The organism is Micromonospora sp. NPDC048842 (genome assembly GCF_040649935.1).
Classification (GTDB): Bacteria; Actinomycetota; Actinomycetes; order Mycobacteriales; family Micromonosporaceae; genus Micromonospora; species Micromonospora hortensis.
This window is the reverse complement of the sequence record NZ_JBEZGK010000034.1, coordinates 1-54340: the sequence shown is the minus strand read 5'-3', so window position 1 is coordinate 54340 and position 54340 is coordinate 1. Positions and strand designations below refer to the sequence as shown.

Annotated in this window: 59 protein-coding genes, 1 tRNA gene and 1 pseudogene (1 of these 61 cut by a window edge); 26 read left to right on the top strand and 35 right to left on the bottom strand. The window is 71.8% G+C overall.

The annotated features are described in order from the left end of the window. Positions 1–1121 carry the 3' portion of a hypothetical protein gene (locus tag AB0C19_RS30870; RefSeq protein WP_357190994.1) on the top strand. 127 nt of this gene lie to the left of the window's left edge, so only the last 1121 of its 1248 coding nucleotides appear in the window; its start codon lies beyond the left edge, outside the window; its stop codon occupies positions 1119–1121. Between the two features lie 40 nt (positions 1122–1161). Here the strand turns inward: AB0C19_RS30870 and metG are convergent, their stop codons facing one another. Beyond that, positions 1162–2964 carry a methionine--tRNA ligase gene (gene metG, locus AB0C19_RS30865; protein ID WP_357190992.1) on the bottom strand — a complete coding sequence of 601 codons (1803 nt, stop codon included), beginning with the start codon at positions 2962–2964 and terminating at the stop codon, positions 1162–1164. 149 nt (positions 2965–3113) lie between these two features. Here metG and AB0C19_RS30860 point away from each other — a divergent pair, with 149 nt between their 5' ends. Beyond that, the gene (locus tag AB0C19_RS30860; protein WP_357190989.1) at positions 3114–4172 is read left to right on the top strand and encodes a hypothetical protein; all 1059 of its coding nucleotides are present in this window, start codon (positions 3114–3116) and stop codon (positions 4170–4172) included. Between the two features lie 31 nt (positions 4173–4203). Here AB0C19_RS30860 and rsmI read toward each other — a convergent pair whose 3' ends face one another. Then, positions 4204–5052, bottom strand: coding sequence for a 16S rRNA (cytidine(1402)-2'-O)-methyltransferase (gene rsmI, locus AB0C19_RS30855; RefSeq protein WP_357190987.1), 849 nt, complete (start codon positions 5050–5052; stop codon positions 4204–4206). A 140-nt stretch (positions 5053–5192) separates the two neighbouring features. Between rsmI and AB0C19_RS30850 the strand changes: the two genes are divergently transcribed. From AB0C19_RS30850 to AB0C19_RS30840, 3 genes are all read left to right on the top strand, one after another. Next, positions 5193–6845 carry a phospholipid carrier-dependent glycosyltransferase gene (locus AB0C19_RS30850; protein WP_357191027.1) on the top strand — a complete coding sequence of 551 codons (1653 nt, stop codon included), beginning with the start codon at positions 5193–5195 and terminating at the stop codon, positions 6843–6845. A 365-nt stretch (positions 6846–7210) separates the two neighbouring features. After that, positions 7211–8488 (top strand): VWA domain-containing protein, encoded by a 1278-nt coding sequence (locus tag AB0C19_RS30845; protein WP_357190985.1) that lies wholly within the window; start codon positions 7211–7213, stop codon positions 8486–8488. After that, positions 8488–9270, top strand: coding sequence for a peptidase (locus AB0C19_RS30840; protein WP_357190982.1), 783 nt, complete (start codon positions 8488–8490; stop codon positions 9268–9270). The genes AB0C19_RS30845 and AB0C19_RS30840 overlap by 1 nt, the downstream gene beginning before the upstream one ends. 46 nt (positions 9271–9316) lie before the next feature. Here the strand turns inward: AB0C19_RS30840 and AB0C19_RS30835 are convergent, their stop codons facing one another. Further along, the gene (locus AB0C19_RS30835) at positions 9317–9586 is read right to left on the bottom strand and encodes a hypothetical protein (RefSeq protein ID WP_203122828.1); all 270 of its coding nucleotides are present in this window, start codon (positions 9584–9586) and stop codon (positions 9317–9319) included. Between the two features lie 198 nt (positions 9587–9784). Between AB0C19_RS30835 and AB0C19_RS30830 the strand changes: the two genes are divergently transcribed. Next, on the top strand, positions 9785–10441 hold the full coding sequence (locus AB0C19_RS30830; RefSeq protein WP_357190978.1) for a 4'-phosphopantetheinyl transferase superfamily protein: 657 nt from the start codon (positions 9785–9787) through the stop codon (positions 10439–10441). Positions 10442–10871: 430 nt separating this feature from the next. After that, positions 10872–11414, top strand: coding sequence for a DUF4352 domain-containing protein (locus AB0C19_RS30825; protein WP_357190976.1), 543 nt, complete (start codon positions 10872–10874; stop codon positions 11412–11414). Between the two features lie 64 nt (positions 11415–11478). On the opposite strand, the gene AB0C19_RS30820 is transcribed toward AB0C19_RS30825, so the two are convergent. Both AB0C19_RS30820 and AB0C19_RS30815 read right to left on the bottom strand, forming a co-directional pair. Then, entirely contained in the window at positions 11479–12498 is a 1020-nt protein-coding gene (locus AB0C19_RS30820) for a hypothetical protein (protein WP_357190974.1), read from the bottom strand. A gap of 120 nt (positions 12499–12618) precedes the next feature. Beyond that, positions 12619–13704, bottom strand: a complete 1086-nt coding sequence (locus tag AB0C19_RS30815) for a Gfo/Idh/MocA family oxidoreductase (protein ID WP_357190972.1) — start codon at positions 13702–13704, stop codon at positions 12619–12621. 59 nt (positions 13705–13763) lie between these two features. Between AB0C19_RS30815 and AB0C19_RS30810 the strand changes: the two genes are divergently transcribed. Together AB0C19_RS30810 and AB0C19_RS30805 are read left to right on the top strand one after the other, a co-directional pair. Continuing rightward, positions 13764–14486, top strand: coding sequence for a hypothetical protein (locus AB0C19_RS30810; protein ID WP_357190970.1), 723 nt, complete (start codon positions 13764–13766; stop codon positions 14484–14486). Between the two features lie 97 nt (positions 14487–14583). After that, positions 14584–15132, top strand: coding sequence for a hypothetical protein (locus AB0C19_RS30805; protein ID WP_357190968.1), 549 nt, complete (start codon positions 14584–14586; stop codon positions 15130–15132). Positions 15133–15203: 71 nt separating this feature from the next. On the opposite strand, the gene AB0C19_RS30800 is transcribed toward AB0C19_RS30805, so the two are convergent. The 6 genes from AB0C19_RS30800 to AB0C19_RS30775 form a co-directional block, all read right to left on the bottom strand. Continuing rightward, positions 15204–15277: transfer RNA gene (locus tag AB0C19_RS30800), tRNA-Ala, on the bottom strand. A gap of 426 nt (positions 15278–15703) precedes the next feature. Beyond that, positions 15704–16486, bottom strand: a complete 783-nt coding sequence (locus tag AB0C19_RS30795; protein ID WP_357190966.1) for a hypothetical protein — start codon at positions 16484–16486, stop codon at positions 15704–15706. Positions 16487–16686: 200 nt separating this feature from the next. Beyond that, complete coding sequence (locus tag AB0C19_RS30790; protein WP_357190964.1) at positions 16687–17337, bottom strand: GNAT family protein; 651 nt, start codon at positions 17335–17337, stop codon at positions 16687–16689. Positions 17338–17448: 111 nt separating this feature from the next. Next, positions 17449–18762 (bottom strand): gephyrin-like molybdotransferase Glp, encoded by a 1314-nt coding sequence (gene glp / locus AB0C19_RS30785; RefSeq protein WP_091394702.1) that lies wholly within the window; start codon positions 18760–18762, stop codon positions 17449–17451. Then, complete coding sequence (locus AB0C19_RS30780; protein WP_357190962.1) at positions 18759–19721, bottom strand: UTP--glucose-1-phosphate uridylyltransferase; 963 nt, start codon at positions 19719–19721, stop codon at positions 18759–18761. The genes glp and AB0C19_RS30780 overlap by 4 nt, the downstream gene beginning before the upstream one ends. 9 nt (positions 19722–19730) lie before the next feature. Next, on the bottom strand, positions 19731–22085 hold the full coding sequence (locus AB0C19_RS30775; RefSeq protein WP_357190960.1) for a diguanylate cyclase: 2355 nt from the start codon (positions 22083–22085) through the stop codon (positions 19731–19733). An 85-nt stretch (positions 22086–22170) separates the two neighbouring features. Here AB0C19_RS30775 and AB0C19_RS30770 point away from each other — a divergent pair, with 85 nt between their 5' ends. Further along, positions 22171–22848, top strand: coding sequence for a 5-formyltetrahydrofolate cyclo-ligase (locus AB0C19_RS30770; protein WP_357190958.1), 678 nt, complete (start codon positions 22171–22173; stop codon positions 22846–22848). Beyond that, positions 22845–23051, top strand: a pseudogene (locus AB0C19_RS30765) (FmdB family zinc ribbon protein); the annotation flags it as partial. The gene AB0C19_RS30770 and the pseudogene AB0C19_RS30765, both read left to right, overlap by 4 nt. 14 nt (positions 23052–23065) lie before the next feature. Here AB0C19_RS30765 and AB0C19_RS30760 read toward each other — a convergent pair. Further along, positions 23066–23266 carry a hypothetical protein gene (locus tag AB0C19_RS30760; protein ID WP_357191033.1) on the bottom strand — a complete coding sequence of 67 codons (201 nt, stop codon included), beginning with the start codon at positions 23264–23266 and terminating at the stop codon, positions 23066–23068. Positions 23267–23647: 381 nt separating this feature from the next. On the opposite strand from AB0C19_RS30760, the gene AB0C19_RS30755 reads away from it, so the two are divergent. Next, positions 23648–23902, top strand: coding sequence for a hypothetical protein (locus AB0C19_RS30755; RefSeq protein WP_357190956.1), 255 nt, complete (start codon positions 23648–23650; stop codon positions 23900–23902). A gap of 123 nt (positions 23903–24025) precedes the next feature. Here the strand turns inward: AB0C19_RS30755 and AB0C19_RS30750 are convergent, their stop codons facing one another. The 3 genes from AB0C19_RS30750 to AB0C19_RS30740 form a co-directional block, all read right to left on the bottom strand. Next, entirely contained in the window at positions 24026–24208 is a 183-nt protein-coding gene (locus tag AB0C19_RS30750; protein WP_210781845.1) for a hypothetical protein, read from the bottom strand. A gap of 361 nt (positions 24209–24569) precedes the next feature. After that, entirely contained in the window at positions 24570–24791 is a 222-nt protein-coding gene (locus tag AB0C19_RS30745; RefSeq protein ID WP_357190954.1) for a hypothetical protein, read from the bottom strand. Positions 24792–24978: 187 nt separating this feature from the next. Beyond that, entirely contained in the window at positions 24979–25461 is a 483-nt protein-coding gene (locus AB0C19_RS30740) for a DUF2231 domain-containing protein (protein WP_238683853.1), read from the bottom strand. A gap of 201 nt (positions 25462–25662) precedes the next feature. Between AB0C19_RS30740 and AB0C19_RS30735 the strand changes: the two genes are divergently transcribed. Then, complete coding sequence (locus tag AB0C19_RS30735; RefSeq protein WP_357190952.1) at positions 25663–26091, top strand: Fur family transcriptional regulator; 429 nt, start codon at positions 25663–25665, stop codon at positions 26089–26091. Positions 26092–26151: 60 nt separating this feature from the next. Continuing rightward, a complete protein-coding gene (locus AB0C19_RS30730) occupies positions 26152–27015 on the top strand; it encodes an oxygenase MpaB family protein (protein ID WP_357190950.1) in 864 nt (287 codons plus the stop codon). 20 nt (positions 27016–27035) lie between these two features. On the opposite strand, the gene AB0C19_RS30725 is transcribed toward AB0C19_RS30730, so the two are convergent. The 11 genes from AB0C19_RS30725 to AB0C19_RS30675 all read right to left on the bottom strand — a co-directional run bounded on the left by AB0C19_RS30725 (position 27036) and on the right by AB0C19_RS30675 (position 35462). After that, entirely contained in the window at positions 27036–27956 is a 921-nt protein-coding gene (locus AB0C19_RS30725) for a PD-(D/E)XK nuclease family protein (protein WP_357190948.1), read from the bottom strand. A 43-nt stretch (positions 27957–27999) separates the two neighbouring features. Beyond that, on the bottom strand, positions 28000–28614 hold the full coding sequence (locus tag AB0C19_RS30720; RefSeq protein WP_091394729.1) for a MarC family protein: 615 nt from the start codon (positions 28612–28614) through the stop codon (positions 28000–28002). Positions 28615–28655: 41 nt separating this feature from the next. Beyond that, the gene (locus AB0C19_RS30715; protein WP_357190946.1) at positions 28656–29528 is read right to left on the bottom strand and encodes a PHP domain-containing protein; all 873 of its coding nucleotides are present in this window, start codon (positions 29526–29528) and stop codon (positions 28656–28658) included. Between the two features lie 53 nt (positions 29529–29581). Beyond that, entirely contained in the window at positions 29582–30844 is a 1263-nt protein-coding gene (locus AB0C19_RS30710) for a hypothetical protein (protein ID WP_357190944.1), read from the bottom strand. Next, positions 30841–31623 carry a SigE family RNA polymerase sigma factor gene (locus AB0C19_RS30705; protein ID WP_357190942.1) on the bottom strand — a complete coding sequence of 261 codons (783 nt, stop codon included), beginning with the start codon at positions 31621–31623 and terminating at the stop codon, positions 30841–30843. Before AB0C19_RS30705 ends, AB0C19_RS30710 begins: the two co-directional genes overlap by 4 nt. Before the next feature lie 103 nt (positions 31624–31726). Then, positions 31727–32602 (bottom strand): PH domain-containing protein, encoded by an 876-nt coding sequence (locus tag AB0C19_RS30700; RefSeq protein ID WP_088951386.1) that lies wholly within the window; start codon positions 32600–32602, stop codon positions 31727–31729. Positions 32603–32608: 6 nt separating this feature from the next. After that, on the bottom strand, positions 32609–32767 hold the full coding sequence (locus AB0C19_RS30695; RefSeq protein WP_007455302.1) for a hypothetical protein: 159 nt from the start codon (positions 32765–32767) through the stop codon (positions 32609–32611). A gap of 116 nt (positions 32768–32883) precedes the next feature. Next, positions 32884–33561: a DUF6758 family protein gene (locus AB0C19_RS30690; protein WP_341866340.1), complete on the bottom strand. Its 678-nt coding sequence runs from the start codon at positions 33559–33561 to the stop codon at positions 32884–32886. Positions 33562–33640: 79 nt separating this feature from the next. After that, the gene (locus AB0C19_RS30685; RefSeq protein WP_357191024.1) at positions 33641–34264 is read right to left on the bottom strand and encodes an RNA methyltransferase; all 624 of its coding nucleotides are present in this window, start codon (positions 34262–34264) and stop codon (positions 33641–33643) included. A gap of 51 nt (positions 34265–34315) precedes the next feature. Continuing rightward, positions 34316–34852, bottom strand: coding sequence for a hypothetical protein (locus tag AB0C19_RS30680; RefSeq protein WP_357190938.1), 537 nt, complete (start codon positions 34850–34852; stop codon positions 34316–34318). 94 nt (positions 34853–34946) lie between these two features. Further along, positions 34947–35462 carry a MaoC family dehydratase gene (locus AB0C19_RS30675; protein ID WP_357190936.1) on the bottom strand — a complete coding sequence of 172 codons (516 nt, stop codon included), beginning with the start codon at positions 35460–35462 and terminating at the stop codon, positions 34947–34949. A 548-nt stretch (positions 35463–36010) separates the two neighbouring features. Between AB0C19_RS30675 and trxA the strand changes: the two genes are divergently transcribed. The 3 genes from trxA (at position 36011) to AB0C19_RS30660 (ending at position 37936) form a co-directional block, all read left to right on the top strand. Continuing rightward, a complete protein-coding gene (gene trxA / locus AB0C19_RS30670; protein WP_007455291.1) occupies positions 36011–36373 on the top strand; it encodes a thioredoxin in 363 nt (120 codons plus the stop codon). A 154-nt stretch (positions 36374–36527) separates the two neighbouring features. Further along, positions 36528–36968, top strand: coding sequence for a hypothetical protein (locus AB0C19_RS30665; protein WP_112673919.1), 441 nt, complete (start codon positions 36528–36530; stop codon positions 36966–36968). Then, positions 36965–37936 (top strand): HTTM domain-containing protein, encoded by a 972-nt coding sequence (locus tag AB0C19_RS30660; RefSeq protein ID WP_357190934.1) that lies wholly within the window; start codon positions 36965–36967, stop codon positions 37934–37936. Before AB0C19_RS30665 ends, AB0C19_RS30660 begins: the two co-directional genes overlap by 4 nt. Here the strand turns inward: AB0C19_RS30660 and AB0C19_RS30655 are convergent. Then, positions 37900–38319 carry a DUF393 domain-containing protein gene (locus AB0C19_RS30655; protein WP_109819716.1) on the bottom strand — a complete coding sequence of 140 codons (420 nt, stop codon included), beginning with the start codon at positions 38317–38319 and terminating at the stop codon, positions 37900–37902. The genes AB0C19_RS30660 and AB0C19_RS30655 overlap by 37 nt on opposite strands. A gap of 93 nt (positions 38320–38412) precedes the next feature. Here AB0C19_RS30655 and AB0C19_RS30650 point away from each other — a divergent pair, with 93 nt between their 5' ends. Both AB0C19_RS30650 and AB0C19_RS30645 read left to right on the top strand, forming a co-directional pair. Next, a complete protein-coding gene (locus AB0C19_RS30650; RefSeq protein WP_357190931.1) occupies positions 38413–39459 on the top strand; it encodes an Rv2578c family radical SAM protein in 1047 nt (348 codons plus the stop codon). Positions 39460–39478: 19 nt separating this feature from the next. Then, positions 39479–39886, top strand: coding sequence for a CoA-binding protein (locus AB0C19_RS30645; protein ID WP_357190929.1), 408 nt, complete (start codon positions 39479–39481; stop codon positions 39884–39886). Between the two features lie 353 nt (positions 39887–40239). Here the strand turns inward: AB0C19_RS30645 and AB0C19_RS30640 are convergent, their stop codons facing one another. Beyond that, positions 40240–41436 (bottom strand): acyl-CoA dehydrogenase family protein, encoded by a 1197-nt coding sequence (locus AB0C19_RS30640; RefSeq protein ID WP_357191022.1) that lies wholly within the window; start codon positions 41434–41436, stop codon positions 40240–40242. Positions 41437–41613: 177 nt separating this feature from the next. Between AB0C19_RS30640 and AB0C19_RS30635 the strand changes: the two genes are divergently transcribed. After that, positions 41614–42153, top strand: a complete 540-nt coding sequence (locus AB0C19_RS30635) for a DUF4190 domain-containing protein (protein ID WP_357190927.1) — start codon at positions 41614–41616, stop codon at positions 42151–42153. Positions 42154–42180: 27 nt separating this feature from the next. On the opposite strand, the gene AB0C19_RS30630 is transcribed toward AB0C19_RS30635, so the two are convergent. Beyond that, positions 42181–43086 (bottom strand): SDR family NAD(P)-dependent oxidoreductase, encoded by a 906-nt coding sequence (locus AB0C19_RS30630; protein WP_210781830.1) that lies wholly within the window; start codon positions 43084–43086, stop codon positions 42181–42183. 118 nt (positions 43087–43204) lie between these two features. Here AB0C19_RS30630 and AB0C19_RS30625 point away from each other — a divergent pair, with 118 nt between their 5' ends. Beyond that, on the top strand, positions 43205–43759 hold the full coding sequence (locus tag AB0C19_RS30625; RefSeq protein ID WP_357190925.1) for a DUF4190 domain-containing protein: 555 nt from the start codon (positions 43205–43207) through the stop codon (positions 43757–43759). 75 nt (positions 43760–43834) lie between these two features. Here the strand turns inward: AB0C19_RS30625 and AB0C19_RS30620 are convergent, their stop codons facing one another. Continuing rightward, positions 43835–44791 (bottom strand): CoA ester lyase, encoded by a 957-nt coding sequence (locus AB0C19_RS30620; RefSeq protein ID WP_357190923.1) that lies wholly within the window; start codon positions 44789–44791, stop codon positions 43835–43837. A 128-nt stretch (positions 44792–44919) separates the two neighbouring features. Here AB0C19_RS30620 and AB0C19_RS30615 point away from each other — a divergent pair, with 128 nt between their 5' ends. Continuing rightward, positions 44920–45744 carry an SDR family NAD(P)-dependent oxidoreductase gene (locus tag AB0C19_RS30615; protein WP_357191020.1) on the top strand — a complete coding sequence of 275 codons (825 nt, stop codon included), beginning with the start codon at positions 44920–44922 and terminating at the stop codon, positions 45742–45744. Positions 45745–45762: 18 nt separating this feature from the next. On the opposite strand, the gene AB0C19_RS30610 is transcribed toward AB0C19_RS30615, so the two are convergent. From AB0C19_RS30610 to AB0C19_RS30600, 3 genes are all read right to left on the bottom strand, one after another. Further along, positions 45763–47157, bottom strand: coding sequence for a hypothetical protein (locus AB0C19_RS30610; protein ID WP_357190921.1), 1395 nt, complete (start codon positions 47155–47157; stop codon positions 45763–45765). After that, positions 47154–47678, bottom strand: coding sequence for a SigE family RNA polymerase sigma factor (locus AB0C19_RS30605; RefSeq protein WP_357190919.1), 525 nt, complete (start codon positions 47676–47678; stop codon positions 47154–47156). The genes AB0C19_RS30610 and AB0C19_RS30605 overlap by 4 nt, the downstream gene beginning before the upstream one ends. 98 nt (positions 47679–47776) lie before the next feature. Then, the gene (locus AB0C19_RS30600; protein ID WP_357190917.1) at positions 47777–48721 is read right to left on the bottom strand and encodes a DMT family transporter; all 945 of its coding nucleotides are present in this window, start codon (positions 48719–48721) and stop codon (positions 47777–47779) included. Between the two features lie 106 nt (positions 48722–48827). On the opposite strand from AB0C19_RS30600, the gene AB0C19_RS30595 reads away from it, so the two are divergent. Further along, on the top strand, positions 48828–49547 hold the full coding sequence (locus AB0C19_RS30595; RefSeq protein WP_357190915.1) for an HAD family hydrolase: 720 nt from the start codon (positions 48828–48830) through the stop codon (positions 49545–49547). Positions 49548–49555: 8 nt separating this feature from the next. Here the strand turns inward: AB0C19_RS30595 and AB0C19_RS30590 are convergent, their stop codons facing one another. Next, complete coding sequence (locus AB0C19_RS30590; RefSeq protein WP_357190913.1) at positions 49556–50086, bottom strand: hypothetical protein; 531 nt, start codon at positions 50084–50086, stop codon at positions 49556–49558. Positions 50087–50098: 12 nt separating this feature from the next. After that, entirely contained in the window at positions 50099–50968 is an 870-nt protein-coding gene (locus tag AB0C19_RS30585) for a PhzF family phenazine biosynthesis protein (protein WP_357190911.1), read from the bottom strand. 33 nt (positions 50969–51001) lie between these two features. Here AB0C19_RS30585 and AB0C19_RS30580 point away from each other — a divergent pair, with 33 nt between their 5' ends. The 3 genes from AB0C19_RS30580 to AB0C19_RS30570 all read left to right on the top strand — a co-directional run bounded on the left by AB0C19_RS30580 (position 51002) and on the right by AB0C19_RS30570 (position 54159). Further along, positions 51002–52288, top strand: a complete 1287-nt coding sequence (locus AB0C19_RS30580; protein WP_238671210.1) for a CBS domain-containing protein — start codon at positions 51002–51004, stop codon at positions 52286–52288. After that, positions 52281–52931, top strand: a complete 651-nt coding sequence (locus tag AB0C19_RS30575) for a DUF1003 domain-containing protein (RefSeq protein ID WP_357190908.1) — start codon at positions 52281–52283, stop codon at positions 52929–52931. The genes AB0C19_RS30580 and AB0C19_RS30575 overlap by 8 nt, the downstream gene beginning before the upstream one ends. Before the next feature lie 76 nt (positions 52932–53007). Continuing rightward, on the top strand, positions 53008–54159 hold the full coding sequence (locus AB0C19_RS30570) for an Mrp/NBP35 family ATP-binding protein (RefSeq protein ID WP_357190906.1): 1152 nt from the start codon (positions 53008–53010) through the stop codon (positions 54157–54159). Positions 54160–54340 lie beyond the last annotated feature (181 nt).

Below are 54340 nucleotides of genomic sequence, written 5' to 3'. Positions count from 1 at the left end.
ACGAGGTGGCCGGCTTCGAGTGGGCGCCCCGCCCGGGCAGCGCCCTGCCGTGGCACCGGTTCGTGCACGTCACCGAGGTGACAGCTGTGCACGGGGCCACCGAGCCGGCCGACGAGCCGGAGACGCCGCTGCTGATGCCCGCTCACCGCGAGCGGGGTTGGGCGTACCTGCACCAGCTCAGCCAGCAGCCCGCGGCGGCGGGCGACCCGATGCTGGTTGAGGCGCGCGCGTCGGCGGTGGTCCGGCGGGGCACCCGGATGATGAAGGTGCTCTCGGCCCAGCAGCTCGCCGGCTACGTACGGGGTTGGCTGCCGCACGGCTTCTGCTACCGCGAGCACGACGTTGCGCACCTGCGTACGCCGGCGACGACGACGGTGCTGCGTACCGATGGTGACGCTGGCCGGGACGGCCCGGACGTGGCGTACGCGCTGCGCTGGCGCGCGTCCGACCCGGGTGACTACGACGTGCCGGTGGGCCCGGCACACCGCGGCCTGACCGCGCTGGCCTCCCGGGACCGGCTCGGCGCCCCGGTGCTCGGCACCGGCTTCGTACCCAGCAACGGTCAGCTCATCCCGGAGTTCATCACCCGGGACTTCGCCGACCTGCCGATGCCGGCGAACGCCGCCCTCATCGCGTACCCGGCGGAGGGGGTGGAGGTGGTGCTGTACACCTACCAGGCCGAGCAGCGCGGGTGGCTGCGGATGGTGGGCCCGCAGTGGCGGCACCTGCTGGCGGCGGTGCCGGGCCTTTCCCCGGACCAGGAGTACGTGCCGAACGCCGACGCTCCCCGCTCCACCCAGCTCGTCGGCATGTACGGCGACAGCGAGTACGAGGCGGTCGCCGACCTGCCCGGCGGGTTCCGGGTGCTGGCGATGACCCGGGCGGCCCGCTACCCGGTGGACACGGTGGCCCGCCGGGTCCGGTTCGCCCAGTGGCGAGGGGTGCCGTGCCTGGTGCTGCGGGAGGAGGCCGGCTGGCTGCGGGTGCGCCTGCGTTACCCGAACCCGGACACGGTGGTCACGACCGGCGCGCAGTGTCAGGAACGTGGCGTCTACGAGGCCTGGGCGCCGGGCGCCGAGGTGACCGACGACCAGGTGATGGACGCCCGGTACGCGATGTGACGGCGCGGCGGCGGGGCACCCGCCGCCGCGCGTCAGGCGTTCAGTCGGTCAGCCGGGCCAGTTCCTCGTCGACGATCGACGGGTCGAGCTTGCGGAACACCGGCTTCGGCGCGGCCAGCGGGCGACCCGCCTCGATCGACACCGACTCCCAGCGCGCGCCGACTGTGTAGTCCCCGGTGAGCACCGGGTACGCCGGGCCGCCGTCCAGGTCGTCGACCTGCTCGATCACCGGCATCGGCGCGTGCACGCCGGCGCCCCCGAGCAGCTCGTGCACCTGCTGCGCGGAGTGCGGCAGGAACGGGGTGAGCAGCGTGTTGGCGTCGCTGATCACCTGAAGGGCGACGTGCAGGATGGTGCCCATCCGGGGCTTGTCCGCCTCGTCCTTGAGCTTCCAGGGCGCCTGCTCGGAGAGGTACCTGTTGGCCTCGGCGACCACCTTCATGGCCTCACCGATCGCCTGCTTCTGCCGGTGCCTGCCGATCAGGTCGCCGACAGTGGTGAACCCGGTCCGGGCGACGGCGAGCAGCGCCTCGTCGGCCTCGGTGAGCCCGGCCGGGTCGACCGGCGGGATCGCCCCGAAGTTCTTCGCGGCCATCGAGACGCACCGGTTGACAAGGTTGCCCCAACCGGCGACCAACTCGTCGTTGTTGCGGCGCAGGAACTCGGCCCAGGTGAAGTCGGTGTCGTTGCTCTCCGGGCCGGCGGCGGCGATGAAGTAGCGAAGCGCGTCGGCGTCGTAGCGTTCCAGGAAGTCGCGAACGTAGATGACCACCTTGCGGGACGAGGAGAACTTGCGTCCCTCCATGGTCAGGTACTCGCTCGAGACCACCTCGGTGGGCAGGTTGAGCCGACCCAGCTCGCCCGGCTCACCGTCGCGGGAGCCCTCGCCGGAGTAGCCGGAGAGCAGCGCCGGCCAGATCACCGAGTGGAAGACGATGTTGTCCTTGCCCATGAAGTAGTACGACTGGGCGTCCTTCCCCGCGCCGTCGGCGGACCAGTACTTCCGCCACGCGTCCGGGTCGCCGGAGCGACGGGCCCATTCGATCGAGGCGGACAGGTAGCCGATCACGGCGTCGAACCACACGTAGATTCGCTTGTCCGACCGGTCGCGCCAGCCGTCGAGCGGGATCGGTACGCCCCACTCCAGGTCACGGGTGATCGCCCGGGGCTGGAGATCGTCGAGCAGGTTGCGGGAGAACCGCAGCACGTTGGGCCGCCACCCTTCGCGGGTGTCCAGCCACTGTCGCAGCACCTCGGCCAGGGCTGGCAGGTCCAGGAAGAAGTGCTCGGTCTCGACGAACTTCGGAGTCTCTCCGTTGATCCGCGACTTCGGGTTGATCAGGTCGATCGGGTCGAGCTGGTTGCCGCAGTTGTCGCACTGGTCACCGCGGGCGCTGTCGTACCCGCAGATCGGGCAGGTGCCCTCGATGTAGCGGTCGGGCAGGGTGCGCCCGGTGGACGGGGAGATCGCGCCCATGGTGGTCTTCGGCACGATGTAGCCGTTGCGGTACATCCCCTCGAACAACTCCTGCACCACCGCGTAGTGGTTGCGGGTGGTGGTGCGGGTGAACAGGTCGTACGAGAGACCGAGGCCGTGCAGGTCCTCGACGATCACCCTGTTGTACCGGTCGGCCAGCTCGCGCGGGGTCACCCCGTCGGCGTCGGCCTGCACCTGGATCGGGGTGCCGTGCTCGTCGGTGCCGGAGACCATGAGCACGTCGTGGCCGGCCATCCGCATGTACCGGGCGAAGACGTCGGAGGGAACGCCGAAACCGGAGACGTGGCCGATGTGGCGGGGGCCGTTGGCGTACGGCCAGGCCACTGCCGCGAGAACGTGACTCATGAGCAGTGAGCCTAGTGACCCGTCCGGGGCGTTCGCGAACCAATGGGGGGTGCCCGACCGGCGGACCGGGCCGACCACCTCGCCCGTTGGTCCGATTTGTCGTCGACACGCGGCTCACCTGCCCGTTTCACCTCCTGGTGCGGTGTGCAATGAACGTCGTGACGGGCAGAGGAGCGGCGCGGGACCACGAGGACCGTCCCACCGGGTCGGCGGTCGGCGACGACCCGGGGCCCGAGCCCGCCGTGTCCCGGGTCGCCGGGGTCGCGCCGCAGCCCCGGCTCGTGCCCAGCGCCGACCCGGGTACGCAGCGGCCCACCCCGGCGGGGAGGTCCGCCCCGGCCCGCCCCACGCCGGCGGCGCCGTCACCCACACCGACTCGTCCGACCCCCGGGGCACCAGTACCCAGCCCGGTCCGGCCGGGCTCGTCGGGCCCGCCGGCCGGATCGGAGCCCGCCGGCTCGGAGCTCGTCGAGGTGGAGCCGACCACCGGCGCTCCGGTGGACGCGGTGCCGCGTCGGGTGCCGGTCCGGCAGCAGGTCCGTCGGCAGCGCGACAACGGGCCCGACGGCGACCCGCCGGACGACGACGGCGGTGCTTTCTGGGCGCCGATCGAGCAGGTGCACTGGGACGGCACCCCGATCCGCAAGGACACGGCACCGGCGCGGCTCCGCGGCTTCCGGCTGGCGCGACGTCGGGCACCCAGCCGCACTCCCCCACCGCCGGATCCGCTGCCCGGGCTCGCCGCGCTGGTGGTGCTGAGCCTGGTCGCGGCCTTCTTCGCCTGGGTCAGCGCCGGCCCGTTCTGGCTCGCGGTCGGGCACGCCCGGACGGGCACCGTGGTGATCGACGACTGCTCCGGCGGCGGGCTCACCCTGCGCTGCCGGGGAATCTTCACAGCCGAGGACGGGCGGTTCATCGCCCATGGCGTCCGGGTCAGCGGCGTGCCCGTCGAGGAGAGCACGGCCGGCACCGCGCTGCCGGCGCGGATGACCGGCCCGGACAGCGGTGTCGCGTACGCGGACGTCGGCGTGGGCCGGCACCTGCGGTGGCTGCCCGGTCTGCTGGTGGTGCTGGCCTGCGCCGCCGGCATCGTCCGGTGGACCGGGTCGGCTCGGCTGCCCGGTCGCCGGCACCGCCGCTGGGCGGTGGCCGCCGCCATCGCCGGCCCCACGCTGATCACCGTCGGCTTCCTCGCCGCCGCGTGGTGAACAGGCCGTCCGGCCGATCGGACCACAGCGGTCAGCTGTGCACGATCGTGTAGACGTCCCGGCGGCGCAGCGCGTACTCGGTGGCCACGTCGGTGATGGCGTCCCGGCGGGACCGGCCGGCGGCCTCCCGCTCGGCGACGGCGGCGCGCAGTGTGTCGTCGTCGGGGCGTTCGGCAGCGGTCACCGGAGCTCCGGCCACCACCAGGGTGATCTCTCCGCGCGGGTCCCCCTCGGTGGCCCACCGGGCCAACTCGCCGAGGGGGCGGCGGAGCACCTCCTCGTAGGTCTTCGTGAGTTCGCGGCAGACTGCGGCCGGCCGGTCAGCCCCGAACGTGTCGGCCAGGTCGGTGAGCGTCGCTCCGATCCGGTGCGGGGCCTCGAAGAAGACCAGGGTGCGCTCCTCGGCGGCGAGGGCGCGCAGCCGGGATCGGCGGCCGCCGGGGGTGCGAGGCAGGAAGCCCTCGAAGCAGAACCTGTCGCAGGGCAGCCCGGAAACGGCCAGCGCGGTGGTGACCGCGCTGGGCCCGGGGGCGACGGTGACCGGCGCACCGACATCCAGGGTGGCACGGACCAGCCGGTAGCCGGGGTCGGAGACGCTGGGCATTCCGCCGTCGGTCACCAGCGCCACCACGTAGCCGCCGAGGATGGCCTCGACCAGCTCGGGGGTGCGCCGCTCCTCGTTGCCCTCGAAGTAGGAGACGATTCGACCACCGACGGTGAGGTCGAGATCGCGGGCCAGCCGGGTGAGCCGCCGGGTGTCCTCGGCGGCGACCACGTCGGCGCTGATCAGCACCTCCCGGAGTCGGGCCGAGGCGTCGGCGGGGTTGCCGAGCGGAGCACCGAGCAGAATCAGGCGCCCAACTTCGGACATTTCACCCACGGATTCGTCTCCTTCATTGCTGGGAATACCGGTATCAGGGACGACGGACGCCACCGGACACCCTGGCAGCCTACGATCGCCGGGTGACGAGTGCGTCGACAGCGCAGAGCCCGAGCGCCGATCCGGACAAGATGATCCAGATGACGGGCGAGCCCAGTGCCACCCAGGAGCCGACGGCACCGAGTGCCGAGGGCGGCGGGGTGGCCGCTGCGGTCCGGCGACGGTTCGCCACCGTCGACACCCAGGTGGACCGGTTCTCCTGGCTGGCCACGGCAGTGGTGGTGGCCATCGCGGCGATCGTGCGCTTCGTCGGGCTGTCCAGCCCGAAGGGCAAGATCTTCGACGAGACGTACTACGCCAAGGACGCCTACGGGCTGATCTCGCGTGGCGTGGAGTGGAACTACAAGGACAACGTCCCGTCGTACGTGGTGCACCCGCCGCTGGGCAAGTGGTTGATCGGCGTCGGCGAGTGGGCGTTCGGCTATCAGGACGCCGATTCGAAGGTCTCCGTCCCCGGGCACCTGATGACCACCGCGCCGGAGTTCGGCTGGCGATTCTCGGCAGCGGTGATCGGCACGCTGTCGGTGCTGCTACTGGTCCGCATCGGTCGGCGGATGTTCCGCTCGACGGTGCTCGGCTGCGCGGCCGGTCTGCTGCTCGCCCTGGACGGCTTCCACCTGGTGCTGTCCCGCGCGGCCCTGCTCGACATCTTCCTGCTCTTCTTCGTGCTGGCGGCGTTCGGCGCGCTGGTGCTCGATCGGGACGCCCGCCGTCGGCGCTGGGCTCGAGCCCTGGACCACGGGCTCGATCCGAGCCAGCCGGGCCGGGCCGGCCGCCCGCCGACCGGTTGGCGCACCTGGCCGTGGTGGCGGCTGGCCGCCGGGGTGCTGATCGGCTGCGCCTGTGCGGTGAAGTGGAGCGCCCTGTACTTCGTGCCGGCCTTCGCGCTGCTGGTGCTCTTCTGGGAGGTCGGCGTCCGCCGCTCGGCGGGTGTCCGCCGGCCCTGGCGGGACACGCTCGTCGACGAGCTGCCCTGGCTGGTACTCGCCGGCGTGCTCATGGTGGGCACCTACCTCGCCACCTGGTCGGGCTGGCTGCTCACCGACGACGGTTACTACCGGCTCGCGTCGTCCTACCCGGGCTCCCGGCTCAGCGACCGGCCGGTGATCGGTCCGCTGATCAATCTCTTCGAGTACCACCGCGCGGCGTACGGCTTCCACGCCCAGCTCGATGACGCGCACAAGTACCAGTCGTGGCCGTGGCAGTGGCTGCTGTTGGGCCGGCCGGTGGCGTTCCACTACGCCGGCGACGGCGTCTGCGGCGCGGCGAGCTGCGCCTCGGAGATTCTGCTGCTCGGCACCCCGCTGCTCTGGTGGTCGTTCCTGCCCGCTCTGGTGGCGCTGGTCTGGCTGGGTGTGGCCCGTCGGGACTGGCGGGCCGGCGCGATCCTGCTCACCGTGGCCGCCGGGCTGCTGCCGTGGTTCTGGTTCGCCCTCGACGGCCGGACGATGTTCTCGTTCTACGCCGCGCCGGCGGTGCCGTTCCTGGTGCTGGCCGTGGTGTACGTGCTGGGCGCGCTGATCGCGCCCGCCGGGGGTGACGTGGGTGTTGTGGCGCCGCTGGCGCCCGGTGACCCGAGTTATGAGCGCCGACTGGTGGGCAGCATCGCGGCGGGGGCGTACGTGCTGCTGGTGGCGCTCTGCTTCGCGTACTTCTATCCGATCTTCGTGGGTCGGGTGATTCCGTACTCGGACTGGCTGTCGCGGATGTGGCTCGACGGTCGGTGGATATAAGCATCGACAGGCGGCGCGCCGCATAGCGCGACGGAAGAAGGGCCCGCACGCCGAAGCGTGCGGGCCCTTCTTGACAAAGACGCGCGCCCCGATCGCCTGCCACGGGGGAAGCGGGCGATTGGGGCGCGCATGAAGAGCTTAACCACCCCGCACCACCGGCACAACGGGTCGACTTGGGTCAGATTTCCGACGGATGCTGGCCGAACCGACACCTTCCCTCGCACAGTTGACCGAGGGTGACCTGGCGTGGACCCTGAGCGCGGGCGCGGCCAGTCAGAGGCGATCCCTGGCGTCGCCGGAGTCGCCGCTTCCGCACGCCTCCACCCAAACGATCATCCAAAGTGGATCTCACTACACTGCGGGTCGTGATCAACTTCAGACGATCGACGGCGGTCCTTCTCGGACTGTTGGCGACCACCGCGCTGACCGGGCCGGCGCAGGCCGACGAGGAGCCGGCGCCCGAGCCGCCCCGGGTCGAGCTGGTGCTCGACGTCAGCGGGTCGATGCGCGCCGCCGACATCGACGGACGCACCCGGATCGCGGTCGCCCAGCAGGCCTTCAACGAGGTGGTGGACGCGCTGCCCGAGGAGACACAGCTCGGCATCCGGGTGCTCGGCGCGACATACCGCGGTAAGGACAAGAAGGTCGGTTGCCAGGACACCCAGCAGATCGTGCCGGTCGGCCCGGTGGACCGGTCCGCCGCCAAGGCGGCGGTGGCGACACTTCGGCCGACCGGTTTCACTCCGGTCGGGCTGGCGCTGCGCTCCGCCGCGCAGGACCTGGGCACCGGGGCCACCACGAGGCGGATCGTGCTGATCACCGACGGCGAGGACACCTGTGCCCCGCCGGACCCGTGCGAGGTGGCCCGGGAACTGGCCGCCCAGGGCACCAGGCTGGTCGTCGACACTCTCGGTCTGGCCCCCGACGAGAAGGTTCGCCGGCAACTGCTGTGCATCGCCAGCGCGACCGGAGGGACCTACACCGCCGCACAGAGCGCCGAGGAGCTGACCGACCGGATCAAACAACTCGTCGAGCGGGCCGGTGACACGCACACCCGGGCCCCGACCGTGGTCGGCGGCACGAGCGCGTGCGACTCGGCGCCACTGCTCGCCCCCGGCGTCTACGCCGACCGGGAGGCGTTCTCCGAGCATCGCTACTACCGGGTGCCGATCCGCCCCGGACAGGAGCTGCGGGCCTCGGTGAGCATGGCGCTGGACCGGGCCGTCAACCGGGACTACGGGGTGCTGCTGCGGGCCACCGCGGCCGACGGCCGGGAACTCGTCCGCGGCGCGGACGCCGGCAGCGGGCGGGCCGACGTGCTCTCCGCCGGGCTGCGCTGGTCGGCCACCGCTGACGACGAGGATGCCGCCGAGACCGAGCAGAGCTCCGCGCCGGTCATCGAACCCACCACCGTCTGCCTGGTGGTCAGCAACTCGTTCGCCCCGCGTCCCGGCACCGCGGCCACCCCGGGCATGCCTGTGGAGCTGACCATCGACGTGGTCGCGGCCGCACCCGCACCGGACGGACCCGACCTCGGCCGGGGCTGGGTGCTGCTCGCCCTGCTCACCGTCGCCGGGCTGATCACCGGTCTGCTCGCCGGTCTGCTCACCCGCTGGTGGGTCGCCACCTGGAGGGAGAACTGATGGGTACCGCACTGTTCCGGTCGATGGCGGCGCTGCTCGCCGCCGGCGTGGCCGCTCTGCTTCCCGCTGCGGCCGCCGCCGCACCGACCCCCTCCCCGGGTGCCACGCCGGTGAACCGTGCCGGCACGTCCTTTCTCACCGCCACCCCGATCACCGCCGGACAACCGGTACGGGTGGACGCCTCGATCGGTGACCACCTCTACTGGTCGTTCCCGGCGACGGCCGGCCAGGTGCACGAGATCAACGCCACAGTCAGCTTCCCGAAGGGACGCAGCGGCGCCTCCACCTGGACGGTGGACGTCTTCGACGGGCTGCGCCGACGCCAGGCGTGCACGGCGGGGGCCCAGACCCCGACAGTGGACGCGAAGGCGTCGAACGTGGTCCTTGGCTGCACGCTGCGCGAGGTGCGGCCGTGGGCTGAGCCCTGGTCGGCCGACCCGCTGCCCGGCACGTACGTCGTCCGACTGTCAGTGATCGAGCTGCCGGAGCCGGATCTGGGTGCGCCGATCGACGTCGACCTCCTGGTCGGCACCATCGCCGACCGGGGCGCCTCGGCTGACGACGGCGAGTTGGCCGCCCCGCTGGTGCCGAACACCAAGGCCGGCACGGTACTCAACGCCGTACCCCCGGTGGACGCGGAGGCCGACGACGAGAGCGGCTCGCCGGCGGACTGGTTGCCGGATCTCGGCTCGCGCTGGGTCTGGACCGGCATCGGCGGCGCGCTCGCCGCGGTGGCCGGCGTGTTCGGCTTCGCTGTGACCCGACGCCCTCGGCGTCGCTGAAACGCCGCCTCTGGTGGCCCCGCCCGCCGGCGGGGCCACCAGAGACTCAGCTACGTCGGGAGCCGCGCGGCAACCAGCCGATGAACCTGTCCTGGAGCGACATCACCGGAGCGGCGCGCAGATCCTCGGTGGCGGCGGCGAGGCAGGAGCCCAGATAGACGCTGAGCATTGCGCGGTCACCCCCGTACTCCGCCAGCAGCCGGGTGCGCTTCGTCGCGCACGGCCACTCGTCACCGCAGGAGCCGCAGCTCCAGCAGGGGGTCTTCGGGGCGTGTTCGTCAGCCCGCACCCCCGGCCGTTCCAGGCCATCGGTCATCGCACGTCCTTCCAGATGTCCACGGGACTGGCGGCTGCCGTGCCGGCCAGCATTGATGGTGGTCCCCCCGGAGCCATCAGGGAGGGCGCTGCGCGTCCCTCCGGTGTTACATCTTTGCGGTACCTTCGGCGGTCATGGGAGTCGGAAATTTGACGGTTAACTCTCTGCGTCATTCCTACCGACCAGTAGGTCACCGGAATGCGTGACCTGCTCCCATCGACGGTCGCCGTCGCCGTCGCCGGGCCCGAGGACTGGACGGGCGAATTACTCCCCGCTGAGCAGGCATGTCTCGGTGAGCGGGCGGCGCAGACCCGTCGGCGGGACTTTGCCGCGGGAAGGAATTGCGCTCGCAGGGCATTGCGCGACCTCGGCCTGCCGGCGACAGCCGTGCCGGCCGCCGCCGACCGCGCGCCGGTCTGGCCATCCGGGGTGGTCGGCAGCATCACCCACACCGCCGGCTACTGCGCCGCGGCGGCGGCGCGCACCACCGACATCCGGTCCGTCGGGATGGATGCCGAGCAGCACCGCGAGGTCAATCCGGGAGTACGCAGACTCGTGCTGCTGCCCGAGGAGGAGGCCACCTGCGCACGGCTACCCGGCGGCACCTACTGGCCGGTCGTGCTGTTCAGCGCGAAGGAGACCATCTACAAGGTGTGGCATCCGATCGTCCGCGGCTGGCTGGACTTCCACGACGCCCTACTCGACATCGATCCGGATGCCGGAACGTTCACGGCCCGGATCGCACCGGCCCGGGTGGACGCGGCGGCTGTCGACGACCCGCCCACATCGATCAGCGGTCGCTTCGTGATCGCCGACGGGCTGGTCCGCACCGCCGCCGCGCTCCCGGCACGATGACCTCGACTAGTTACTCAAAGCGATGAATGGAATACCGATCCACATTGGCGTTCGGTGACCGGTTGACCACCGTCCACGCTGGCCGGACGGGTTTCGCATCCTCTCGATGGGAAGCCGTCCGGCGTGGCGACTGGACGCTCCGCCACCCACGGTAACGTCGAAGAGTTCCCGCACCGCACGTACCGAAGTTTCAAGGAGTACGGTGACCCACCCCCAGCCCCCCGTCAGGCCGCACGACCCCCGACAGCCGAACCAGCAGCCGCCGACCCGCTCGTCCGCGGCCACACCGCAGCCGCCGTTCTCGGGGGCTGCGTACCCGGCGGCCGGCGGGCACACGGGCCATGGCGGCGGATATCGGGCACCCGGTGGTTCCGGCTACCCGATCATCGCACCGCCACCTGCGCAGACGGACCGCGCCAAGAAGTCCGTAGTGGTCGTCGCGGTCACCGCGGCCGTACTCACACTGCTCACCTGCGCCGGCGGCATCGTGGCGGTCGTGATCGGCACCAAGGGCACCTCGACCACTGTGAGCGAGGCGCAGGCCACCCCACCGACCCCGCCGCCGGCGAACGGCGACACCCGCGACCTGTCGCCGGGCGACACTCTGATCATCAACCGCGAGGCCGGCACCGTCGAGATCACCGTCACGAAGTTCAGCAGCGCCACCAAACCCTGCAAGTCCCATGGACTGAAGCCCGGCGAGGGCATGTACGTGATCGCCGATGTGACGGTGGCTGTCACCAAGGGCACCGCGTCGACGAACCCGCTCTACTTCCAGTGGGTCGCCGCCGACGGCACCAAGACCACAGCGATCGGTGGAGCCTTCTCCGGCTGCGGCAAACCGATGCCGGCCGTCGACGATCTGACCGCCGGCACCAGACGCACCGGCAGCGTGGTGTTCGACGTGCACGACACCTCGGGCGCGCTGGAGTACCAGGACCAGTTCCAGACCGCCGGTTCCTGGAAGCCGTGACGCGCTGACGCGACGTGGGGCCGACCCGTCCGGGCCGGCCCCACGCGGTGGGAGAGTCGGTGGGTCAGCAGCCAGTCCAGCGCACCGGGGTCAGCCGGTCGGCGAGGACGTTGCGGAACCCGACGATGGTGCCCGAGTCGGAGATGGACCGGGCCCCGACGACCACCCCTACGCCGCCACCCGGCAGCACCCGAGAGGTGGAGCCCCTGGCAACGCGGTCACCGCCCACCACGACGCCCTTGGCGTTGACGCCGGTCAGGGCCGGCATGTCCTGGTCGAGCAACGTGTGCGAGCCGTTCCGAAGGTCCCACCGAACCCTGGTCGACGTGGTGCCGCCGCCCAGCCATACCTGGCCGATCGCCCAGCGGCCCGCCGCCGCGCCGGCCGTGCTCCACTCGGCGCCGGGGAACGTGAGCGCGTCGATCCGGCCGTTCGGGCGGCGGACCCAGCTGTTCCAGTCTCCGAAGGCTCCGGCGCTACCGACGATGGTCCCGTTGTCAGTGATCCCACCAGCCTGGGCGTCGACCGGGGCGTCGAGCACCTCCACAGTGCCCGGACGGGCGGCCGGCCAGCGCAGCGCGGCCATTTCCCCGGAGACGATGTCGGAGCCGTGGCCGACGATGTCGCCGGCATCGTTGATGGCGCTGACATACGTGGCGGTGGACGGCAGCATCGGCAACTGCTCGAGCTTGCCGTCGCGGTACCTCCACGGCTGCCCGTATCCGGTCTCCGCCGATCCGTTGCCGATCACGACGCCGTCGGCGTTGATGTCGACGGGGGTGGCCGAGCCCTCCGACTCCAGCTCGGTGACCCGCTGCCCGTCCCAGAACAGCAGCAGGTACTGGTTGTCGGTCTCACCGACCCGCAGCGCGGTGCCCGCGACGTAGCGACCCGTCGGGTCGACGGCGTTCGCGTCGGCGCGATAGGTGTCGGTCGGGTACGGCAGTGTACTGATCTTGCAGGTGCGGAGGGTCGCCCCGCCGGGCGCGGCGGTCGCCGTCGCGGAGACAGCGACGCCGAGAGAGGTGGCCAGCAGACCGGTTGCGGTGGCTGCGAGCATCCGGCGTCGAGTGCTTCGATTCATCCTTGCTCCCCGTGTGGGGCCCGGGTGCTCCCGGGCATTCGGTTGATACCCGGCTCCACAGGTGAGCTGGCTGTACGGTTGCGCACTGTCAGCCAAGAGACAGGAACGGATCAACAGCAGCTACCGCCCCCATGCCTCGGCGGCGGTGACGACCGGCCGGCCGGCGCGTACCGATTCGTCGATGGCGAGGCTGATCAGATGGTCCTGGCAGGCTTCGGCAAGCGGATACGGAGCCGGGCCCTCCTCCCGCGCCCACGCCCCGGCACGGGCGACGATGTCGGCCACCGCGATGTCGTCGTCGGACATCCCGCTGCCGACGAACGGATTGCGGTAGACCACGTCGCCATCGAAGCTGATGTGTTTGAGGTCGAGCCCTTCCAGATTGAGGTCGAGACCGGTCTGCCGCCGGGCCAGAAACGACTCCACCGGCGTGCTCTGGTCGACCAGGCGGACCACCCGGTCGTCCACCAGCTCACCGCGCGAGCCCCGGACCACCAACCGGCGGGTACGCAGCGGGTTCCACCACTGGTTGTCGGTGAAGTCGTACAACCCCATCCGCCCGCCGAAGTCGATGGTCGCGAGGGTGGTGGAGAGCTGCTGCGGGGTGTCGTCGCCGCTCCAGCCGGCCGGCGAGAGCGGATTGGCCAGCGGCGCGACGAAGGCGCGCGCGCTCACCTCGGCGCTCTCGTGACCGACGCCGAGCAGACCCCGGATCAGTGAGACCGCGTGGTACAGGTGGGTCGACGAGATCTGGACCGAGGTCGGCTCACCGAGCACGCCGGCGCGGACCAACGCCAGCCGTGCCGCATGACCGGGCATCAGCAGGTACTGCTCGGCGACCTGCACCAGACCACTGCCTCCGACGTCGGCCCAGAGCGAGCGCAGACCCGCCAGGTCGGGGGCGGGCGGCGTCTCGGCGAGCACCGGTACGCCGGCCGCGACAAGCTCCCGGGTCGCCTCGGGCGTCACCGGCCACGGCACCGACACGATGACGAAGTCCGGCCGCTCGTGGGCGAGCATCTCCGCCGTCGTGCGGAAGGTCGGCACGCCCCAGTCGGCGGTCACGGCCACTCCCCGCGACTCGGTACGCGTCACCACCCCGGTCACCCGGAACCGCTCGGGGAGCAGCCGGGCCAGGCGAAGGAAGAACTCACCTCGCCAACCACTGCCGACGATGCCGAACCGGGTCTGGGCCACCGAAGTCATCTGGGCTCCTCACGTAGAGGTCCGGATGCTAACCGTCCTCCTTCGCTACGGTTGTGCCGATGACCGCCGACCCGATGCGCGCTGCGCCCGTGCTCCTGCCCGACGCGGGACCGCCCCTGGACTACTACCTGGTCGGCCACCGCGACCGGGCGACCACTGTGGAAGGCATCGTCGTTGAGGAGTTCACCCGCCACCGCGACTTCACCACCACGGGGCTGGACAGCGCGGGCTGGACGCCGGACGCCGGCTGGTGGAGTTCCGCCGCGCTGAGCCGCGCCATACGCACCGACCCCGAGGTGCTGGCGCGCGTGCTTCCCACCTCCCGTCGGGATGCCGAAGAGGTCTACCGCGCGCTCGGCGGCGGGCAACTGCCTGACGATTCGGTGCTTCGTACGCACTTCCTCGACCGTCAACCGATCGCCACCGCCCCGCCGCTGCGGCTCGGCCCCGCACAGCCCCCGACCGGCTTCCACGATCGACGGGTGTACCGGGTCCTCTTCGCCAAGGATCTCGGCGCCGGGCAGGTGGCGAGCCTCCGGACGGCCTGGCGGACACCGGCGGGCGGCACGGGCGCGTCCGCCGCGACGGGTCGTCTCGACCAGAACGGCGACCAGATCACCTGGGATCTGCGCCGCGTCGGCCACACCCTCGCCTGGTGTCTCGACGTGACCGCGCTACTGAGGACCGACGCCACCGTTGTGCTCGGCTCGACCCTGTGCGAGCTGACGAGCGTCCTGCGCCAGCACGGCTTGATACCCGCGACGACCGAACGCTTCTCCTAGCCTGTGGCACTGACCACGGGACCACGCGACGAGACCGGAGGCTCGGATGTCAGTCGATCTTGAGGCAACGCTGGCCCGGCCCATCTCGCTCGCCGAGATGATGATCGCCGCGCGGGCCACCCTGGCCGAACTTCTCGGCCTGGACACGACACCCGAGCTGAGCGTGTTCACCGACCGACGTTACGAGCAGGGACGCCGCGTCGCGTCCGGCCGCCGCCTCGACGCGGCGGAACTGCGGTCCACCACCATCGGCGACCGCCTTGAACGTCAGCCCAACGGAATGCCAGGCTCGATCCACTTTGAGATCGACGTCTCGGGCTTCGAGGACGGTGCCTGGCTCCTGGTCATCGACCATGAGCCGGAGACCGGCGGCGACCCGGATTGCGTCTTCAGCCCCTACCGCACGTGCGTGAGTGTCGTGGTAGCGCTGGCCATGGCACTTGCCGTCGCCGACCGCACTGGCGGCCAGTTCATCGACGACCAGATCCAGCTGCTGCGGCCGGGCCACACCCACCCGCGCCACATGGTCACGGCGACTCGACTGCCACCCGAGCCGGGCGAGTTCACCCAGCGATGCGAGCGCTACCTTCGCCAGTTCACGAATCTGGGCCGGTGGCCACGCGTCGTGTCGATGGGGCGTACGTGATGGGCGCGGCTTGGCACCCAAAAGATCAAAAAGGCCGTCTCCGACTCGCGGAAACGGCCTTTGACCTGGGGTGGAGCTGAGGGGATTTGAACCCCTGACCCCCTCGATGCGAACGAGGTGCGCTACCAGTCTGCGCCACAGCCCCCCGCCGGCGAACCGGCTTCGGTCCCACCCGGCTTACACCGGGCGGGCCGGCAGCAAGGCTAACAGGTCGTCGGCCTCCACCGCGAATCCGCCCCCGGCCCGGCGCTCCGGCCGACCCGAAGATCGACTCGGGTTCCCGGAAATCGGGGCATCCCGGACGCCGCGACACCGCGACCTTCAGGAACCCGAGTCGAACAAGCCGGCCGCCGCGGACGAGCCACGACCGGGGCACGGACGAGCCACGACCAGGGCACGGACGAGCCACGACCAGGGCACGGCCGAGCCACGACCAGGGCACGGCCGAGCCACGACCGGGGCACGGACGAGCCACGACCAGGGCACGGACGAGCCACGACCAGGGCACGGCCGAGCCACGACCAGGGCACGGACGAGCCACGACCAGGGCACGGCCGAGCCACGGCCAGGGTCAGGCGCCTCGGCCGGCCTCGTAGGGACGGCCGCGCAGGCCGCCCGAGCGCCGGTACGAGACTGATCCACCGTTGACCGCCGCCGGCAGGTCTCCCGGCCGGTCCAGGCCCATGGCGGCTCGGCGTACCCCTTCGCGCTGGGCGGCGAGGCGGCGCTGCGCCTCCCGGCGGGCCGCGGCCCGCCGGGCCTGCTCCCGGCGCACCTCGGCCTGCCGGGCGGCCAACCAGGCGGCCTCCCGGGCTCGGGCGCGGCGGCGGCGACGCCCGGCGAGAGCCTGACCCCGCAGGTGCACGACGTACAGGGCCAGGAGCAGGAAGGTGACTCCGAAGCCGACCCAGAAGCCGGGGCTGACGAACAGCACGCCGATCAACTCGACGACGTTGAGGAGCAGGAGGGCGGCGAGCACCCGGCGACGCCGGTACACAGCGGGGGTGTGCTGTCGGCGCGGCGGCGGACGGCGACGGGACCGCTTCGGTGCGGCGGGCACAGCGCGCAGTCGACCGGAGCGGCGGACGGCCGGCGGCGCGGAGACCGGAGCGCTCAACGCGCCGGTAGTCGCGTCTTTACTGAGGGTGACGACCAGTGAGCGCGGAGGATGCACGGGTCGCCGTCCCGGCACAGTGCGGCGACGTCGGCGGCGCTGGAGCACCCGCGCCGTCGACTGCGCCCGCTCCGCCACCAGCCGCTCGGTGGCGTCGTACCGACGAACCAACGCCGGGGCCAGGGCGAGCAGGCCGGCGGCGGCGAGGACGGCGAGGAGCACCGAGGTCGGCACCCTCACCCCTCCCGTCACCGAATTCGAAGCAACCGCCATCCGACCGCAGGATCTTCCATCGATCACGCCTGGGCGCGTGGATCGTCCGGCCGGGGAGCGCTTGCCGCAGCTTGCAGTTACTTGAGGTTACGGCGCACCGACCGGGATGCCACTGCGCCGCGCCGATCCCGTCCGTGGGACGAGTGGGCGGATGTCGGGAAATCCTTCTACCGCGCGGTGGCGCGAACCCGGTGCCAACGGGCCAGCAGGCCACCCTCGGCGGCGATCTCCTCACTCGTCACCGCGTACCCGATGTGGTCCCGCCAGGCGCCGTCGATGTGCATGTAGCGCACGTGGTACGCCTCCTCGCGGAAGCCCAACTTTTCCACCACCCGGCGGGACGGCCGGTTCTCCGGACGGATGTTCACCTCCACCCGGTGCAGCCCGCCCGGGCCGAACGCGTGGTCCACGGCGAGCGCCAGCGCCGTCGGGATCACGCCCTGGCCGGCGACCCGCGCGTCCACCCAGTAGCCGACGTAGCCGGAGCAGAGTGCCCGCCGCACGATGCTGCCCACGTTGATGTGCCCGACCAGCCGGTCCCGGTCGGCCTCACGCAGGCAGACCGCGAACGGCATGCCCTCACCCTCGCGGGCCGAGCGCCGCTGGTCACGGTGCACCCAGCGGAACGCGGCCGGCGAGTTCATCTCGTCCCAACCGCCCGGCAGTGACGACTCCCAGGGCGCCAGCCAGGCCCGGTTGGCCCGCCGCACCTCCGACCACGCCGCCGCGTCGGAGCGCCGGTAGGGCCGCAGCAGCACTGGGCCGTCGGTCAACTCCACCGGCCAGCCCGGTGCCCGCGCGGGTCCGAAGAGACTCACCAGCACAGTCTCCCGCGCGGGACCGTGTCGCGCGCAAGTGGACCCACCGGGTTCACCGCACGGATCCGGCGATCACCCGACACGGGCCGCGAGCGGACCGGCCGGGACGCGTCACCGGCGGCGGTCCAGCAGCAGCACGTCCACAGTGGATCCGGCTGCGGCCGTGGTGACCCGCTCGCCGAGCACCAGCAGCCCGTTGGCCTCGGCCAACCCGGAGAGGGTGAACGGACCGCCGCTGAGCGGCTGGACCGTGTACCCGCCGCCGCGGCGCTCGGCGACGTGCGCCGGCCGGAACTCGCGCAACCCAGTCGGCGACGACACGGTCTCCAGCAGGTGCGCCCGCACACTGGGTCGGAACACCGGCTCGGCGCCGGCGAGCAGTTGGATGGCGGGGCGGGCCAGTACCTCGAAGCCGATCAGCGCGGCACCCGGGTCGCCGGGCAGGCAGACCACCGGCACCTCCTCGGCGCCGACAGTGCCGAACCCGAGCGCGGTGCCGGGGTAGAGCGCCACGTCAGTGAAGGTGACCGGCCCGGCGCGACCGCCCTCACGGCGGGAGAGGATCCGACGCACCATGTCTCCGGGGCCGGTGCCGGTGCCGCCGGTGGTGATGATCAGGTCGGCGCGCAGCGTCTGGTCCTCCAGCAACCCGCGCAGCCCCTCCGGGTCGTCGTCGCAGATCCCCACCCGGTACGCCAGCGCGCCCACCTCGGCCGCAGCGGCGGTCAGCGCGTGCGAGTTAGCGTCCACCACCTGACCGGGTTGACTGCCCCGACCCACGTCGACGAGTTCGTCACCGGTGGCCACGATGACCACCCGTGGACTGGGCCGGACCACCACGTGCCCGATGCCGGTCGCCGCGAAGACGGCGACCAGGGCCGGGGACACGTAGGTGCCGGCCCGAGCGAGCAGGGTGCCGGCGGGCAGCTCCTCACCCGCTCGGCGTACCCCGTACCCCCGTTTGGGGGTGCGGAAGATCTCCACCGCGGCCATGCCCTGGTCGGTCCACTCCACCGGGACCACGACGTCGGCGGCGACCGGCAGCGGGGCCCCGGCGGCCACCGAGAAGCACGAGCCGGGGGTGAGCCGGACCGGCCGCCAGCTCGCGGCGCCGAGATCGCCGACAACGTTGAGCCGGATGGTGCGGCCGCCGGGCGTGCCGGAGGGGGCCGGGACGTAGCTCGGCCCCCGACCCCCTCCGGAAATGTCCTCCCAGCGCGCGGCGTAGCCGTCCACGGCCGCCTGGTCGAAGGCCGGAAAGGCGTGCGGCGCGACGACGTCCTCGGCGAGAACGTTGCCGTGCGCCTGGGTGAGGTCGAGGTCGAGTGGTGGCAGCGCGCGCAACCTGCGCAGCACGCTGCCCAGGTAGTCGGCGAGCGGCGTCAACTCGTTCGCGGCCGCCTCGGCGTCGGCCGTCGCGGTCATGTACCAGATCCGCCTGCCGCGTCGGCCTTGACGAAGTCGGCCAGCCAGGACCGGAACTCGGCGCCCAGGTCCTCGCGCTCGGCGGCGATCTGCACCACCGTCTGGAGGTACCCCAGCGGCATGCCGGTGTCGTAGCGGGTGCCCCGGTAGACGATCGCGTGCACCGGGATGCCCTCGGTACGCAGCAGCTCCATCGCGTCGGTCAGCTGGATCTCGCCGCCGCTGCCCGGCTTGGTCCGGCGGATCGCGTCGAAGATCTTGCCCGGCAACACGTAGCGGCCGAGCACCGCGAGGTTACTCGGGGCGTCCTCGGGCTGCGGCTTCTCCACCATCCCGGTCACCTTGACGACCTCGCCGATGTCGGTCAGCTCCGACTCGGCCGGCTCCACGGAGGCGATCCCGTACCGCTTGGTCTCGGCCGGGTCGACCTCGAAGAAGGCGAGCACCACACCGCCGGTGCGGGCCTGCAGCTCCAGCATCGCCGGCAGCAGCGGCTCCGACGGCTTGACGAACTCGTCGCCGAGCAGCACAGCGAAGGGCTGGTCGCCGACGTGCGACTCGGCGTACCCGATGGCGTGGCCGAGCCCGAGCTGCTCGGGCTGCCGCACCGTGTAGATCTCGGCCAGCTCGCTGGGCCGACGTACGGCGGCCAACCGCTCGGAGTCGCCCTTCTCCTCCAACCTGGTCTCCAGGTCCGGGCGACGGTCGAAGTGGTCCACCATCGACGTCTTACCCCGACCGGTGATCAGCAACACGTCACCGATGCCAGCCTGCGTGGCCTCCTCGACGATGTACTGCAACACCGGCCGATCCACCACCGGCAGCAGCTCCTTGGGCACCGCCTTGGTGGCCGGCAGGAACCGGGTGGCCAGTCCGGCGGCCGGGATGACGGCCTTGACCGCCAGGGGACGGCCGTTTGCGGCGACCGTCGATGAGGGGTTCGCTGAGTGCTCCGACATGCCGCGAGACTATCGGCCACGGCTCTGCCGCGGCGGGTGTGGCCCAGAAGACGCGCCGCCACCCGGCCCCGGCCGCGCCGCGTCCGGGCCGGCCCGCGCCGCGCCCGTCGCGCTGTCCGGCGTGTCGTCGGCCGAATCCGGTCGGGCGTGCGCCGGGCCCGCCAGCGATGATTCCGGTACGCCCACAGTCGGGTCGGACCGGGCGGGCCCGCCCGGCTCACGGCTGGCCTGCACCGGCTGGCCGGCGCGCGGCAGCCCGTCGGGTGGGCTCACCGCAGAAGCGAGCACCGGGATCTCCCGGGTCGGCAGATCCGAGCGCACCTCGGCGACCCGGTACGTGTCGCGGCCCGCCGCCTTGGCCGCGTAGAGCGCGTCGTCGGCGGCTTCCAGCACCTCTCGCCCGGTGCTGCCGTGGTCCGGGAAGACGGCGATGCCCACCGACACGGTCACCAGGACCGGCCCGGCGTACGCCTCGACGGCGATGGGCGTGTCGCGTACCGCCGCGCCGAGCCGCTCGGCCACGATCGCCGCGCCCCGCGCGTCGGTCTCCGGCAGCAGCAGCACGAACTCCTCACCGCCCTGGCGGAAGGCCAGGTCGACCTCACGGATCTCCCCGCGCACCCGCCGGGCGAACTCGGCCAGGACGGTGTCCCCCGCGGCGTGGCCGTAGGTGTCGTTGACGTCCTTGAACCGGTCCAGGTCCAGCGCGAGGACGCTGAGCATCCGCCCGAAGCGGCTGGCCCGTTCCACCTCCCGCCGGATCGATTCGCGCAGGTAGCGGTAGTTCCACAGCCCGGTGAGCGGGTCGGTGAGGGAGAGCCGCTGCGCCTCCTCGTGCACCCGGACGTTGTCCACCGCCACTGCGGCGTGGCCGGCGAAGGTGCGCAGGGTGGCCAGGTCGTCGTCGTCGAACTCGTCGGCGCCCAGCCGGTCGTAGAGCGCCAGCACGCCGAGCGCGGCCGCCGCGTTCGCCTCGTCGACCGGCCCCGAGGGTCCGCCGAGGGTGGCAGTGGCACCGCCGGGCGGCGCGGCGAACGGCACCGCGACGTAGGTGCGACAGCGTGGCTCACCAGTTGGCGCCTCGGTCGGCTCCGCCCTGCCCCGCTGCGGTTCCCCGGTGGCGGCGACCTCTCCGACCACGCCGACGCCGACCGGCACCCGGAGCGTCTGCGACCCGTCCGCCTCCTCGGCGGGCCAGCGCCCGTCAAACCCCTCGGTGCACTGCGCGACCAGCACCCCGCCGGTCTCCACCAGCAGCACGGCACCGGCGCGCGCACCGGTGGCCCCGATGGCACTGCGCAGGATCACCCGCAGGATGCGTTGCAGGTCGTGCGTGCTGGCCAGGGTGTCGCCGAGCACCGCGAGGTGCCCGCGCAGCTGATCCCGGTTGCTGGTCAAGGCCGCGACGTAGGAGCCGGTCTCCCGGGTCATCCGGTTGAACGCGGCGGCCAACCGTCCCAACTCGTCGCGGCTGCGTACCGGCACCCGGGCGGTCAGGTCGCCCTGGGCCACCCGGTCGACAGCACCGGCCAGCTCCGCCAGCGGCCGGGTGGTCACCCGGGCCAGCCGCCAGGCGGTCAGCACCGCGAGCAGCCCGGCCAGCACGACCACCCCGACCAGCGTGGCGTGCAGCCCCGGTGGCCGTTCACTGGGCACGGAGAGCACCAGTGGCAGCGGCTGCGCGTCGGAGGGCCCGAGCCTGCGCACGTACCGGCCCTCGTTGGTCTCGGTGACCTGCTCGCCCCGTACGCCGACGGCGGCGGCCAGCACCGCGTCGCGGACGTCACGGGACTCGGTCGTGTGGGTGACCCGCGCGGCGCTCGCCCCGCTGTCGAGCAGTGTGACCGCCACACCGGTCACCGCCGCCAGTCGGGCCACGAAGGCCGGGTCGACCAGTTGCGCGGCGGTCACGGTGCCCAGCCGGGTGCCGGCGCGATCGTGCAGGTCGACCTGAGCGGCCAGCGCACGGACCGGGCCGCCCGCGTCTTGGTGCGAGCCTCCGTTCGTGCCCTCGGCCGAGCCGGCGCAGTCCTGCCACGGGGTCGACGGGGCACCGGGCGATATGTAGGTGACCTGGCCGGCCACGTCGGTGATCAGCACCGCTGCGGCCAGACCCCTGCCGACGAGTTGCGCGGCGGCGACCGCCGGATCGGCGGTGAGCGCCACCGCGTCGGCGGTGGCGCGTAGCTGCTGGCAGAGCGCGTCGACCGAGGTGCGAACGGTGGACGCCGCCACCGCCAGGCGCTCGGTGGAGCGGCTGCGGTCGACAGCGGCAACGGTGGAGGCGACGAAGAGCGCGCCGAGCAGAACGGGCCCGAGCACCACCGCGAGGAAGGCTGCAGTCAACCGCCCGCGTAGCGTCACTCGGTCCCCCCGGAAGTTCCGCCTCCGTTGCTTGCGATGCTGACACAGTGCAACCGTGGGAGAGGCGTTGCGTCAGGAGTGTTGCGTGCCGGAATTTTCTGATGAAGCGGAAGTGACCCGGATGGCGAAGCGGGACACCCGCGTCGAGCTGCTCGCTCGCCGCCGGTCGCTGCCCGCCGAGACCCGGGCAGCCGCCGCCGGGCGCGTGCAGGCCGAGCTGGTCTCGCTGGTACGCCGGCTGCGCCCCCACCGGATGACGGCGTACGTGCCGGTCGGCTCCGAACCGGGCGGCGCGGACCTACCCGAGGTGCTGCGGGCGGCGCTGCCGGCGGACGCCGAGTTGCTGCTGCCGGTGCTCCTCACCGACCTGGATCTGGACTGGGCGGCGTACACCGGGCCGGATGCCTTGATCGCGGCGGGACGGGGTATCCGAGAACCAGCCGGTGCCCGCCTCGGTGTGACCGCCGTGGCGCACGCGCAACTCGTCGTCGTACCGGCTCTCGCTGTCGACAGTCACGGTCGGCGGCTCGGGCGCGGCGGCGGCTCGTACGACCGCGCACTCGCCCGGGTACCCGAAGCGGCCCTGACGGTGGTACCGCTCCACGACGGTGAGCTGGTCGAGGCGCTGCCGGCGGAGCCCCACGACCGTCGGGTGCGCGCGGTCGTCACTCCCGCCGACGGGATGCGTACGCTTGACGACGGCCCGGGTGCGGCGCACGGTGTCGCGCCCCACACGTCTGCTGGACGAACCCGGGGCGAATGACGCACCATTGGCACTCGAATACGTCGAGTGCCAACTGGCTGAGCCCAGATCCGGAGGAGAACGTGCCCACGTACCAGTACGCCTGCACCACGTGCGGTCAGCAGCTCGAGGCGGTGCAGTCCTTCTCTGACGAGCCGCTGACCGAGTGCCCGGCGTGTCAGGGGCGGCTGCGCAAGGTCTTCAACTCGGTCGGCATCGTCTTCAAGGGTTCGGGCTTCTACCGCACCGACTCCCGGGCGTCCGGTTCCGAGACGACAGCCGGCGGCACTGCCACCAAGCCGGCGAAGTCCGAGTCGTCCTCCGGTGACAGCTCGTCGTCCTCTTCGGGGTCCTCGTCCTCGTCCGGGTCGTCCTCGTCCGGTTCGTCCTCCTCGGGCTCGCCTTCCGGGTCGTCCTCGGGTGGATCGGGCGGCGGCAAGGCGGCGGCGTCCAGCTCCTCGTCCTGATCGCCGAAGGCCCGACCCCGCCACGGGTCGGGCCTCGATCAATTCCGGAGGTCGGCCCATCCCCGCGGTGCCGACGGCCCGACCTCCCACCAGACCCGGCCGGCCCGCGGTTTTGATCCACTCGGGTTCCAGGAAGTCGGCCTGTCCCCGCCGCTCTGACCGCCCGGTTTCCTTGATCCCGAGTCGATCAAAGCGGCTGCCATAGCAAATCGCGCTGACGGATGCGCGGTTTTCCACAGGCCGGGCGGTTGTCCACAGGCGTCGGCCGTGGGTCGGCCGAGGCGGCGGAAACTGCCTAACCTCCCGTACACGGGTGCCACTGCGGCGCTCGGGGACGGGAGGCAACAGAGGCGATGGTCGATCCGTATTCCGCGCGGGCGTTGCGGCCGCTGCGCCAGCTCACTCTGCCCGGCGGGGGCACCCTGCTCCGGGCCGGGCTGGTCGCCGCGCTGCTCGGCCTGGCCGCCGCGGTCCTGCACACCCCAACCGGATGCCCGCCGGCCGCCGTGCCCTCCGATGCCCCCGCCGACGCGCCCTCGGTGGCAGGCCGAACCCCGCCACCACAGACTCCACCGCCGTCAGCAGGGGCCGGAATCGGAGAGGGCTGACCCGCCCGCCGGAGGGCACGACCACGATGGGACAGGTTCCGTTACGAAGCCGTCCTGCCCGTTCATCAGCACGGTCGGCCGACCGGCCGAGGTCGAGGTGGGTCTGGCCGCGCCTCCGGGGGTTCAGTCCCAGTGCGGGGGGCGTTCGGCGAGCAGCCAGTCGTCGTTGCCGCCCGACCGCTCGCCCCAACCACGGTCGGTGTCGTCAGTGGTCTGCTCGGGCAGCACCACGAAGTCTTCGCTCAGGTCGACGGCGCGGTCATCGTCTCCACGTGCGCCGTGCGTGCCAGGGTCCTCGGTGCTCACGAGCGGCAAGACTAGCGCAGCCGACGGCGGTGGAACGGGCCATCGGCTCTGGGCACGCCGGCCAGAGCCAGCCGCACCGCCGACCGTGGGCACGCCGGCCAGAGCCAGCCGCACCGCCGACCGTGGGCACGCCGGCCAGAAGCGACCGGGCCGCCGGTGGCGTTGGTAGCGTCGGACGGCGTGACGACCCCCAGCGGTGGCAGCACCCCGGACGACTACTGGCGACGGCCCGACACCGGTGACGACGCGGTGACGGATCAACCTCCCGCCGCGCCCGCGACCACACCGCCGACCTGGCCCACCAACCCACCGACAAGCGGGCCCAGCAACCCACCACCAGCCGGGCCCACCAACCCACCGCCTAACGAGCAGGCCGGCCCGGCGTCGACGGGGCGTCCTCCCAGCGGAAACGCCGGCCCGCCGCCGGCCGGGCCAACCGGGCCAGCGCCGACAGGAAGCACTCCCAGCGGGAACGCCGGCCCGCCGCCGGTTGGGCCGACCGGGCCAGCGCCGACGGGGCGTACTGCCAGCGGGTACTCCGGCCCGCCGCCGAGCGTGCCGCCGCCGGCGGGTTGGCGTCCACCCGTACACCTGCAGCCGGCGCCGCCGCGAGAGCTGCCACCGCAGGACATGGCCGACATGGACGCGGCCGAGCAGCGCTCGCAGCGGGTCACCTACGGCTTCGGCGCCGCTGCCGGCGTGGTGCTGCTGGTACTGCTCTGTCTGCTCTGCTCGCGAGTGATCTTCTGAAGCCCACTTCGGGCAGCAGCTCAGAGGGTGGTGCCCCAAACCGTCTCGGCACCGGAATGGCCGGTCAGGTAGACGTAGACCAGGGCGGCAATGGAGAGCCCCACGGCCGCTACCGCCAGCACCGGGGTGACCAGCGCGGGCAACTGCGGCACCCGGGGGTGCCCGCTTGTCGCCACGAGCAGCAGGATGGCCACGATCCCGAGCGGCACCACGACGCGTAACAGGATGTCGCCGTAGCGGGAGTGCTCGAAGATCTGGTCGAGGATCGGCCCCTGGAAGCCCCGGGCCACCAGCGCGTCGGTGAGTGCCTCACCCGACTTGACCGCGACGTAGGCGGTCACCGGCGCGGCCACGGCGAGGAGGCCCAGGGCCCAGTCCAGCCGGTGCCGCCACCGCGGTAGCCCCACGTACGCGATGGCCAGCACCGCCAGCAGCGGCACGAACACGACGACAGCGTGGATTACCAGGACGTGCACCGGTAGACCCAGGATCTCCTCGAACATCGAACCCTCCAGGTGGATCATGGTCAGGGGTGGTCAGCCTATGGTCCGCCGATCGTCCGCAGGCTCTCGACCGGTCACACGCGCGGCGCGTCGATCGGGTTCATCCTGTGGGCCGTGCTCCCGATCTTGCCTGGCTGTGTCGGTGGCCACCCGGAGCGGGCGACGGTTGTCGATGCGGGTCGGGCGTGTTGTCATTGGCCAATGTCCGGTGCCGAGGAGCTGCTGCGGTCGAGGGGCCTGCGCGTCACGCGCCCCCGCCTCGCGGTGCTCGACGTGCTGGCCGACGGCGGCCACCTGGAGGTCGACGAGATCACCCGGCGGGTGCGCGGACGCCTCGACTCGGTCTCCACCCAGGCCGTCTACGACGTGCTGGGCGCGCTGTCCCGGGCCGGGCTGTCACGCCGGATCGAGCCGGCGGGCAGTCCCGCCCGCTATGAGGCGCGGGTGGGCGACAACCACCACCACGTGGTCTGCCGGGGCTGCGGCGAGATCGCCGACATCGACTGCGCGGTGGGCAGCGCACCGTGTCTTGAGCCGAACAGCGCGCACGGGTTCGAGGTGGACGAGGCCGAAGTGACCTTCTGGGGCCTCTGCCCGGGCTGCCGGGCCCGCCGCTCCGCCGACGTCTGATCAGCCGGCACCGGCAGCACGTGACCGGCGAGGTCGGCCCGACCGTGGCACTCTTGAACGGTGGACTCCGATGACCTCGGCCTCTTCGGTCCGGGTTCGGTCACGTGGAAGGTGCACGAGGAGCCGATCCTGATCGTCGCCGGCCTGCGCTCGCTCTACCTCCAGGCGTTGCACCCCCGGGCCATGGCCGGGGTCGCGCAGAACAGCAACTACCGCACCGATGCCTGGGGCCGACTGGTCCGCACCGCGACCTATGTGGCAACCACCGTCTACGGGACCACCGCCGAGGCGCAGGCCGCCGGGGCCCGGCTGCGCCGACTGCACGACCGGCTGCGGGCCACCGACACGTTCACCGGTGAGCAGTTCCGGATCGACGAACCGGACCTGCTGCGCTGGGTGCACGTGACCGAGGTCGAGTCGTTCCTGAGCACTGCCCGACGCGCCGGGCTGCCGCTGAGCGACGACGAGGTGGACGGCTACTACACCGAGCAGCGCCGCGCGGCCGCCCTTGTCGGCCTGGACCCGGCCACCGTCCCGGGGACCGCCGCCGAGGTCGCGGACTACTACGAGACCATACGGCCACAGTTGCGGATGACCCGGGAGGCCGCCGAGACGGCGGTGTTCCTGACCGCCCCGCCGCTGCCGTGGAAGCTCAGCCTGCCGGTCCGGTTGGGGCTCACTCTGGGTCCGCCACGCTGGGCGTACCTGGGGATCGCCAGCACCGCGTTCGCGCTGCTGCCGACGTGGGCACACCGGATGTACGGAGGTCTCGGTCTACCGACCACAGCGCTGTCGGCGGACCTGACCGTGCGCGCGCTGCGGCTCGCGCTCGCCGCCGTCCCCCGCCGCTACCTGGAGGGGCCGTTGATACAGGCAGCCAAGGAGCGGGCAGCGCGGCACGCCGCCGCCCCGCTGGCCGGCTGACCGACCCTCTGCACTGGCGATCAGCCGTCGGCGGGCCGGTCCATGGCCGCCCACGGCTCTTTGCCCGGGACTTGGGCACCCGTCGGGCAGTGCCGCCGAAAGTCGCACCAGCCACAGCGCGGGCCGGGCGCCACCGGGAAAGCCTCGTCCGCGTCGGCGCCGTCGGAGACCGCGCGCTCGGCGGCCATGATGTCGCGGGCTGTCTCTTCCGCGCGGGTCAGTTGTCGGGCCAGCGACTCGACTGTGTGGTCGTGGCCGGCGACCGTGCCGGTCGGCAGGTGGTGCAGCTCCACCCGGCGGCACGGCCGACGGAACACCCGCTCGGCGGCGTACGCGTAGAGCGCCAGCGCCTGCGAGCCCCGGGCGTCGTCAGTGTCCAGCCCGGTGCGGCCGGTCTTGTAGTCGACGATGACCAGCTCCGGCCCCTCCGGGCCGGACCGCGAGTCGATCCGGTCGGTACGACCGTTGAACGCCAGCACGGCTGTCTTGACCGCCACCACCCGCTCCACGCCGAGCGGGTCGGAATCCGGCTCCAGCGTCTCGACGTACGCCTCAAGCCATCCCAACGCCCGCCGGTAGGCGGCCCGCTCCTGCTCATCGTCGCGGTAGCCCTCGCGGACCCAGGTGCCCTTGAGTAGCGTGGCCAGCGCCTCGGGACGCCGTCGGTCGGCGGGCAGCGCATACCAGTTCTTCAGGGCGGTGTGCACGCTGGCGCCGAGCGAGTTGTGCGCCCACGGCGGGCCCTTGGGCGGGGTGGGCCGGTCGACGTAGGAGTAGCGGTAGCGACGCGGGCAGTCCGCGTACGCGCCGAGCTTGCTCGGGGTGCAGACGAACAGCCGCTCCGGCATGCCCTCGAAGCCGAGCTGCTCGGCGTCGCCAGCGCGCTGCCGCGGGGCCCGGCCGCCGGCGGCGGGCCGCCCCGCTGATGAGGATCGTCGCACTCCTGAGATCCTGCCATCCCCCTGCGACATCGGGCGCGTGCCGTCACGCCATGTTCACGTACTGCGTGACGAACGCGGCCACCGCGTCGGCGATGAGCTGCACGGCGATCGCGGCCAGCAGCAGGCCGGCGATCCGGGTCAGCACCTCGATCCCGCCCGGCCGGAGGATCTTCACGATGCCGCCGGAGAAGCGCAGGACGATCCAGACGGCGACCATCACGGCAAGGATCGCCACGGCGATGGCGCTGAACTCTCCCAGCCCGTCAGCCTGCTGGACGAAGAGCATGGTGGCCACGATGGCGCCCGGGCCGGCCAGCAACGGCGTGCCCAGCGGCACCAGCGCGATGTTGGAGGTGACCTGCTGGCTCGGGTCGTCGGCCTTACCGGTCAGCAACTCCAAAGCGACGAGCACGAGCAGCAGCCCACCGGCCGCCTGCAACGCCGGCAGGTCCACGTGCAGGTAGTCGAGCAGAGTCTGCCCCGCCACCGCGAAGATCACGATGACGCCTAGCGCCAGTGCGACGGCCTGCCAGGCTGCTCGGTTACGGTCGCGGGCGGGCAGCGGGCCGGTCAGCGCCAGGAAGATCGGCATCATGCCCGGCGGGTCGGTGATCACCAGCAGGGTCACGAAAACCTCGCCGAACAGCTTCAGATCCACGTGATCAACCTAGCCGCGCCGCGATGGGCGAAATACCCGGATCAGCCCGAAGCGACCTCGGTCACCCCTTCGGCGACGATCCGCTCGTACGCCTCGGCGCTGGTGCTGAACGCTCCGAGCTGAACGGTCTTGTGGGTGCCGTGAAAATCTGAGGAGCCGGTGACGAGCAGACCCAGCTCGGCAGCGAGCGCCCGTACGTGCTCCCGCTCGTCCGGGCTGTGGTCCTCATGGTCGGCTTCGAGCCCGGCGAGCCCGGCGGCGGCCAGCTCGGCGATCAGCTCGTCGGGCACCACCCGGCCGCGTCGGGTGGCTCGCGGGTGGGCGAAGACCGGCACGCCTCCGGCCGCCCGGACCAGTCGAACGGCCCGGAACACGTCGATGTCCTCCTTCGGCAGCCGGTACCGCTCGCCCAGCCAGTCCGGGCCGAACGCCTCCCGGACGCTGCCGACCAGGCCGGCGCCGATGAGTGCCTGCGCGATGTGCGGGCGTCCCACTGTGCCGCCACCCGCACCGGCCAGGATGTCCGGCCAGTTCACGTCGATGCCGTCGGCCCGCAGGAGGCCGACCATCCGTTCGCCGCGCTCTTCCCGGGCGGCTCGGACCCGCGCCAGCTCGGCCACCAGCTCCGGGTGGTCCGGATCGAACAGGTACGCGAGCAGGTGCAGCGGCACCGCCGGCTGCGCACCGGACCAGCGACACGACAACTCCGCACCCCGGATCAGGCGCAGACCTGGCGGCAGCGCGCCCACCGCCGGCGCCCAGCCGGCCGTGGTGTCGTGGTCGGTGATCGCCAGTACGTCCAGCCCGGCGTCGGAGGCCGCGCCGACCAGCTCGGCCGGGGTCAGCGTGCCGTCGCTGGCCGTCGAGTGGGCGTGCAGGTCGATCCGGGGGGCGGGGCCGGTACGCGAGGTCACCGCCCGACGTTACCGAGGAAACGGTGAGCCCGGCTCACATGGGTCACCCGGGGTCAGAAGTCCTTCACCAGGATCGGCCGCTCTCCGGCTGGCACGCCGGGCACCGCAGCGGGGCTGGCGGGCTTTCCCGCCCGCACCTGGCCGACGTCGACCCGGACCAGCTCGCCGGTGCCGTCGAGGTAGGAGGCCTGGGTCTCGTCGCTCCACACGATCGCCCCGGTCATCGGCGGCCCGGCCACAGCGGCTGTCGTGACCGGCCCGAGCCGCTGAAGGTCGACAAGCACCGACCGACCGGCAGTGCCGCTCCCCTCGTTGACCAGCAGCCACCGCCCGTCCGGCGAAACCCCGCCGACGCCGTCCCGGCTCAGGTCTCGACCGCAGCCGGTGCGTACCGGGTCCAGGCGACGTGTCGGGGTGAGGATGGCGAGGCAGGTCCGGTCCGGATCGGTAGTGGTGACCTGGCCGACGAGCCGCCCATCGGGCAGTCGCCCGTAGACGTTGAGGCTCTCCCGGTCGAGGGTGTCGGGCAACGGCCCCGCACCGGGCCGCCAGAGAGTGTGACCAGCGCTGGCCCTGTCGAGTCGGACCAGCACGCTGTCACCGACGAACCTGACGGGCTCCGCCGCCGCCGGCACCGGGGTGCGCACCGACCCGATGAGTTGGGTGCCGACCACGCCCGCCATCAGGAGATCGTCTCCGTCGCGCCAGGCGACCTGGTGGCTGTCCGGGGCCAGGACGATCGCGCCGGCACCGGCCAGCAGCACCTGCACCAGGCCGTCGTCCTGCACCACCCACAGGGAACGTCCTGCGGTGCTCGGCGCGCCGACCACCAGCCAACCGCCGCCGCTGGGCAGCGGCTGGACGCGTTCGGCCGGCCCGACGTCGGGTAGCACCAGCCGCCGCCCGTCGGCGCTGACCAGCGTCTCGCTGACGACGAGAGAGGTCGACGTCGTGGGCGAGGGGGCGGGGCCGGGAATGCTGGCCGTCGGGAGCGGTCGGTTGGTCGGGTCCGGGTCGCCGATCACGACGATGGGTGAGCCGTCCCGCCTGGTCTCGGCACCGAGCTGGGCCATGCCGGCGCTGAGCAGCACAGTGGTGACCGCCGCGAGGGCGAGGCCGGCGGCGGTGCGTCGACGTCGGATCCGGTTCGCGCGACGGATCGCCTGGCCGGCCGGATCGACGCTCAGTGGGCGGGCAAGGGCGACCTGGTGCGAGAGTGTCTCCCGCACCGCACCTTCCATCTCGTCAGGCCGCACCTGGTATGAACGCTGCGGGCCGTCCGTCAGGTTGTCGTGCCGGCCCTGAAACTGACTCACTGCTGGTCCCCGGAGCCCGTGCCGACGGGCACGGCCGCCGGGGCGGTGGGCAGGACGACCTGCGGGGTGATCCCACGCGGCACGGCGGGGCGCGGAGCGGTCGGGCGGGGCACAGGTCGGCCAGGCACCCGTCCGGGACGGGGTGAGGCAGCGGCACCGGCGGCCGGGACTCGCCCGGTCCGGGAACCCGAGCCCGTCGTGTGGCCGGGGGCACCGGTCGCGGCCCCTGGACCGGCGGCAGCGGCAGACCTGCCGGCGATGCCGGCGGCGGCTGCCAGTTCCGGTGCGTCCGCGCCCAGTCGCCGACGCAGCGTGGCGAGCGCCCGGGACGACTGGCTCTTCACGGTGCCCGGTGAAATGTCCAGCATCGCGGCGGTCTGCGCCTCCGACATGTCCTCGTAGTAGCGCAGCACCAGCACAGCCCGCTGCCTGTTGGGCAACTCCCGGAGATGCCGCCAGAGCAGGTCACGGTCAAGTTGCTGCTCGATTTCGTCGACACCGGCCCGCTCGGGCAGCACCTCGGTCGGGCGTTCGCCGTGCCAGCGTCGCCGCCACCAACTGGTCGACGTGTTGACCATCACACGCCGGGCGTACGGCTCGACCGCCTCGATTCCGCCGAGCCGCTTCCACGCGAGGTAGGTCTTTGTCAGCGCCGTCTGGAGCAGATCCTCGGCCGTGGCCCAGTCGCCGGTGAGCAGATAAGCGGTGCGTAGGAGCGCGGCGGAGCGGGCCGCGACGAACTCGCGGAACTGCTCCTCCAACGAGTCCTTGCTCGCCACCGCCCACCTCCACACCCCTGCCGTCTTGGCAGAGTGCCACGTCAGGGGCGCTCTGGTCCATGACGAAAGGTGCGCACTTGCTCCGATGTTCGGTCGAAAACCTTCACGCCCCGTCGTCGGCCTTGGCCTCGTCGGCCTCCTTGCCGAGCCGCGCCTCGACGGCCTGAGGCTCGTACATCTCCTCGACGACGCGCAGGTAGAGCTCGTTCGGATTGGGCAGGTTCTTGATCTCGCGAAGCGCCTGCTCCTGGCCGGCAGACTCCAGCACGAAGGTGCCGTAGTTGAGCGCTCGACCGGTCGGGGTCTGCTCGTACTTCATGTCGGTGACCCGGACCAGCGGCATCATCGCCACCTTGCGGGTGACGATGCCGTTGACCACCATGACCCGCTTGTTGGTCAGGATGAACCGGTCATACCACCAGTCGGCGACCTTCCACGCCACCCAGCCCATCACCGCGAACCACAGCAGCACGGCGATGGTGGTCAACGCGCCGACGTCCTGCCCGGCGAGGAAGCCGGAGAGGTAGCCGAGCACGAAGGTCGCCGCGACGCCGATCAACAGCGGATTGGTGAGGTGGATCCAGTGTCGCTTCCACTCACCCCGGTAGCGCTCGGTGGGGAAGAGGTAGCGAGCCACCAGCGAACTGGGCTCGTCTTCCAGTGGCAGCACCCGCCGAGGGGTCGAGCCGGTCGCGTCGGCACGCAACCCGGCCAGCTCGTCCTCGGAGATCTGCGGCGGCTGGTAGCTCGCCTCCGGATCACGGATCCACCCCCGACCGGAACGACCCTGACCGGCATAGCCGGGCCCGTCGCCATAGCCGACGTCGTCCGAAAGGGACGGACCGTCGGACAGACCGGGACCAGCCCCGTAGCCCGGGCCGTCATCAGGCCCGATCCGCGGGATCGGCTCGGTGTCGCGCTCGCGGCGTTCCCGGTCGGGGTCGTCCGGGTCGAAGGGTGGACCGGAGGGGCTGCCCATCGGCGGCTAGGCGACGAGGCTGGTGAAGAAGTCGCCAAACCCCTGGGCGATATCCATGATCCCGCCGCCGAGCGACTTGAACACATCCGCCGCAGAGTTTGGCCGGTAGGCGACGAAGAAGATCAAGAATGCGATTCCGGCCCAGGTGAGGACCTTCTTGACCATGGCGGGCCATCCTCTCGCGCGGCGCCGGGTCCCATTACCGCAGCGGCACCCAGAGTATCAGTGTGGTGTCGTACAGTGAATATCTGCGTCCGTTCTCCGTCAATCCGGAAGAGTTGTCAAGCTCTACCGGGTAGATACGGGGACGGTGCGCCGTACACGAGCTCGGGCGGAGTCCACTCGGTCAGGTCGTGTAGCACGACGTCTTCCGCGAGCAGGTGACCCGCACTCGCCGGCCAGGCTATCGCATGGAGCCACATTCCCCGAGCTTCGCCGGCGTACGCGCTTCGATCCGTTGGTGAATTCACCAACCACAGTGGAGTGGGGTGCCCGCCGACCTTGATCTTCGCCTGTCCGACGTGGTCAGGGTGACCCGACCCCGGGTCGGTCAACGCGTCCACCAACTCCGGTCCGGGATCCGGGCCGGTCAGACCGGCGAGCCGGGTGCCCAGGCCGACGCCGGGTTCCTCGGCCACGAAGACCAGATCGGCCGGACCACCACCGAGTGGCGCCGGGCCCGCGCAGGCCACCACTGTCGCCCGCACGCCCGTCCGGTCGTCCCCGGCGTACGCCACGCCGGTGAGTGTCCACCCGGGTGGCAGCGGCCACGGGCACCACAACGGCGTCACCGGCGGGTCGCCGGTCGCGGTGATCCGTTCCACCACGCTCGCCACGATGTCCGCTCCGATGTGCTCGGGCACGTGCAACGGCGGCACCGGGCCGCAGCGCACACACCTCGAGTCGGTGTTCATCAGATCCGGCGCCCGTACCGGGCCCCCGCATCTCGGACAACTCACCGCGACACTCACATCCCCACCGTCACCCCGGACCGCCCGCACGTCAAGCCGGAACGTCCGATTCGGCACCGTACGTGGGTCAGTCCGGCGGCGTACCGGCGTGCGCGCGGATCCAGGCATGCATGGCGATTCCGCTGGCCACGCCCGCGTTGATCGACCTCGTCGAGCCGTACTGGGCGATGGAGTAGAGCTGGTCGCAGGCCGCACGGGCCGGCGCGGAGAGACCGGGCCCCTCCTGGCCGAACAGCAGCACGCAGTACCGCGGCAGGGTGCCGGTCTCCAGCGGACGCGACCCGGGCAGGTTGTCGATGCCGAACACCGGCAGCTGCCGCTCGGCCGCCCAGGCGACGAACTCCTCGATCGTCTCGTGGTGCCGTACGTGCTGGTACCGATCGGTCACCATCGCGCCGCGCCGGTTCCACCGTCGCCGTCCGACGATGTGCACCTCGGCGGCGTTGAACGCGTTGGCGTTGCGCACCACAGTGCCGATGTTGAAGTCGTGCTGCCAGTTCTCGATAGCGACGTGGAAGCCGTGCCGGTGCCGGTCCAGGTCGGCGACGATCGCCTCGTGCCGCCAGTAGCGGTAGCGGTCTACGACGTTGCGCCGGTCCCCCTCCGCGAGCAGTTGCCTGTCGTAACGAGGGTCGTCGGGTGGGTCCCCCGGCCAGGGGCCCACGCCCACCTCAAGCTGGTCGTCGGTCACGGTCATCAGAGGGTACGGACCGCGTCGGCACCGGCCGCGACGACCTGCCGGTCAGGCCAGGTCGAGGGCGGCACCGAGCCGGTCCAGGAAGCGCCGGTCCACCGGGCTGGCCGGTGGGTCCACCCGGCGCGCGCCGGTGCCGGGCACCGCGCGACACACCCGGGCCGCGACCGACTGCACCCACTGGCGGTACGCGGCCGAGTCGGCAGGGTCGGCCCGCCGCCGGAGGACCCGGCTCGCCGCACGACAGGCGGCCAGCAGGTCCACCAGGTCGGTGAGCCGCTCAACGGGTTGTGGGGTGCCATCGTGACGGGCGTAGATCGTGGCTACCACCGCGCGGACCAGATCGCTGTCGGAGGCTCGACCCGCGGCCACGGCATCCAGACCGGCCAGGCCGGCCATGACTCCACGCTCCGTCCGGCCAGGACCGGGTGCCGCGGCGGCCACGAGAACCCGACCGGGCAGGCTGGTGAGCAGGTCCCACTCGGCGGCGGAGTAGACAGCGGTGGTCAAGGGTGCGGCTCGGCGGCCGGCAGAGGACGGCTCTCCCGCTACGGAGTGGCTCATCGGAACCTCCGGCGTCAGCATATGCCCCGCGACGGGAACAGGGCCCCTTCCCCAGCAGACCCGCGCAGGGGAAGGAGCCCGGTGTTCGTCGACGATCGAGCCTGCCGCGCGGCTGTCAGCGCGGCTCGGGGAAGCTGGGCCGCTCCGGATCCACCCCGTCGGGCACCGCAGCGGCCGCGTACTCCCGCTTGGGGACCATGACCTTGCGCCGGAAGACGCAGACCATGGTGCCGTCCTGGTTGTAACCGCGGGTCTCCACCGACACCACGCCCCGGTCGGGTTTCGAGCCGGACTCGCGCTTGTCGAGCACCGTGGTCTCGCCATAGATGGTGTCGCCGTGGAAGGTCGGCGCGACGTGCCGCAGCGACTCGACCTCCAGGTTGGCGATCGCCTTGCCACTCACATCGGGCACCGACATGCCCAGCAGCAGCGAGTAGATGTAGTTGCCGACCACGACGTTGCGCTTGAACTGACTCGCTGTCGCGGCGTAGTGCGCGTCCGTGTGCAGCGGGTGGTGGTTCATGGTGAGCAGGCAGAAGAGGTGGTCGTCGTACTCGGTGACGGTCTTGCCCGGCCAGTGCCGGTAGACCGCGCCGACCTCGAACTCCTCGTAGTAGCGACCGAACTGCATGCTGGTCCCTTCGACGGGCGGCGATGGAGTTCGGCACAGCATGCCTTACCGATGGTTAAGGCGACCGGCGGGGCGCGACGGCGGCGGAAATGTCACACCGGTCACTCGCCTGGGGGGAGACGCAATGAGCGGCGGGGCCCTCCCCGGCACCCGCCGCCCACGCTCTGATGTGAGGAATTCTGCCCTACGCCTGCGTAGGTTCAACAGAGATCGCGGTCACATTTATCTTTTTGTAACACTACTCTGCGTGACGAAGCGGAGGTTGATCAGCGATCTCCGCAGGCCGGATACCTCCTTGTCAAGGCCCAAGTTACCGATTCGTAGTGCTCAATCGCGTGGATCTCCCTGGAAACGCTCCCATTACCGCAGGTCACGCAAGTGCGTCATGCACTTGCGTTCCGCAGGTCGGGTGTGAACAGATGCGCGTCGATGACCTGCGGCACCCCCCGGCAGCCCCGGGCACGTTTCGTGCCCCACCGCACGGGAATTCGATACGGTCAGCCCTGGTTCTACGGGACGTAGATAAACCGCGGTGATCGGAGAGTGCAATGGCAACCGTTGAGCTGACCTCGACGAACTTCGACGAGGTGACCGGCAACGACGGCATCGTCCTGGTCGACTTCTGGGCCGACTGGTGTGGTCCGTGCAAGCGGTTCGCCCCGGTCTACGAGCGCTCCTCGGAGAAGCACCAGAACATCGTCTTCGGCAAGGTCGACACGGAGGCTCAGCAGGAGCTGGGCGCCAAGTTCGACATTCGCTCGATCCCGACGATCATGGCGATCCGAGACGGCGTCATCGTCTTCGCCCAGCCGGGCGCCCTTCCCGAGTCCGCGCTGGAGAACCTGATCGAGCAGGTCGAGGCGCTGGACATGGACGACGTCCGCAAGCAGCTGGCCGAGCACAACCACTGAGTCGTCCCCACGACGACACCGAAGGCCGGGCCCGATGCGGGCCCGGCCTTTGTCGTACTCCCAGCAACTCCCGCATGATCACCTGCCTGGTCAGGCCGAACTGGCCGTCGGAGGGACCCGAGGCCGTCGGTACATCCCGTATCGTCACGACCCGATGGAGAACCTCACCACCCGCGGGCGCGTGACCCGGCTGGGCGCGACCGCACTGGGCCTCGTCCTGCTCGTCGTCGGCACCTTCTGGGGCAGCGACGACGACTTCCCGTTCGGCCCGTTCCGGATGTACTCCACCTCCAACCCGCCGAACGCACCCGCACCCGACACCCGCGTCGAGGGGGTGAACAGCTCCGGAGCGGTGATCGACCTCGACCAGAACGCGACAGGCATCCGCCGCGCCGAGATCGAGGGTCAGCAGGCCCGATACGCCGCCGACCCGACGCTGCTCACCGAGGTCGCCGACGCGTACGCCGAACGCCACCCGGACGCTCCCGCGCTGGTCGAGGTCCGCATCGTCATCCGCTGGCACGGTATCCGCGCCGGTCGACCGACCGGCCAACACACCGACCAGACCGTCGTCCGCTGGCAGGCCACCCGATGAACCGCTGGCTGACCGAGGCCGTACCCCGGGGCCGGGTGGCCGCCTTCCGCACCCTCATCTACCTGTTCGTCGCCGCCGATCTGGTGATCTTCACCCCCTGGGTACGCACCCGGGTCAGCGTGCCCGGCGACCTGTACCAGCCACTCCTGATCGGCCGTCTGCTCCCACTGCCGACGCCAACCGAGACGCTGGTGACGGTGATCTTCTGGGCGTTGCTGCTGCTCGCCCTCCTCGCCGCCACCGGACGAGCGCCCCGACTGCTCGGCTGGGCGGTGTGCGCGCTGTACCTGGAGTGGATGATCATCGCGATGAGCTACGGGAAGGTCGACCACGACCGGTTCGGGCTCCTCGTCGCACTGGCCGTACTGCCCACCGCCGGTCGCGCCCGACACGGCGACACCACCCGCACCGAGGCCGGCGGCTGGGCCCTGCGCGTCACCCAGATCGCGGTGATCTGCACGTACTTCCTGGCCGCCTTCGCCAAGCTGCGCTTCGGCGGTCTGGACTGGCTGACCGGCTCGGTCCTGGCCCGCGCGATCATCCGGCGCGGCACCGACCTGGCGGACCTCATCGCCCAGGTGCCGTACCTGCTGATCGTCGCCCAGTTCGGCATCGTGGCGTTCGAGCTGCTGAGCCCGCTGGTCTTCTTCCTGCCGCCCCGCTGGCGACTCGCCATGGTCGGCTTCTTCTACTCGTTCCACGCGGTCACCATCGCGACGATCACGATCTCGTTCGCGCCGCACCTGGCCGCGATGACCAGCTTCCTACCGTTGGAGCGGGTGCGCCCGCTGGTCTGGGCACGCCGGCTCGTCGGCCGCGACTCTCCCGAAACGGCGACGACGGATGCCCCGGAACCGCGCCCGGCCGACGTCGACAGGGTGCCGGCCGACCCGGGCCCGGTGACAGCCGGCGCGGGGCCGGTGCTCGACGATCAGGCGCCGGTGGTCGGGCGACCAGCCGGCCCGTAGAGCCGCTCCCGGGCCTCCTGCGGCAGGGAGCAGGCCGCCGTGCCACCGGGAAGTCGGTGCCGGTTTCGCGCCACCCAGCGGTACAACGGCCAGGCGGCAACGCGTACCGGAGGTATCCGCAGACCGGCGCCGGCGACCCGCCAGAGCGGACCACTCGCGGCGAGCAGCTTCGCGATGGCGTCCGGACCGGCCGCGCGCGAGCCGTCCGCGCCGACCCACTGCACGGCCTCCTCGCACTCGGCCACCGTGAGGCCGAGCGCGTCCAGGTCGGCGAACTGCCAGGGCACCACACGTGCGGCGGTGGGGATGCGACGCTCGATGAACTCCGCACAGCTCGTGCAGAACGCGCAGTCCCCGTCGTAGACGAAGGTCGACGTCTCCATGGCGTCCATCCTCCCCTCTCCGACCACCCGGACGCCCACCGGTGTACGGCGGGTCACTTGCGCTTGTCTCGTACACGTGTTCGAATAGTGGCCATGCGCTGGGACAACCTCACCGCTCCCCCGGTCGAGGGAGACCCCGAGCGGGCAGCGCCAGCGACGCCACCCCTGCCGCTGGCGCTGCCCGGCGCCGTCGCCCGCACCTTCGACACCCCCGAGTTCGCCGGGATGACCTTCTACGAGGTGCAGGCCAAGTCCATCCTCAACCGGGTGCCCGGGCAGTCCCGCGTCCCGTTCGAATGGACGATCAACCCATACAGGGGCTGTTCTCATGCCTGCACTTACTGCTTCGCGAGAAACACTCACACCTATCTCGATCTCGATGCCGGTGCCGACTTCGACCGGAAGGTGATCGTCAAGGTCAACGCCGGCGAGCTGGTCCGGCGGGAGCTGGCCGCGCCGCGCTGGCGGGGCGCGCACGTGGCGATGGGCACCAACGTGGACTGCTACCAGCGCGCCGAGGGGCGTTACCGGTTGATGCCGCAGATCATCGGCGCCCTGCGGGACTTCGCCAACCCGTTCTCGATCCTCACCAAGGGCACGCTGATCCTGCGCGACCTGCCGCTGCTGCGCGAGGCCGCCGAGGTGACCACGGTGGGCATCTCCTTCTCGGTGGGGTTCGTCGACGAGCACCTCTGGCGCACCGTCGAGCCCGGCACACCGCACCCACGCCGCCGGCTGGACGCCGTCCGGGCACTCGCCGACGCCGGCTTCTCCATCGGTGTGCTGATGGCACCGATCCTGCCCGGCCTCAGCGACAGCGACGAGTCGATCGACGCCACCGTCTCGGCGATCGCCGCCGCCGGTGCGACGAGCGTGACCGCCCTGCCGCTGCACCTGCGTCCCGGCGCCCGGGAGTGGTACGCGCAATGGCTCGCCCGCGAGCACCCGCACCTCGTGCCCCGCTACCGCGAGCTCTACCGGGCCGGTGCGTATGCCCCGCAGGCGTACCAGCGGGAGTTGACCGCACGGGTGCGGATCGCCGCCCGCCGACACGGGCTGCACCGCGGCGAGCGGGGCGACAACCGCAGCCTGCCCGAGCCTCCGCAACCGGCGGCGGCCGAGCAGCTGACGCTGTTGTAGTCGGAGCTACAGTCGGCGGGTGCGTACCGCTTCGCAGATCCTCGCCGACTCCGCCGTGATCGCCGTCGTGGGCGCGTCCCGCGACCCGTTCAAGGCCGCGCACGGCGTGCCGTTGCAGATGCAGCAGTACGGCTGGCGCATCATCCCGGTCAACCCGACCGTCGACGAACTGTTCGGGGAACGGGCCTACAAGTCGCTGGCCGACATCCCGCACCCGGTCGACCTGGTGGACGTGTTCCGACCGGCGGCCGACGCCGTGCAGGTGGTCCGGGACGCGGCGGCGATCGGCGCCCCCGCGGTCTGGCTCCAGCTAGGCATCGTCTCGGCCGAGGCGCGGCGGATCGCCGAGGAGGCCGGCATGGACTACGTCGAAGACCGCTGCCTCATCGTCGAACGCGCCGCCGCCAACCTCACCCGCCTCCCCTAACCCGAACCTGCCCCGCCCCGCCCCGCCGGTCATGCAGTCACCGGTCTGGCCGCTGCCGAACCCGGCCTGGTGGCACGCCGGTCGCTGCAACCCGCCCCGGTGGTCGACGGCAGGGACACGGCGGTGCCGGAGGGCTGCCGCGTCGGCGTCTCCGGCGCGGTCAAGGGCACCATGTCTCGTCAACGACGAGGCGTCCGTCGGCGCGGACGGCCTCGGTCACGAGCGTGATGCCTCTGAGTCATTTTGATGCCTCACGGTCATCAGGCTCGTGACCGACGACGCGGATCGGCGACCGGCCAACAAGCAACCGGCAACAAGCAACAAGCAACGAGCAACCGATCAGCAGGCGCGGATCAGAGCTTGTACTCCTTGAGGAGGCCTCGGGAGATGATGGTCTTCTGGATCTCCGAGGTGCCCTCGCCGATGAGCAGGAACGGGGCCTCCCGCATCAGCCGCTCGATCTCGTACTCCTTGGAGTAGCCGTAGCCGCCGTGAATGCGGAACGCCTCCTGGACGACCTCGGCGCAGTATTCGGAGGCGAGCAGCTTGGCCATCCCGGCCTCGACGTCGTTGCGCTGGCCGGCGTCCTTGAGCCGGGCGGCGTTGACCATGAGGGCGTGCGCGGCCTCGATCTTCGTGCCCATCTCGGCGAGCTTGAAGGCGATCGCCTGGTGCTTGGCGAGGGGCTGGCCGAAGGTCTTGCGCTGCTGGGCGTAGCTCACCGCAAGCTCGAAGGCGCGGATGGAGATGCCGCAGGCGCGGGCGGCGACGTTGACCCGGCCCACCTCGATGCCGTCCATCATCTGGTAGAAGCCGCGGCCCACCTGGTCGGCGCCACCGAGGATCGCGGAGTCGGGCACGGTCACCCCGTCGAGCACCATCTCGGTGGTCTCGACGCCCTTGTAACCCATCTTCTCGATCTTGCCGGGGATGGTGAGGCCGGGGGCGGTCTCACCGAAGCCCGGCTCCTTCTCCAGCAGGAAGGTGCTCATGTTGCCGTAGACGGATTCCGCGCCGGTATCGGTCTTGACCAGGGTGGCCACCACCGAGGAGTACGCCCCGTTGGTCAGCCACATCTTCTGTCCGTTGAGCACGAAGTTGTCGCCGTCACGGACAGCCCGGGACTTGATCGCCGAGACGTCGGAGCCGGTCTCGGGCTCGGACATGGAGAACGCGCCGCGCACCTCGCCGGTGGCCATCTTCGGCAGTAGGCGGGCCTTCTGCTCGGCGGAGCCGTGCTGGGAGATCAGGTACGCCACGATGAAGTGGGTGTTGACGATGCCGGAGATCGACATCCAGCCTCGGGACAACTGCTCCACCACCAGCGCGTAGGTGAGCAGCGATTCGCCGAGGCCGCCGTACTCCTCGTCGATGGTGAGACCGAACAGCCCCATCTCGCGCATGCCGTCGAGGATGTCGGTGGGGTACTCGTCGGCGTGCTCCAGCCGCTGCGCGTGCGGGATGATCTCCTTGTCGGCGAAGTCCCGAACGGTCTCCAGGATCGACTGTTGCACATCGGTCAGGCCGGGCGTCTGGGCGAGTCGGGCCATCTCAGCCTCCGGGGATCCGCGCACTACTCATGGGTAACTGAACGCTGGGTCAGTATCGGCCCCTCGGGTCGACGAGGCCAAGGTGACCAGTCCACACAACCGCTGTGAAAAGGTTCACCGCTGCGGGTAGCGTCCGGCAAGAGGGACTTTTCCGGCACCGGCAGGAGGAGGACAGCTGTGAGCTACCCGCCGCCGTCGGGACCGCCCGAGGACGAGCCGCCGCCGTCACCCTACGAACCACCGAAGGACCAGTCGCCGTACGCGCCACCGCCGGCCGGCCAGTCGCCGTACGCGCCGCAGTCGGACCAGCCGGCGTACGAGCTGCCAGCGGAACGTTCACAGTACGGGCCACCGCCGGGCGAACCGTCGCCGTACGGCCACCAGGGGCCGCAGCAGTCGGCGCACTGGAGTCAGCAACCGCCGTACCCACCACAGGGCCCCTACGGTCAGTACGGCCCGCCGCCTTCTGGGCCGGGTCGGGGCACCAACGTGCTGGCGATCCTGTCGCTGGTGTTCGCCTTCGTCTTTCCGCCGGCCGGCGCCGTCCTCGGCCACGTGGCCAAGCGGCAGATCCGCACCAGCGGCGAGGAGGGCGACCAGCTCGCCACCTGGGGGCTGATCCTCGGCTACGTCTTCACCGGGCTCACCGTGCTGGCCTGCTGTGGCTGGCTGGCACTGGTGGCCTTCGGCAACACCGGCGACAGTGGCAGCTACTGACGAACGGGCCGGCGTGGCCCGTCGCGGTCAGCGGAAGCGGGCCTCGCGGACGCTGTTTCCGCCGTCCACCACCAGCATCTGCCCCGTGATGTACGAGGCGGCCGGCGAGCAGAGGAAGCTGATAGCCGCGGCGACCTCGTCCGGCGTGCCCGGCCGCCCCACCGGGGTGCCCAACCCCTGCTTGATCTCGGCCATGGTGGACGCCGCGGTGTAGATGGTGCCGGGCGCCACCGCGTTGACCGTCACGCCGTCGGCGATCATCTCCATGGCCAGGGCCCGGGTCAGCCCGACGACTCCGGCCTTCGCCGCGGCGTACGCGGCCTCGGTGGGCAGGGCGTTGACCGGGCCGGCCGTGGCCGACAGGTTGACGATCCGACCCCAACCCCGCTCGGCCATCCCCCCGATGAACGCGCGGCTGCACAGGAACGCTGTGGAGAGGTTGCGGTCGATCTCACCACGCCACTCGTCGTAGGTCAGTTGCGCCACCGGCCGCAGCACCCCCTGGCTGGCGCGACTGGCCAAGCCGGCGTTGTTGACCAGCACCTCGACGTCGCCCAACTGCTCGGCGACCGCGTCGGCCAGCGCGCCGACCTCGGACTCGTCGGTCAGGTCGGCGACGAAGCCTGTCACGCCCAGCTCGGTGGCCCGCTCGTGGATGCGTCGGGTGGTGGAGACGATGGCCACCCGCGCGCCCAGGTCGGCGAGTCGCCGGGCGGTGGCGTACCCGATGCCGTCCGGGCTGCCCGCCCCGGTGACCAGGGCGACCCGCCCGTCGAGGCGCATGGTGACCGGGTCGGTGAGCGCGACCGGCTCGTCGGGGCCGGGGCTGCCCGCCGGGGCGGCCGTCCGGGCGCGCCGGGCCGCACCCGGGCGGCTGACGTCCCGTCGGGGTCGACTGCCGGAGCGGTCCGCGGCGCGCGCGTCGTATGCCATGACAGGGATCCTGCCCGTTACGACCGGCCCGAGCAACGCGGCACCCGGAAGCAGGGGCGTCGGGTTTGGGCGGCGCTGGCTACCCTGTCTCCGCACCCCAACCTGACGGAGAGTTCGTATGACCAATCCCCCGCCGCCCGGCAACTGGAGCGATCCCACGTGGTCGGCCCAGCCGTCGAGCCCCGCACCGGATCCGACACTGGTGGCCGGTCAGCCGGTGCCCGCGCAACCTGGCCCGGTCGACCCGTACGCCCCCGATCCTTACGCCCCGGCCCCGTATGCCCCGGACCCGTACGCCCCTGTCGACCCGTACGCCGGCGCGAAGCAGCCAGCGGCCCAGCCGATGCCCGGTTACGCCCCGCCCGGATACCCGCAGCAGTACCCCGGCTACGGCTACCCACAGCCGCCGAAGACCAACGGGCTGGCCATCGCGGCGTTCGTGCTGGCCCTGATCGGTTTCACGTCCTGCATCACCGCGCCGATCGGCGCGATCCTCGGCCACGTGGCGCAGAAGCAGATCCGGCTCAGCGGCGAGGGCGGGGCGGGGATGGCGAAGGCCGCCATCATCGTCGGCTGGATTCTCACCGGGTTCCTGGTGCTGGTGATCCTCTTCTACGTCGCCGCGATCGTCTACGCGATCGCTACCAGCGACAACAGCAGCAGTAGCTACTGATCGTCGGGCGGGCCGGCGTACCGCCGATTGTCGGGCCGGACCGACAGCCGGCGGCGGTCGTCCCGGCCCGGTCGGTCACTGCTCCGGTGGGGTGAACGACGAGGTGCGGCTCATCCCGGCGGCCCGACCCTTGGCCGCGACCACCAGCGCCATCTTGCGAGACGCCTCGTCGATCATCTCGTCGCCGAGCATCACGGCGCCGAGCCGGCCGCCGGCCTCCGAGGTGTAGTGCTCGTACGCGTCGAGGATCAGCTCGGCGTGGTCGTAGTCGGCCTGCGCCGGCTGGTAGACCTCGTTGGCGGCGTCGATCTGGCCCGGGTGCAGCACCCACTTGCCGTCGAAGCCCAGCGCGGCCGAGCGCTTGGCCACCTCGCGGAACGCGTCGACGTCGCGGATCTGCAGGAACGGGCCGTCGATGGCCTGCTTGTCGTGCATCCGCGCGGCCATCAGGATCCGCATGAGGATGTAGTGGTACGGGTCGCCCGGGTAGTCCGGGATCAGGCCGCCGACCACCATCGACTTCATGTTGATCGACGCCATGAAGTCGGCCGGGCCGAAGATGATGGTCTCCACGCGCGGCGAGGCGGCGGCGATCGCGTCCACGTTGACCAGACCGGCGGCGTTCTCGATCTGCGCCTCGATGCCGATCCGACCGACCTCCAGGCCGATCGTCTTCTCGATCTGGGTGAGCGTCAGGTCCAGCCACTGCACCTGGGCGGCGCTCTGCACCTTCGGCAGCATGATGCAGTCCAGGTTGGCGCCAGCGCCCTCGACGACCTCGATGACATCCCGGTAGGTCCACGGGGTGGTCAGGTCGTTGACCCGGACCACCCGGGTCTTGCCGGCCCAGTCGCCCTCGTTGAGGGCGGCCACGATGTTCTTGCGCGCGTCCGGCTTGGCCAGCGGGGCGACGGCGTCCTCCAGGTCGAGGAAGACCTGGTCGGCCGGGAGGCCCTGAGCCTTGCCGAGCATCTTCACGCTGGAACCCGGCACGGCGAGGCAGGACCTGCGGGGGCGACCGACTGCGGCCATGGATGCGCTCCTTCCAGCGTCCGGCGGACATGCCGACGCCACCTGACGACAGATCCGGGACCTTAACGATCCCAAAGGGCGTTGTGACGCCACGGTAACCTCGCGCCATGACCGGGGTGAATGGACCTGTGGAAGATCTCACTGGGCGTCGACTGGTGGTGGTGACCGGGGCCAGCTCCGGCATCGGGCTGGCCGCCGCCGTGCACCTGGCCTGCCGGGGCGACCAGGTGGTGCTGGTCGGGCGGGACCCGGCTCGCCTGCAGGCGGCAGCCGAACGGGTACGGGAGAACTCCGGTGAACGTCCGGAGCTGTTCCGGGCCGACTTCGCGATCCTCGACGACGTACGCCGACTGGCCGAGCAGCTCCGGTCCGCGTACGACCGGATCGACGTGCTCGCCAACAACGCCGGCGCGATCGCGCTGCAACCACTGAGCACTGTCGACGGCTTCGAGATGTCGATCCAGGCCAACCACCTGGCCCCGTTCCTGCTGACCAACCTGCTCGCCGACCGGGTGGGCCGGGTCGTGGTGACCGCCTCCGGCGCGCACCGCTTCGGCGCACTGGACCCGGACGACCTGAACAAGCCACTGCGTGACTACCGGCCGATGGGCGCGTACGGCACCAGCAAGCAGGCGAACGTCCTGTTCACCGCCGAGGTCGCCCGGCGCTGGCCGGACGTTGCCGCGTACAGCTTCCATCCCGGGGTGGTCCGTACCCGGTTCGCCAACGACAGCAAGCTGGTCGCGTTCGGCATGCGGTTCATGCCGTTCCGCAGCCCGGAGAAGGGTGCCGAGACCCTTGTGTGGTTGGCCAACCAGGAGCGCTCCCGGCTGATCAACGGGGGTTACTACGTCGACCGACGGCCGCGTCGACCGCTCCGGAAGGCTGCCGACCCGCAGCTCGCCGCCCGGCTGTGGACGGCGAGCGCCAAGGCCGTCGGCCTCGATGACTGACCGGGCCGGCCACCCGGGTCATCGAGGTGCACGAGGTCTAGGTCCGAGCCCTCGCGGTCCGCGCCAGCGGCGCAGCAGCGACAGCACGGCCCGGATGACGAGAACCGCCAGGACGAACCCCACCAGGAGCGCCCAGAACGGCGGCGGCCCGTAGTGGGGGCGGCCCGACTCACGTACCGCGCCGCGGATCGCGAGGTCGGCGGCGACCGACAGGTCGGTGATGCCCTCCGGCGTCCGGAAGAGCACCTCCGGCGTGGTCGCCCCCCGACGTAGCGCCACCAGTTCCACCGCCTCCGTGCCGACCTCGTGATACGGCCCCCAGGCGATGTCGTGGTTCTCCGGCAGGTCCACCGCCGCCGGACCCGGCACACCGACCAACGCGACCGCTTCGTCAGCCGATCGCCAGCCGAGCAGATGCACGAACGAGCGGGAGCGCAACGGCGGGAACGCCGCGCCGGCCAGCGCTGTGCCGTCGGCTGCGGACCGCACTGACAGTGTCCAGCTTCTCCGATAGGACGGAACCGGGCACTCGGTGCAGGTGGACCGGCCGAGGACAGCCACCGAACGACCGTCCGGCAGCCACGACCCGGCCCCGGCGAGCCGCCCGCCCGCCAGCGGCAGCTTCCGGTACGGCGTGGCGACCCGATCCGCGCCCGCGTCGCCCACCCGGGTCAGCCAGACCTCGTCGCGTATCTGGAGGGCGAGATCGCCGCCGTCCGACGACAGCGCGGCCGTGCGCCCCGGCGGGACCCAGGTGGTGCCGACCGGCACCCGCAGCACGTCCGTCCCGCGATCCCGGTCGTAGACCCCCACGTACGGGGTGGAGTAGGTGTTCGGGGACGTGAACGTGGTGTCGTCGTCGGCGTAGACCAACCGTTTCCCGTTCGGCGCGAAGGCGAGCGGGTAGCCGTTTGGGCGGTCCGGGGTGGTCGTCCCGGACGTCAGGTCGAGGAGGGAATCGCCCACCCAGACGTACCGGCCGTCCGGGGAGAGCGTCGCCTCGAAACCCGCGACGGCCGGATCGCCGTCCAGTACGCGGTAGCGGTCGTCGTCGGCGGCCACCACACCCATCCGGGTCTCGAACCAGTTGGTGCGCACGGCGGGACCACCGAAGAGCATCGCCGCCACGCCAGGTGCCGAGTAGCCGACCGAGGCGGTCCGCAGCGGCGGGTCGACGAGCCTGGTGGGCAGGCCGGGGGCATCGTGCCGCGGGCCGGCGGGGATCGGCAGGGCGACCGGGTGCAACGCGTACCCGGTGCCCAGGAGCAGGACCAGGACGGCGAGCGCGCCGGCGACGGCGGCCCGGCGACGGCGGTGCCGTGTCCGCGCCGCGTCGAATAACCCCTCCGGTACACGCGCGGGCGGCACGTCGTCGGCGAGGCGACGCAGCGCTGCGGAGAGCCGGGCGGTCACCGGGTCACCTCCTGCGGGTCACGGCCGACAAGTTCGGCCAGTTCGGGGGCGAGGACGCGGAGTCGGCCGAGGGCGTGGCGGGTCTGACTCTTCACGGTGCCGACCCGGCAGCCGAGTAGCTCCGCCGTCTCCGTCTCGGTGCGGTCCTCGTAGTAGCGCAACACGAGGACCGCGCGCTGCCGCACGGTCAGCCGGGCCAACGCCGCCGACAGCACCAGCCGCAGATCGTGGTCGTCACCCGGACCGGAGCGGTCCGGCAGCACCCCGCCCAGTCGCTCCGCCGGGCGAGCCCGCCGCCAGCGCCACCAACTGGCGGCCTGGGTAAAGAGCACCCGACGCAGGTAGGCGGGTGGATCCTCGATCCGCTCCCAGCGCACCGCGACGCGAGCCAGCGCCACCTGGACCAGGTCCTCCGCATGGTGCCGGTCACCGGTCAGCAGGTACGCGAACCGGGTCAGCCCGGCGGTCTCGGCCCGGACGAAATCCGCGAAGCCGTCCCGGGCGCGGTCCTCAGTCGTCAACGGATCGCCCTCCTCACCCGGACAGACGCCGGGCGGCCCCGCCGCGGAGGGAACCAGTGTCCATGTTCCTCACGTCGTGGCAGCACCGTGTCGGGCGATCAGTCGGCCAACGGGGTCGGGTCGGCCGGCAGGGCGGTGGGTTCGCTCCGCCGGCCACCGAGCACCACCACCGCCACGCCGGCCAGCAGCAACGCCATGCCGAGCAACGCGTACGGGCGGGGCAGTTGACCCAGCCAGGCCCAGCCGAGCAGTGCCGCGCCGGGCGCCTCGAGCAGGATCAGCACGCTGACCGTGGTCGCCGGGATCTTCCGCAGGGCGTAGTTGAACATCGAGTGCCCGAGCAGTTGGGCGCCCGCCACCAGGGCCAGGATGGCCAGCCAGGTACGCCCGTCGAAGCCGGTCAGCCGTACGCCGCCGACCAGGCACAGGGCCAGCAGGATCAGCGCGCAGATCCCGTAGCAGATGGTGGTGTAGGTGGTGGTGCTGATGCTGACCCGGGCCCGTTCCCCGAAGGCGGTGTAGACGGCGGCGAACATGGCGCCGATCAGCGCCAGCACGTCACCGAGGACAGCCCGGCCGGAGACTCCCACGTCCACCCCCGTGGCGACCGCCGCGCCGCCGACCGCCACCGCGATGCCGATCCACACCACCCGGGGCAGCGGACGCCCCTGGGCGCGGGCGATCAGCCCCTGCCAGACCGGCTGGGTGGCGACCAGGGCGGTGGACGTGGCGACCGAGGTGAGCTGGGCGCTCGGCACCCAGGTCGCGAAGTGCCCGGCCAGGGCGACCCCGGACAGAACGCAGAACAGGCCCTCCCGCCGGCCGACGCCCACTGTCAGTCTGCGGAACTCGGCGCGGCGTCGGGCCAGCGCGAAGGGGCTCAGCACGGCCACCGCGAGCAGGTTGCGCCAGAACGCGATGGCCAGCGCGGGGGCGGCGGCGTACGCGATCAGCGGCGCGGACGACGACACGGCGACCACCGCCAGCCCGACCGCGCCGGTGGTCAGCGGGTCCAGGGACAGCCGGGGTGAAGGTGGGGGCACGGGACGTAATCCTCACACGTATGACGGTCAGCACGGAGGGTCATCACTCCGTTACGATCACGCGGGTTCGCGCCGGCGACCCTCGACCGCCCGGAGGCGCTCTCCCATGCCCAGCTACCAGGCGGTGCTGTTCGACTTCTTCGGCACCCTGACCCGTTCGGTACAACGCGGTGTCGCGCACGTCGGCACCGCCGAACTGCTCGGGTGTCCCACCGAGATCTTGACCGAAGTGCTGAACCGCACCTACTACGAGCGGGCCAGCGGCCGGCTCGGCGACGCGGAGGCGACACTGCGCTGGGTGTGCGCCCAGGCCGGCGTACACCCCAGCGACCATGCGGTGCGGGCAGCCGTGGCGTCCCGGCACCGGGCGGTCCGCGCCGACACCTGGCTGCGGGCCGACGCGGTGCCGGTGCTGGCGGCCCTGCGCCAGCGCGGCCTGCGCACCGGCGTGATCAGCGACTGTACGCACGAACTTCCGGCCTTCCTGCCGCAGCTCGCTGTCGCCCCCCTGCTCGACGTACGGGTCTTCTCGGTGCAGGTCGGGCGGTGCAAGCCGGATCCGGCGCTCTACCTGACGGCCTGCCAGCGGCTCGGGCTCGCGCCGGGCGACTGCCTCTACGTCGGTGACGGCGGCAGCCAGGAGTTGACCGGCGCCGAGCGGGCTGGGATGACAGCCGTCCGGCTCGCCGCACCGGATCTGGCCACGCACATGGTCTTCAACGCCGACCGGGACTGGTGCGGCCCCACGCTCGGCGCCCTGGGCGAGGTGCTCGCCCTCGTCGACGCCGACGCCGCGATGGCGGGCGTCGGCGGTCGGACGGGCTGATCGACCGATCAGCGGCGACGGACGCGGTGCAGGCGGAACGGCTTACGGGTGGCCCGGACCGCCGGAGTCGGCCGAGGTGGCTCGGCCTGCGCGTCGGCCGGCAACTCCGATCCGGCCAGCGGCGTACCGGCCGGGGCGAGGCGGTTCACAGCGCATCCGTCGGCGGCCCATCGGGCCACCAGGTCAGCTGTCGGACCGGGCGCGTTGAGGCGCTTCGCCGCCACCAGCGGCGCGGCGACGTCCCACGCCTCGGTGCCCGGCTGCAACCGGCTCACCCGGGCCGGCCAGGTGACGATCCGGCCGCCGTGGTCGCCGCGCAGGGTGACCTGGGCCTCGGTCGCGTCGGCCAGACCCGGTGCGGCCTGCTCACCCGGCCCGCTGACCACCAGCAGCGCGCCCTCCAGCGGGGCGCACCAGAGCGCAAGCGCCGGCCCACCCGCAACGCTGACCCAGGCCACTGCGGCCTTCTTCATCGCCTCGTCGACCAGTGGGGTGCCCCCGGGGGCGTCCTCGTCCGTCACACCCGCATCCTCCCGCATCGGCGCCTCCGCTCAGCCCACGAACGGCGGCACGACGATCTCGCCGCGAGCCACCGGCACCACCTGGCCGGCGACCGTCGCGCCGACCGCCACCCCGTTCGCCGCGGTGACAGTGCAGGCCAACGCGGACGGTCGGTTCATCTCCACGCCCTGACGGACCGCGTACTCCGACCGCCCCTCACCGGGCAGCAGACCACTCGCCACCAGCCAGACACCGAGGCCGAGCGCCGCCGAACCGGTCGCCGGGTCCTCCGGAACGCCGATCCCCGGCACGAAGACCCGGGCGTGCGCGGTTTGCGCGGCCGCGTCCCAGGAGAAGACGCTGACGTGCGATACCCCGTACCGCTGCGCCGCCGCCGGGTCGACCCGGGCGCGGGCCACCGACTCCGGACGCACCGGCAGGTACGGGAACTCCAGCCCGCAGCCGGCGACCCGTGGGGCAGGCCCGAGGTGGTCCCCGGCGACCAGCCCGGCGATCTCCAGCAACGGCTCCGGGTCCAGCTCCGGCCCGAGCGTCGGGGCGCCACCGGTCAGCGTCGCCCCGGACGCGGTCACCTCGATCGGCAGCACACCGGCCCGGCACTCCTGGGTGACCTGCCCCACACCGAACATGCCCCGTCGGCAGGCGGTGACCGCCGCGCCGACGCTGGGGTGCCCGGCGAACGGCAACTCCTCCACCGGAGTGAAGATCCTGGCCCGATAGGTGACGCCGACCTGGGTCGGCGGCAGCACGAACACCGTCTCGGACAGGTTGAACTCCAACGCGAGGGCCTGCATCTGCTCGGTGGCCAGCGCCTCCGCGCCGAACACCACCGCCAGCGGGTTGCCGGCGAAGGGGCGATCGGTGAAGACGTCCACGATCTCGTAGGCCAAGGTCGACATGTTGATAAACACTAGGCGCTTAGGCTGGTGCCCGTGAGTACGCCGACCCGGGTCTACATCGCCCGTCTCGCCGGAGTCGCCGTCTTCGACCCGAACGGTGACCAGGTGGGGCGGGTTCGTGACGCCGTGGCACGGCTGCGGGCGACGAAGCGTCCGCCGGAGGTGGTGGGCCTCGTCGCCGAGATGCCGATGCGTCGTCGGATCTTCCTGTCCATCAACCGGATCACCTCCATCGACGCGGACGCCGTCGTGCTCGGCTCCGGCACCCTCAACCTGCGCCGGTTCGAGAAGCGCCCGAACGAGCTGCTGGTGCTCCAGGAGCTGCTCGACCGGCGGGTGCAACTCGACCCGGGCGGCCAGCCCGGCGCTGTCGTTGACGTCGCGATGGAGTGCACCCGGGGTGGCGAGTGGTCGCTGACCCGTGTCGCAGTACGCGAGCAGACCGGTCGGCTCAGCCGCCGTGGCCACCTGCACCAGGTCGAGTGGGACCGGGTGCGCGGGCTCAGCGGCATCGCCGACAACCGGGGTACGGCGAACCTGCTCGCCGTCCTGGAGGACATGCGCCCCGCCGACCTGGCCAACGCGTTGCAGGATCTGCCCGACGCGCGCCGCAACGAGGTAGCGGCCGCGCTGGACGACGAGCGACTGGCCGACGTGCTCAGCGAGCTTCCGGAACACGACCAGGTGGAGATCCTCGCCGCCCTCGACCGGGAGCGGGCCGCCGACGTCCTGGAGGAGATGGACCCGGACGACGCCGCGGACCTGCTCAACGAACTGCCCCCACCCGAGCAGGACGTGCTGCTGGACCTGATGGAGCCGGACGAGGCCGACCCGGTACGCCAGCTGCTGAAGTACACCCCCGGCACGGCGGGCAGTGTGATGACCTCGGAGCCGGTCATCCTGCCGCCGGACGCCACGGTCGCCGAGGCGCTGGCCCGGATCCGGGAGCCACAGCTCTCCCCCGCCGTCGCCGCGCAGGTCTTCGTGACCCGGGCACCGCAGAACACGCCGACCGGCCGTTACCTGGGCATGGTGCACTTCCAGGCGCTGCTGCGCGAACCACCGGCCGACCTGCTGGGCAAAGTGGTGGTCAACGACATCGACCCGCTACGCCCCACCACCCCGCTGCCGGAGATCACCCGCCGGATGGCCACCTACGACCTGGTCGCCATGCCGGTGATCGATCGCAACAACCGGCTGGTCGGCGCCGTCACCGTCGACGACGTGCTGGACCACTCGCTGCCCCGGGACTGGCGGGACCGCGATGCCCTGGCCGCCCCGGGCACCACCGACCCTGCGCTGGACGGCGCAGATGGCTGACCAGCGTCGGACGGAGCGTCTCGACCAGCCACGCGAGCCACGGGGCGTCAAGCTGCCACGGTTCGACGCCGAGGCGTTCGGTCGGTGGTCCGAGGGCATCGCCCGGGGCATGGGCACCGCGAACTTCATCGTCGTGATGACGGTGGTGATCGCGATCTGGTTCGTCTGGAACACCCTGGCCCCGGCGAACCTGCGCTTCGACCCGTACACCTTCACGTTCCTGACCCTGGTGCTGTCGTTGCAGGCCAGCTACGCGGCCCCGCTGATCCTGCTGGCCCAGAACCGGCAGGCCGACCGGGACCGGGTGGCCCTGGAGGAGGACCGGCGGCGAGCCACCGCGCAGAAGGCGGACACCGAGTACCTGGCCCGGGAGATCGCGGCCCTGCGGATCGCGCTCGGTGAGGTCGCCACCCGCGACTTCCTCCGCTCCGAGCTGGCCCGGTTGGCCGAGGAACTGGACGAGGTGGGGCAACGCCGGCAGCGACTGGAGCGCCGCCAGCAGGAGAAGGACAGCCGGCAGGAGCGACGTGGCCAGCGGCCGACCGACGGCGTCGGCCTGGAAGAACCGCGCGACGACCTGGACGGCGACTTCACCCGGGACGCCCGGCCGGACGGCACTGGCCCGCGCCGGTCAGGGAGCTGACCGACGGGTCATCGATTGGCTCACACCGCCCCGGGCAACGGCGGCAACGGATGCCCCGCGACGTAGCATTGCGGGCATGTCAGCACCCGTGAGCACCGTCGAGGACGCGATCCAGGCCGCCCTGGCCACCGTCAACGACCCGGAGATCCGCCGGCCCATCACCGAGCTGGGCATGGTCCGCTCCGCCACGATCGGTGCCAGCGGTGTGGTCCGCGTCGAGCTGTTGCTCACCGTCGCCGGCTGCCCGCTGAAGGACAAGCTGCGTAACGACATCACCGCCGCCGTCGCCGCGGTGCCCGGCGTCACCGGCGTGGAGATCGACTTTGGGGTGATGACCCCCGAGCAGCGGCAGTCCTTGCAGTCGCAGCTGCGTGGCGGCGGCGGCGCCACCGAGGAGCCCGTCATTCCGTTCGCCCAGCCCGGCTCGCGCACCCGCGTGTACGCGGTGGCCAGCGGCAAGGGTGGCGTCGGCAAGTCCAGCGTCACTGTCAACCTGGCGGCCGCGCTCGCCGCCCGTGGGCTCTCCGTCGGCGTTGTCGACGCCGACATCTACGGCCACTCGGTGCCCCGGATGCTCGGCACCGAGGCCCGGCCCACCCGGGTCGAAGACATGATCATGCCGCCGCAGTCGCACGGCGTGAAGGTGATCTCCATCGGCATGTTCACCTCCGGCAACGCCGCAGTGGTGTGGCGCGGCCCGATGCTGCACCGGGCGTTGCAGCAGTTCCTGGCCGACGTCTACTGGGGCGACCTGGACGTGCTCCTGCTCGACCTGCCGCCGGGCACCGGTGACGTGGCCATCTCGCTGGCCCAGTTGCTGCCCAACTCGGAGATCCTGATCGTCACCACCCCGCAGACCGCCGCCGCCGAGGTGGCGGAACGGGCCGGGTCGATCGCCCTGCAGACCCACCAGCGGGTGGTCGGCGTCATCGAGAACATGTCCTGGCTGGAGCTGCCGGACGGCTCCCGCATGGAGATCTTCGGTGCCGGCGGTGGTGAGGCGGTTGCCGAGTCGCTGAGTCGCACCATCGGCGCGCAGGTGCCGCTGCTCGGTCAGATCCCCCTGGACACCCGGGTCCGCGAGGCCGGCGACGCCGGCAACCCGGTCGTGCTGGCCGAGCCGAACTCCCCGGCCGCGCAGGCGCTCGGCACGATCGCCGACCGGCTCGCCCTGCGCCGCGAGTCACTGCTCGGCAAGCCACTCGGTCTCAAGCCCGCTGGGCGCTGACCACCCGGAACCCCGTCAGCCCGTCGGCCACTGTTGGCCGGCGGGCTGAGTCGCGTCGGTGGGTGGTCCAGCGAGGCCGCTGACCGGCGTGGGCCGGCGGTCGGCATGGGCCGGCGTGGGCCGGCGTGGGCCGGCGTGGGCCGGCGTGGGCCGGCGTGGGCCGGCGTGGGCCGGCGTGGGC

What these genes read in the sequence shown, in the direction of transcription:
- metG (WP_357190992.1), bottom strand. Translation starts at nt 2,964, where the DNA reads ATGAGTCACGTTCTCGCGGCAGTGGCCTGGCCGTACGCCAACGGCCCC.
- AB0C19_RS30860 (WP_357190989.1), top strand. Translation starts at nt 3,114, where the DNA reads ATGAACGTCGTGACGGGCAGAGGAGCGGCGCGGGACCACGAGGACCGT.
- AB0C19_RS30850 (WP_357191027.1), top strand. Translation starts at nt 5,193, where the DNA reads ATGACGGGCGAGCCCAGTGCCACCCAGGAGCCGACGGCACCGAGTGCC.
- AB0C19_RS30840 (WP_357190982.1), top strand. Translation starts at nt 8,488, where the DNA reads ATGGGTACCGCACTGTTCCGGTCGATGGCGGCGCTGCTCGCCGCCGGC.
- AB0C19_RS30835 (WP_203122828.1), bottom strand. Translation starts at nt 9,586, where the DNA reads ATGACCGATGGCCTGGAACGGCCGGGGGTGCGGGCTGACGAACACGCC.
- AB0C19_RS30830 (WP_357190978.1), top strand. Translation starts at nt 9,785, where the DNA reads ATGCGTGACCTGCTCCCATCGACGGTCGCCGTCGCCGTCGCCGGGCCC.
- AB0C19_RS30820 (WP_357190974.1), bottom strand. Translation starts at nt 12,498, where the DNA reads ATGAATCGAAGCACTCGACGCCGGATGCTCGCAGCCACCGCAACCGGT.
- AB0C19_RS30815 (WP_357190972.1), bottom strand. Translation starts at nt 13,704, where the DNA reads ATGACTTCGGTGGCCCAGACCCGGTTCGGCATCGTCGGCAGTGGTTGG.
- AB0C19_RS30810 (WP_357190970.1), top strand. Translation starts at nt 13,764, where the DNA reads ATGACCGCCGACCCGATGCGCGCTGCGCCCGTGCTCCTGCCCGACGCG.
- AB0C19_RS30805 (WP_357190968.1), top strand. Translation starts at nt 14,584, where the DNA reads ATGATGATCGCCGCGCGGGCCACCCTGGCCGAACTTCTCGGCCTGGAC.
- glp (WP_091394702.1), bottom strand. Translation starts at nt 18,762, where the DNA reads ATGACCGCGACGGCCGACGCCGAGGCGGCCGCGAACGAGTTGACGCCG.
- AB0C19_RS30780 (WP_357190962.1), bottom strand. Translation starts at nt 19,721, where the DNA reads ATGTCGGAGCACTCAGCGAACCCCTCATCGACGGTCGCCGCAAACGGC.
- AB0C19_RS30755 (WP_357190956.1), top strand. Translation starts at nt 23,648, where the DNA reads ATGGTCGATCCGTATTCCGCGCGGGCGTTGCGGCCGCTGCGCCAGCTC.
- AB0C19_RS30740 (WP_238683853.1), bottom strand. Translation starts at nt 25,461, where the DNA reads ATGTTCGAGGAGATCCTGGGTCTACCGGTGCACGTCCTGGTAATCCAC.
- AB0C19_RS30735 (WP_357190952.1), top strand. Translation starts at nt 25,663, where the DNA reads ATGTCCGGTGCCGAGGAGCTGCTGCGGTCGAGGGGCCTGCGCGTCACG.
- AB0C19_RS30700 (WP_088951386.1), bottom strand. Translation starts at nt 32,602, where the DNA reads ATGGGCAGCCCCTCCGGTCCACCCTTCGACCCGGACGACCCCGACCGG.
- AB0C19_RS30695 (WP_007455302.1), bottom strand. Translation starts at nt 32,767, where the DNA reads ATGGTCAAGAAGGTCCTCACCTGGGCCGGAATCGCATTCTTGATCTTC.
- AB0C19_RS30680 (WP_357190938.1), bottom strand. Translation starts at nt 34,852, where the DNA reads ATGCTGACGCCGGAGGTTCCGATGAGCCACTCCGTAGCGGGAGAGCCG.
- AB0C19_RS30675 (WP_357190936.1), bottom strand. Translation starts at nt 35,462, where the DNA reads ATGCAGTTCGGTCGCTACTACGAGGAGTTCGAGGTCGGCGCGGTCTAC.
- trxA (WP_007455291.1), top strand. Translation starts at nt 36,011, where the DNA reads ATGGCAACCGTTGAGCTGACCTCGACGAACTTCGACGAGGTGACCGGC.
- AB0C19_RS30665 (WP_112673919.1), top strand. Translation starts at nt 36,528, where the DNA reads ATGGAGAACCTCACCACCCGCGGGCGCGTGACCCGGCTGGGCGCGACC.
- AB0C19_RS30660 (WP_357190934.1), top strand. Translation starts at nt 36,965, where the DNA reads ATGAACCGCTGGCTGACCGAGGCCGTACCCCGGGGCCGGGTGGCCGCC.
- AB0C19_RS30655 (WP_109819716.1), bottom strand. Translation starts at nt 38,319, where the DNA reads ATGGAGACGTCGACCTTCGTCTACGACGGGGACTGCGCGTTCTGCACG.
- AB0C19_RS30650 (WP_357190931.1), top strand. Translation starts at nt 38,413, where the DNA reads ATGCGCTGGGACAACCTCACCGCTCCCCCGGTCGAGGGAGACCCCGAG.
- AB0C19_RS30640 (WP_357191022.1), bottom strand. Translation starts at nt 41,436, where the DNA reads ATGGCCCGACTCGCCCAGACGCCCGGCCTGACCGATGTGCAACAGTCG.
- AB0C19_RS30630 (WP_210781830.1), bottom strand. Translation starts at nt 43,086, where the DNA reads ATGGCATACGACGCGCGCGCCGCGGACCGCTCCGGCAGTCGACCCCGA.
- AB0C19_RS30625 (WP_357190925.1), top strand. Translation starts at nt 43,205, where the DNA reads ATGACCAATCCCCCGCCGCCCGGCAACTGGAGCGATCCCACGTGGTCG.
- AB0C19_RS30620 (WP_357190923.1), bottom strand. Translation starts at nt 44,791, where the DNA reads ATGGCCGCAGTCGGTCGCCCCCGCAGGTCCTGCCTCGCCGTGCCGGGT.
- AB0C19_RS30595 (WP_357190915.1), top strand. Translation starts at nt 48,828, where the DNA reads ATGCCCAGCTACCAGGCGGTGCTGTTCGACTTCTTCGGCACCCTGACC.
- AB0C19_RS30590 (WP_357190913.1), bottom strand. Translation starts at nt 50,086, where the DNA reads ATGCGGGAGGATGCGGGTGTGACGGACGAGGACGCCCCCGGGGGCACC.
- AB0C19_RS30585 (WP_357190911.1), bottom strand. Translation starts at nt 50,968, where the DNA reads ATGTCGACCTTGGCCTACGAGATCGTGGACGTCTTCACCGATCGCCCC.
- AB0C19_RS30575 (WP_357190908.1), top strand. Translation starts at nt 52,281, where the DNA reads ATGGCTGACCAGCGTCGGACGGAGCGTCTCGACCAGCCACGCGAGCCA.
- AB0C19_RS30570 (WP_357190906.1), top strand. Translation starts at nt 53,008, where the DNA reads ATGTCAGCACCCGTGAGCACCGTCGAGGACGCGATCCAGGCCGCCCTG.